General features: G+C 52.5%; 53 protein-coding genes, 1 tRNA gene and 1 pseudogene (2 of these 55 only partly in view). 9 read left to right on the forward strand and 46 right to left on the reverse strand.

Translation table 11 applies throughout. The annotated features are described in order from the left end of the window. The 3 genes in view from P157_RS0112050 to P157_RS0112060 are tightly spaced (at most 53 nt apart) and all read right to left on the reverse strand, a layout consistent with a single transcriptional unit that may run on beyond the window. Positions 1-1,098, reverse strand: the 5' portion of a protein-coding gene (locus P157_RS0112050; RefSeq protein WP_026761210.1) for an ABC-F family ATP-binding cassette domain-containing protein. 525 nt of this gene lie to the left of the window's left edge; 1,098 of the gene's 1,623 nt are visible here — the first part of the coding sequence; it begins with the start codon at positions 1,096-1,098; its stop codon lies off the left edge, out of view. A 30-nt stretch (positions 1,099-1,128) separates the two neighbouring features. Beyond that, positions 1,129-1,881 carry a glucosaminidase domain-containing protein gene (locus tag P157_RS0112055; RefSeq protein ID WP_037368362.1) on the reverse strand — a complete coding sequence of 251 codons (753 nt, stop codon included), beginning with the start codon at positions 1,879-1,881 and terminating at the stop codon, positions 1,129-1,131. Between the two features lie 53 nt (positions 1,882-1,934). Then, positions 1,935-3,194 (reverse strand): hypothetical protein, encoded by a 1,260-nt coding sequence (locus P157_RS0112060; protein WP_026761212.1) that lies wholly within the window; start codon positions 3,192-3,194, stop codon positions 1,935-1,937. A gap of 151 nt (positions 3,195-3,345) precedes the next feature. Between P157_RS0112060 and P157_RS0112065 the strand changes: the two genes are divergently transcribed. Next, entirely contained in the window at positions 3,346-4,041 is a 696-nt protein-coding gene (locus P157_RS0112065) for a TVP38/TMEM64 family protein (protein ID WP_037368364.1), read from the forward strand. 5 nt (positions 4,042-4,046) lie between these two features. Beyond that, on the forward strand, positions 4,047-5,309 hold the full coding sequence (locus P157_RS0112070; RefSeq protein WP_051598626.1) for a purple acid phosphatase family protein: 1,263 nt from the start codon (positions 4,047-4,049) through the stop codon (positions 5,307-5,309). Between the two features lie 83 nt (positions 5,310-5,392). Here the strand turns inward: P157_RS0112070 and P157_RS0112075 are convergent, their stop codons facing one another. The 19 genes from P157_RS0112075 to rplU form a co-directional block, all read right to left on the reverse strand. Then, entirely contained in the window at positions 5,393-6,091 is a 699-nt protein-coding gene (locus P157_RS0112075) for a hypothetical protein (RefSeq protein WP_026761215.1), read from the reverse strand. A 103-nt stretch (positions 6,092-6,194) separates the two neighbouring features. Then, positions 6,195-6,857, reverse strand: a complete 663-nt coding sequence (locus P157_RS0112080; protein WP_026761216.1) for a hypothetical protein — start codon at positions 6,855-6,857, stop codon at positions 6,195-6,197. A 120-nt stretch (positions 6,858-6,977) separates the two neighbouring features. Next, positions 6,978-8,555, reverse strand: coding sequence for a DEAD/DEAH box helicase (locus P157_RS0112085; protein WP_026761217.1), 1,578 nt, complete (start codon positions 8,553-8,555; stop codon positions 6,978-6,980). Between the two features lie 40 nt (positions 8,556-8,595). Further along, the gene (gene rimO / locus P157_RS0112090) at positions 8,596-9,927 is read right to left on the reverse strand and encodes a 30S ribosomal protein S12 methylthiotransferase RimO (protein WP_026761218.1); all 1,332 of its coding nucleotides are present in this window, start codon (positions 9,925-9,927) and stop codon (positions 8,596-8,598) included. 103 nt (positions 9,928-10,030) lie between these two features. Then, entirely contained in the window at positions 10,031-11,074 is a 1,044-nt protein-coding gene (locus P157_RS0112095; protein ID WP_026761219.1) for an ABC transporter substrate-binding protein, read from the reverse strand. A 461-nt stretch (positions 11,075-11,535) separates the two neighbouring features. After that, positions 11,536-12,489 (reverse strand): chemotaxis protein, encoded by a 954-nt coding sequence (locus tag P157_RS0112100; protein WP_026761220.1) that lies wholly within the window; start codon positions 12,487-12,489, stop codon positions 11,536-11,538. Between the two features lie 111 nt (positions 12,490-12,600). Beyond that, positions 12,601-13,479, reverse strand: a complete 879-nt coding sequence (locus tag P157_RS0112105) for a S1 RNA-binding domain-containing protein (protein ID WP_026761221.1) — start codon at positions 13,477-13,479, stop codon at positions 12,601-12,603. A gap of 11 nt (positions 13,480-13,490) precedes the next feature. Then, a complete protein-coding gene (rsfS, locus tag P157_RS0112110; protein ID WP_026761222.1) occupies positions 13,491-13,835 on the reverse strand; it encodes a ribosome silencing factor in 345 nt (114 codons plus the stop codon). Between the two features lie 32 nt (positions 13,836-13,867). Beyond that, on the reverse strand, positions 13,868-14,887 hold the full coding sequence (locus P157_RS0112115; protein ID WP_037356171.1) for an LCP family protein: 1,020 nt from the start codon (positions 14,885-14,887) through the stop codon (positions 13,868-13,870). Between the two features lie 12 nt (positions 14,888-14,899). Continuing rightward, complete coding sequence (gene yqeK, locus P157_RS0112120) at positions 14,900-15,478, reverse strand: bis(5'-nucleosyl)-tetraphosphatase (symmetrical) YqeK (protein ID WP_026761224.1); 579 nt, start codon at positions 15,476-15,478, stop codon at positions 14,900-14,902. Further along, entirely contained in the window at positions 15,475-16,080 is a 606-nt protein-coding gene (gene nadD, locus P157_RS0112125; protein WP_026761225.1) for a nicotinate-nucleotide adenylyltransferase, read from the reverse strand. The genes yqeK and nadD overlap by 4 nt, the downstream gene beginning before the upstream one ends. Beyond that, positions 16,080-16,238 carry a hypothetical protein gene (locus tag P157_RS15665; protein ID WP_196243126.1) on the reverse strand — a complete coding sequence of 53 codons (159 nt, stop codon included), beginning with the start codon at positions 16,236-16,238 and terminating at the stop codon, positions 16,080-16,082. Before P157_RS15665 ends, nadD begins: the two co-directional genes overlap by 1 nt. Beyond that, on the reverse strand, positions 16,238-17,491 hold the full coding sequence (locus P157_RS0112135) for a glutamate-5-semialdehyde dehydrogenase (RefSeq protein ID WP_026761226.1): 1,254 nt from the start codon (positions 17,489-17,491) through the stop codon (positions 16,238-16,240). Before P157_RS0112135 ends, P157_RS15665 begins: the two co-directional genes overlap by 1 nt. Positions 17,492-17,532: 41 nt before the next feature. After that, positions 17,533-18,663, reverse strand: coding sequence for a glutamate 5-kinase (gene proB, locus P157_RS0112140; RefSeq protein WP_026761227.1), 1,131 nt, complete (start codon positions 18,661-18,663; stop codon positions 17,533-17,535). A gap of 24 nt (positions 18,664-18,687) precedes the next feature. Then, positions 18,688-18,990: a ribosome assembly RNA-binding protein YhbY gene (yhbY, locus tag P157_RS0112145; protein ID WP_026761228.1), complete on the reverse strand. Its 303-nt coding sequence runs from the start codon at positions 18,988-18,990 to the stop codon at positions 18,688-18,690. A gap of 24 nt (positions 18,991-19,014) precedes the next feature. Beyond that, on the reverse strand, positions 19,015-20,295 hold the full coding sequence (gene obgE / locus P157_RS0112150; RefSeq protein WP_026761229.1) for a GTPase ObgE: 1,281 nt from the start codon (positions 20,293-20,295) through the stop codon (positions 19,015-19,017). Between the two features lie 288 nt (positions 20,296-20,583). After that, on the reverse strand, positions 20,584-20,874 hold the full coding sequence (rpmA, locus tag P157_RS0112155; RefSeq protein ID WP_026761230.1) for a 50S ribosomal protein L27: 291 nt from the start codon (positions 20,872-20,874) through the stop codon (positions 20,584-20,586). Between the two features lie 5 nt (positions 20,875-20,879). Further along, positions 20,880-21,200 (reverse strand): ribosomal-processing cysteine protease Prp, encoded by a 321-nt coding sequence (locus P157_RS0112160; protein ID WP_026761231.1) that lies wholly within the window; start codon positions 21,198-21,200, stop codon positions 20,880-20,882. A 3-nt stretch (positions 21,201-21,203) separates the two neighbouring features. Then, positions 21,204-21,515 (reverse strand): 50S ribosomal protein L21, encoded by a 312-nt coding sequence (rplU, locus tag P157_RS0112165; RefSeq protein ID WP_014425460.1) that lies wholly within the window; start codon positions 21,513-21,515, stop codon positions 21,204-21,206. Positions 21,516-21,816: 301 nt separating this feature from the next. Here rplU and P157_RS0112170 point away from each other — a divergent pair, with 301 nt between their 5' ends. The 6 genes from P157_RS0112170 (at position 21,817) to P157_RS0112195 (ending at position 27,857) form a co-directional block, all read left to right on the forward strand. Beyond that, positions 21,817-22,035: a Sec-independent protein translocase subunit TatA/TatB gene (locus tag P157_RS0112170; protein WP_026761232.1), complete on the forward strand. Its 219-nt coding sequence runs from the start codon at positions 21,817-21,819 to the stop codon at positions 22,033-22,035. A gap of 13 nt (positions 22,036-22,048) precedes the next feature. Beyond that, positions 22,049-22,822 (forward strand): twin-arginine translocase subunit TatC, encoded by a 774-nt coding sequence (gene tatC, locus P157_RS0112175; RefSeq protein WP_026761233.1) that lies wholly within the window; start codon positions 22,049-22,051, stop codon positions 22,820-22,822. Between the two features lie 15 nt (positions 22,823-22,837). Further along, on the forward strand, positions 22,838-24,298 hold the full coding sequence (locus P157_RS0112180) for a menaquinone biosynthesis decarboxylase (protein WP_026761234.1): 1,461 nt from the start codon (positions 22,838-22,840) through the stop codon (positions 24,296-24,298). Next, a complete protein-coding gene (locus P157_RS0112185; RefSeq protein WP_026761235.1) occupies positions 24,295-25,143 on the forward strand; it encodes a 4-hydroxybenzoate octaprenyltransferase in 849 nt (282 codons plus the stop codon). Before P157_RS0112180 ends, P157_RS0112185 begins: the two co-directional genes overlap by 4 nt. Positions 25,144-25,165: 22 nt before the next feature. Then, positions 25,166-26,029: a bifunctional methylenetetrahydrofolate dehydrogenase/methenyltetrahydrofolate cyclohydrolase FolD gene (folD, locus tag P157_RS0112190; protein WP_026761236.1), complete on the forward strand. Its 864-nt coding sequence runs from the start codon at positions 25,166-25,168 to the stop codon at positions 26,027-26,029. A gap of 160 nt (positions 26,030-26,189) precedes the next feature. Beyond that, complete coding sequence (locus P157_RS0112195; protein ID WP_026761237.1) at positions 26,190-27,857, forward strand: formate--tetrahydrofolate ligase; 1,668 nt, start codon at positions 26,190-26,192, stop codon at positions 27,855-27,857. A gap of 76 nt (positions 27,858-27,933) precedes the next feature. On the opposite strand, the gene P157_RS0112200 is transcribed toward P157_RS0112195, so the two are convergent. The 6 genes from P157_RS0112200 to nifJ form a co-directional block, all read right to left on the reverse strand. Next, complete coding sequence (locus tag P157_RS0112200) at positions 27,934-28,800, reverse strand: CoB--CoM heterodisulfide reductase iron-sulfur subunit B family protein (protein ID WP_026761238.1); 867 nt, start codon at positions 28,798-28,800, stop codon at positions 27,934-27,936. 2 nt (positions 28,801-28,802) lie between these two features. After that, positions 28,803-29,759, reverse strand: a complete 957-nt coding sequence (locus P157_RS0112205; RefSeq protein ID WP_026761239.1) for a succinate dehydrogenase/fumarate reductase iron-sulfur subunit — start codon at positions 29,757-29,759, stop codon at positions 28,803-28,805. A 2-nt stretch (positions 29,760-29,761) separates the two neighbouring features. Continuing rightward, the gene (locus P157_RS0112210; protein WP_026761240.1) at positions 29,762-31,609 is read right to left on the reverse strand and encodes an FAD-binding protein; all 1,848 of its coding nucleotides are present in this window, start codon (positions 31,607-31,609) and stop codon (positions 29,762-29,764) included. Positions 31,610-31,793: 184 nt separating this feature from the next. Then, positions 31,794-33,503, reverse strand: coding sequence for a methyl-accepting chemotaxis protein (locus P157_RS0112215; protein WP_026761241.1), 1,710 nt, complete (start codon positions 33,501-33,503; stop codon positions 31,794-31,796). Positions 33,504-33,592: 89 nt separating this feature from the next. Further along, on the reverse strand, positions 33,593-34,498 hold the full coding sequence (locus P157_RS0112220) for a LysR family transcriptional regulator (RefSeq protein WP_026761242.1): 906 nt from the start codon (positions 34,496-34,498) through the stop codon (positions 33,593-33,595). A gap of 74 nt (positions 34,499-34,572) precedes the next feature. After that, positions 34,573-38,097: a pyruvate:ferredoxin (flavodoxin) oxidoreductase gene (gene nifJ, locus P157_RS0112225; protein ID WP_026761243.1), complete on the reverse strand. Its 3,525-nt coding sequence runs from the start codon at positions 38,095-38,097 to the stop codon at positions 34,573-34,575. Positions 38,098-38,343: 246 nt separating this feature from the next. Between nifJ and P157_RS0112230 the strand changes: the two genes are divergently transcribed. Continuing rightward, positions 38,344-38,628 carry a hypothetical protein gene (locus tag P157_RS0112230; protein WP_026761244.1) on the forward strand — a complete coding sequence of 95 codons (285 nt, stop codon included), beginning with the start codon at positions 38,344-38,346 and terminating at the stop codon, positions 38,626-38,628. Positions 38,629-38,726: 98 nt separating this feature from the next. Here the strand turns inward: P157_RS0112230 and P157_RS0112235 are convergent. The 18 genes and pseudogenes from P157_RS0112235 to P157_RS0112320 form a co-directional block, all read right to left on the reverse strand. Continuing rightward, a tRNA-Pro gene (locus P157_RS0112235) sits at positions 38,727-38,803 on the reverse strand. A gap of 122 nt (positions 38,804-38,925) precedes the next feature. Beyond that, positions 38,926-40,944 (reverse strand): ATP-dependent zinc metalloprotease FtsH, encoded by a 2,019-nt coding sequence (ftsH, locus tag P157_RS0112240; RefSeq protein WP_026761245.1) that lies wholly within the window; start codon positions 40,942-40,944, stop codon positions 38,926-38,928. Positions 40,945-40,986: 42 nt separating this feature from the next. Beyond that, positions 40,987-41,538: a hypoxanthine phosphoribosyltransferase gene (hpt, locus tag P157_RS15775; protein ID WP_026761451.1), complete on the reverse strand. Its 552-nt coding sequence runs from the start codon at positions 41,536-41,538 to the stop codon at positions 40,987-40,989. Positions 41,539-41,619: 81 nt separating this feature from the next. Beyond that, positions 41,620-42,957, reverse strand: a pseudogene (tilS, locus tag P157_RS15780) (tRNA lysidine(34) synthetase TilS); the annotation flags it as partial. Next, on the reverse strand, positions 42,957-43,421 hold the full coding sequence (locus P157_RS0112255; protein WP_026761246.1) for a S1 domain-containing RNA-binding protein: 465 nt from the start codon (positions 43,419-43,421) through the stop codon (positions 42,957-42,959). The gene P157_RS0112255 and the pseudogene tilS, both read right to left, overlap by 1 nt. A gap of 91 nt (positions 43,422-43,512) precedes the next feature. Next, positions 43,513-43,803, reverse strand: a complete 291-nt coding sequence (locus tag P157_RS0112260) for an FtsB family cell division protein (RefSeq protein WP_329811766.1) — start codon at positions 43,801-43,803, stop codon at positions 43,513-43,515. Between the two features lie 70 nt (positions 43,804-43,873). Further along, positions 43,874-44,368, reverse strand: a complete 495-nt coding sequence (locus P157_RS0112265; protein ID WP_026761248.1) for a hypothetical protein — start codon at positions 44,366-44,368, stop codon at positions 43,874-43,876. Positions 44,369-44,399: 31 nt separating this feature from the next. Next, positions 44,400-45,539: an MGDG synthase family glycosyltransferase gene (locus P157_RS0112270; protein ID WP_026761249.1), complete on the reverse strand. Its 1,140-nt coding sequence runs from the start codon at positions 45,537-45,539 to the stop codon at positions 44,400-44,402. A 52-nt stretch (positions 45,540-45,591) separates the two neighbouring features. After that, positions 45,592-46,338 carry an SDR family NAD(P)-dependent oxidoreductase gene (locus P157_RS0112275; protein WP_026761250.1) on the reverse strand — a complete coding sequence of 249 codons (747 nt, stop codon included), beginning with the start codon at positions 46,336-46,338 and terminating at the stop codon, positions 45,592-45,594. Positions 46,339-46,478: 140 nt separating this feature from the next. After that, a complete protein-coding gene (locus P157_RS0112280; protein WP_026761251.1) occupies positions 46,479-46,754 on the reverse strand; it encodes an HU family DNA-binding protein in 276 nt (91 codons plus the stop codon). Between the two features lie 151 nt (positions 46,755-46,905). Further along, on the reverse strand, positions 46,906-47,592 hold the full coding sequence (locus P157_RS0112285) for an SAM-dependent methyltransferase (RefSeq protein ID WP_026761252.1): 687 nt from the start codon (positions 47,590-47,592) through the stop codon (positions 46,906-46,908). Between the two features lie 13 nt (positions 47,593-47,605). Beyond that, positions 47,606-50,944, reverse strand: coding sequence for a transcription-repair coupling factor (gene mfd / locus P157_RS0112290; RefSeq protein WP_026761253.1), 3,339 nt, complete (start codon positions 50,942-50,944; stop codon positions 47,606-47,608). 105 nt (positions 50,945-51,049) lie between these two features. Further along, the gene (locus tag P157_RS0112295) at positions 51,050-51,685 is read right to left on the reverse strand and encodes a hypothetical protein (RefSeq protein ID WP_026761254.1); all 636 of its coding nucleotides are present in this window, start codon (positions 51,683-51,685) and stop codon (positions 51,050-51,052) included. A 742-nt stretch (positions 51,686-52,427) separates the two neighbouring features. Beyond that, a complete protein-coding gene (locus P157_RS0112300) occupies positions 52,428-54,032 on the reverse strand; it encodes a CTP synthase (RefSeq protein ID WP_026761255.1) in 1,605 nt (534 codons plus the stop codon). 11 nt (positions 54,033-54,043) lie between these two features. After that, on the reverse strand, positions 54,044-54,373 hold the full coding sequence (gene rpoE / locus P157_RS0112305) for a DNA-directed RNA polymerase subunit delta (protein ID WP_026761256.1): 330 nt from the start codon (positions 54,371-54,373) through the stop codon (positions 54,044-54,046). A gap of 29 nt (positions 54,374-54,402) precedes the next feature. After that, positions 54,403-56,058: an arginine--tRNA ligase gene (gene argS, locus P157_RS0112310; protein ID WP_026761257.1), complete on the reverse strand. Its 1,656-nt coding sequence runs from the start codon at positions 56,056-56,058 to the stop codon at positions 54,403-54,405. A gap of 12 nt (positions 56,059-56,070) precedes the next feature. Next, a complete protein-coding gene (locus P157_RS0112315) occupies positions 56,071-56,496 on the reverse strand; it encodes a DUF1934 domain-containing protein (protein WP_026761258.1) in 426 nt (141 codons plus the stop codon). Positions 56,497-57,148: 652 nt separating this feature from the next. Continuing rightward, a protein-coding gene (locus tag P157_RS0112320; protein WP_026761259.1) for a methyl-accepting chemotaxis protein crosses the window boundary here: on the reverse strand, positions 57,149-57,671 show its end. Its footprint extends 1,484 nt past the window's final position; 523 of the gene's 2,007 nt are visible here — the last part of the coding sequence; the start codon falls outside the window, past its right edge; its stop codon occupies positions 57,149-57,151.

A 57,671-nucleotide genomic window follows, 5' to 3' on the forward strand; every position in this document is an offset into this window, starting at 1 on the left:
CATGAGAATCTTGAAGAGCATGGTCTTACCAATGCTGTTGGGACCAACGAAGGCCACCTTGTCGCCGCGCTTCAGCGTGAAGCTGACATTCTTGAGCACCTGCTCACCGTCAACGGTCTTGGAAATGCCGTCCACCTGCAGGAGCTGGTCACCAGCTTCGCGGTCCGGCGTAAAGGCAATGTATGGATATCGGCGGGAAGACGGCTTGATGTCCTCCACCTTGATTTTATCGAGCAGCTTCTTACGGCTGGTAGCCTGCTTGGATTTAGCAGCATTAGCCGCAAAGCGGGCGATAAAGTTCTGCAGTTCCTTGATTTTTTCCTCGGCCTTCTTGTTCTGCTCTTTCTGCAGCTGCAGAGCCAGCTGACTGGACTGATACCAGAAGTCATAGTTGCCGGCGTAGAGCTGAATGGCGCCAAAGTCCACATCACAGATATAGGTGCAGACCTGATTGAGGAAGTGACGGTCATGGGATACCACGATAACGGTATTTTCAAAACCGGCCAGGAAATCTTCCAGCCAGTTAATGGACTCTACGTCCAAATGGTTGGTCGGCTCGTCCAACAGCAGGATATCCGGATTGCCAAAGAGTGCCTGTGCCAGAAGTACACGCACCTTTTCCTTGGCCGTGAGGTCTGCCATCTTCATGGTGTGTTCCTCTTCGGGAATGCCCAGACCATTTAAGAGGCGGGCCGCTTCGGATTCTGCATCCCAGCCGTTGAGTTCCGCAAATTCAGCTTCAAGTTCCGAAGCCTTCATGCCGTCTTCTTCCGAGAAATCCGGCTTGGCATAGAGGGCATCTTTTTCCTCCATGATTTCCACCAGACGCTTATGACCCATGATAACCGTGCGCAGCACTTCGTAATCATCAAAGGCATAATGGTCCTGCTGCAGTACAGCCAGGCGCTCACCCGGGGTAATTTCGATATTGCCGCCGGTCGGTTCAATTTCCCCGGACAACAGCTTCAAGAAAGTGGATTTACCGGCACCATTGGCACCGATAATGCCGTAGCAGTTACCCGGCGTAAATTTCAAGTTTACGTCCTTGTACAGGACACGCTTGCCGAACTGTAAGCTTACATTGTTTGTCGTAATCATAAAGTATTAATTATCCTCTCTATATCAAACTTATTTCGATAACATTTCCCGGAACATGCTCATAATGCTCTGGCCATAAGAATAGCCCGGCACAGCCCAACGGCCATTCAAATCAGTCCAGCTGTTCAGGGTCTGCGCACCATAAGAGCTGCGCACGAGTCCATAGCGGGGGTCCACCACCGGCTCGCTTGGTTTGCGGGTGGAAGCATAGGCCAGCAGATGCTGAATCTGGGCACGCACCCCCATCTGTGCAGAGCTGAAATACGCTCCTTTGACATCACTGCTGGTGGTTCCTAAGCCGCAGTAATTATTCTGGTCAGGCGTTACCGTGCCGCCGTAACGGAAAAAGCCCGTTTCCTTCAAGGCCTGCGCAAAGGCCACATCCGGACGAATTCCTTCCCGTGCTCCTTCCTCATAGTAGTAGGAAACAAGTTCCTTGGGCGATACGGAAATATCCGGCTGGGGATTGACGCTCAAAAGGTATTTTACGCACTGTTCCTGACTGGCCAGCGGCGTACCGATAATGGCATCATCATAGGCCGACATGGTCTGTGGCACCCGAAAGCCAGTCTCCTGCTTCTCCACAGGAGGATGCAGAATGGACGCAATGCGCTCCTCAAGACTCTGCTTCCCGCGTTCCACGGTGCGGGTGCTGCTGCCTCCCATTTTGAGTTTGTGATTGGTATCCACTTTGGTTTCCATTTCCGGATTCATAGCCAGATGACGAGCCTCTGTATAATGTGGCAGCGCCAATGCCAGACTGCCAGCAAAAAGGCCAGCCATAACCACTCTTGAACAACGGTTAAAAATCACGAACAGTACACTCCTTAACTTACTCAAAACATACTTCCATAGCTATAATAAAGGGCAAAAATGCCACTTATTAACCAGACTATTTTCGTCACCTGCCGTGCCTTGCCTGCCATGGTCATAAACAAAGCGTAGCCAATAACAGCACTGCCTAAAGCCGTGGTAAAATTCCCGGTCAAAGGCAGAAGCAAAACCATGACACAAACAGACAGAACTTCTGCCCTTCTGTCCGCTTCCGCTTGCGATAGCGTACAGGACTTTACAGTTTCCAGCAACAGCAAAAAGCCGCTGCCCACCAACACCGGCACCACCATGGCCGGAAAATCAGCAATGGCCGCAATTACCGGTTCACAGAAGATAGCCAGTGCAAAAACAGCTCCGGCTGCCAGTACCGCCTGCCGGCTGTTTTCCGCTTCAACCTTGGCCGCCGAAGCCGGTGACGCCACCAAAGGCGAACTCCCACACAGAGCGCCAAGCGCTCCGAGGACAAAGAGTTTTTTTACGCCCACAGCTGTTTCCTTCTCCCGGCAAAATGCCTGCAAAGTGCTCCCATGAATAACACTTAGCATAACTGTCAGGCTCAGCACCGTAATCCAGAAAAACACTGTGTCCTGACTGTTCGCAGCTGCAAAATCCAGCTGGCCGAGTACCTTATCCAGACCTGCTGGCAGGAAAAACGGCGCGGCAGGAATCACCCAAAAGCCTTCGCCGAAGGTGACCAGTCCCGTAACAGCCATACCAGCAAACAGAGCACTGCGCCAGCCTGCGGCAATCAGTGCCACCGTCAGCACGATTCCCGCCATGCTCCAAAACATCAAGGGGTCAGCGGCATCCCCGAGCATGGTCACCTGCCAGGGAGAAGTGATGACGATGCGCCCCAGCTTGAGCCCCAAACTGATGATAAAGACAGCCAGCGCGAGCTGAATTCCCCAGGAAAAAATTTGCGGCCAGCCCCTGCGCAGAGCAGAGCCCGCAAAATGCCACAATGCCCAGCCCAGCAAAGACGCCAAAGCACAGCTGCCCAAAACCGTCTGCCATCCCAAGCCATGCGAAACAGCGGCGATAAATACCAGATAGCCTGTCACCGTCAAAGACGGCGTCAGCACCAAATCATAGCCGCCATGCGCCAGCCACAATGTTCCCACCAGAGACAGCAACACGCTGACGATAAAGCTGGCGGCAAAATCCATGCCGGCCAGCTGCCACATGAAGGCGGTTGCCGTAAAAGCCGCCAAGGATGACATCGCCATGGTTGCCCCCGCGAAAATATCCCGGCTAAATTTCATAAACGGCTCACCCTCCACATAGTATATCAATCCTATTTTACCACAGGAAAGAGAAAAATGACAGTTTCACCATATCTTTTTCATAAATTCTGCCCCCATTCGTGCTATACTAAACATAACTTCGATTAAATCTTGTCTGGGAGGAATTTCTTTGTCAAATACGAAATCCTTGAACGTGGTAAAACTCGGCGCATTCGCTGCTATTATTTTGCTCTTTGTCATCATCCATCTGCTGAATCCTGCCTTCCTGCCGCATATGTGCGGCCTGCTGGCCCGGGGTGATATTCAGGAGACCGCCAGCTACATTGCCTCGTTTGGCTCCGGAGCAGTGGTGTTCAGCTTTTTGCTGACCCTCTTTGTCAACGCGCTGGGCTTTCCGCCTGCCATTATCTTTTCCACCGCCAACACTTTGATTTTCGGCATCGGCTGGGGAATCTTTCTGTCGGTAGTGGCCGAGACTGTCGGCGTGGCCTTCAGCTTCATCCTGCTGCGCTTCTTCTTTCGCGAAGCGGCAGAAAAAATCATCAACCGTCACAAGACCTTGTCCGATCTTGACAAGTACAGCGGCAGCCGGGGCTTTGTCGTCATGCTCATCGCCCGCATGGTTCCCTATCTGCCTTCGGTGATGCTCAACGCCATCGGCGCACTGTCCGCCATGAAGTTCCGGGATTATGTCATCGCCTCCTTCGTGGGCAAATTTCCCTCCACAGGTATCGAAGCCATCATCGGCCACGATGCCATCACCCATCAGGAGGACCCCACGCGGATGATTGTCGTGATTATCTTTGCCATCGTTCTTATCGTCGGCGCCTGGCTCTATGAGCGCCACGAACAGAGAAAGAAGTGATTACTTTGCAGCTTTCACGCCGTAGGTTTCTTTTTTTAACTGGAAAAATAATTCTCCTGCTGGGTCTTGGCGGCTTCTTCCCCCGGCTGGCTGCTGCCGCCGATTATTCTCTGCCTATTGAAGCACTGCGCCAGTTAATCACCAGCGACCCCCGCACGTCCCGCACCATCATGTGGCAGAGCAAAACGCCGCTCGAGGACTGCCGCCTGCAATATCAGGCTGACGGGGCGCCGAGCCAAAGCCTGCCCGTCGCCATGGAAAGCCTGACCGAAGACCGCGTTACCAATTATTATTACACCGTTTACCTGCAGAGCCTGACACCGGGAACGACTTACCATTATCGCATTTGGCAGGGGAACGTGGCCACACCTTGGCAGGAATTTGTCACAGCACCGGCAGAGATTACGGATTTTTCCGCGCTGATTTTCTGCGATTCCCAATGCGGGCAGACTTACGCCGGTTGGGGCGAAAACTTCCGCACCGCATGGCAGCGTCATCCGGAAGCCCATTTCTTTACCATTAACGGCGATATCGTAGACAATGGCCAGCAGGAATGGCAATGGCAGAATTTCTTTGCCGCTGTCGCAGATGAGTTACCCGGCCATCTCTTTGTTCCGGTGATGGGCAACCACGAATGTTACAGCCTGATTTGGAAATTCTGCCGCCCGCGCCGCTATGAACTCAGCTATAACCTGCCTGCCAACGGCACTCTGGAGCTGCAGAATTATTATTACTCCTACGATTACGGCCCGGTGCATTTCATCGTGCTGAATACCCAGATGTTGGAACTTCAAGACCTTCATCCGGATATGCTCGAAAAACAAAAAACCTGGCTGCGCCAAGATGTAAAAGAGCACCCGGCCCGCTGGCGGGTGGTACTCATGCACAAAGATGTACTGGCCTATGATGAATACCAGCGAGGCTCCAGAAGCATGATGAGCATCAGCGATGTTGGCTACGCCTTTATGCCCCTCTTCGACAAGCTCAACATCGACTTGGTGCTGACCGGTCATATGCACACCTACCGCAACCGCGGTCATATCTACCAGCTGGAGCCAGCCGACAAGGGGCCTGTCTACATCATGAGCGGTCCCATGGGCAACCAGCAGTACAACGTCCCCGCCGACAAGAATTTTGACAAGTCAGCCATCTACCAGCCCACCCCCAACAACTACCTGCTGCTCACCGCCAGTCAGGAGAAGCTGACCGTCACCTGCTACACCATAGCAGGTGAACACGTCGAAACCACTGAAATCGTTCATGCCTAAGCCATCTTAAACAAAACTAAGCCCGGTAACTGATAAAGATAAGATTATCAGCCACCGGGCGTCTTTTCTTTTTATGTAGAACGTTATCTTACCGGCTGAATCGCAGGCAGTTCCACACTATTGTTCGTGATATCATTGATTACCAACTCGATGCTGGTAGACTCCACAATGGCATCCATAATGGTTTCCACCGGCACTGCCGACTGCCCCACCGGCGTTATCGGCGGCAGTTCTGCCGTTTCCTGTGCCTTAACCTGCGGCTTAGCCTGTTGCTGCGGTGCAGCGCTTACCGGCTGAATCGGTGGCAGTTCCAAAGCATCAGCAGGTACAGACGGAGTCGCTGGCTTTTTCGGCGCTGGCTGCTGTACCGGCGTTATCTGTGGCGGCTGAATGGGCCGTGGCGAAATCAGCGCAGGGGTATCCGTCTTTTCCCCTTTCTTCTTCGCCTTCCGTTCCTTGTCGATATCCGCTGCTGTGATAATTATGGGAATGGCCTTTTTCTGTCGCTGCGCAGCCTTTTTTTCTTCTTCAAGCTCCGCCGGAGTTTTCACCGCCGACCACCGCAGCCGGGAATTGAGCTGGGGCAGATTGCTCACTGCCTCATCCACCGCCTTAGCCGCCTGTGGTGCATTGGAGCCCTTGTTATCCGTGACCAAGCGGGAACGGAACAGTTCCTGGGAATCCACAGTAGACACCGTTCCCTCTGCCGCCTGAACAAGACTTCCTGCCATTATCATGCCAATGAACACGGCCATACCAGCCGCTTTGCTGCGATACATCATTATAACCATATCCCCCAATGGCTTGCGCCTAAATTTTTCTCTAACACAAACTAAAATTCGGCAGGACAATCAAAAAGTCCTGCCGAATTTATGACAAATTATGTTATTTTTCCGTGAAGCTGGCAAATCCCTGCTGGAAAGAATCCACTGCCTCGCTCCGCAGTTCAGGATTATCCATCAGCCGCATGGAGTAGCAGCCGCCCTTGTTGCCGCGGAAGAAGGTAACAATCTCCTGATTGTCTGCCTTGGCTATCGAATCCGGCTTGCCATCGCCAGTGCTGTCAAAGGCAATCTCTTTAGCCGTAAAGGCATAGACAGCTCGTTCCTTGCCGGTGCGATTGACAATTACCACACTCTCATAAGGATTGGTGGCCATCAGGTTAGCCAGATACTGCTTGGCCTCTTCCTCTTTGAGGCTGTTCAAATCCGGCACATTCTTATCATCAAAGGCATTCTTGATGATGACCCAGGCATTTTTGATATTGTAGCCTTCATTGTCAAAAACCAGAATTTCCCCTTCCTTGCCTTCATACAAAGCGCTGGCAGGAATGACATTGGGTTTCTTCGGACATTTTAGCGTATAGCCAAATTCCTTGCTGGTGTACACATAGCTGTTCTTAACCTGGCTTGCATTCGAAGTTTTCTTCGCCTGCTGCTCCGTCTTTGCCGGTGCCTTGTCCTTGGCATCAGCCTGCTGCATACCAGTTCCCATAAACAGAACTCCCATAAGACCTAAGGCTGTAATAGTCTTTGCTTTCTTATTCATCTTGCATTACCTCTTTCTATCGTACAGTAATGGGGATTCCTAAATTCATTCTCTAATTATAACGCGATTGCTCCCATTTTGCCAATGACAAAATACATATTCCCGTTATAGCTGATTCTATCAACGCTTGCGGGCAGGCTCTACATTCACCTTATAGCCCTTCACCGTATTGCGGTGCATCGTGTTCATAACCCGTTCTGCCACATCTTCCGGCACTTCCACAAAGGTGAACTTGTCGTAGATGTTGATGACTCCGATGGTAGCCCCCGGAATGTCCGCTTCGTCAGCAATGGCCCGCACGATATCTGCCGGACGGATTTTCTGGCTGCGGCCGATGTTCAGGAACAGGCGCACCATGCCCGGCGCTCCGCCGGTATCACCAAAGCCGTTATTATCGCTCTTTTCATCCTTAAAGCCTTCCAAGGAAAGTTTCAAAGCCGCAGCGGCAATGTCCACCATATCAAAGCCTTCGGCAGCCACATCCGAAATGATTTCATGGTAATCATCATAATGATTCTGCTGCAGGGTCTTAATCAGACGCTCCTGCACCAAGTCCTTCTGCCGTTCCAGCATATCCGAAGCCGTCGGCAGTTCCTTGCGCTGAATCTTCGTATGCGCTAGCTTCATGATAAGACGCAGCTGACGGTATTCCTTGGGCTCGATAAAGGTCATGGCCACACCCTTGCGGCCGGCACGGCCCGTACGGCCAATGCGATGCACATAGGATTCATGGTCCTGCGGAATATCGTAGTTGATGACATGGGTGATATCGTCAATATCAATGCCGCGGGCCGCCACATCCGTCGCAATCAGAATGTCGATGCGCCCTTCGCGGAAACGCTTCATCACGCGGTCACGCTGAATCTGGGAAAGGTCACCATGGAGGCCGCCGGCAGAATAGCCGCGGGCATCCAGCGATGCCGTCAAATCATCAACAGCACGCTTCGTGCGGCAGAAGATGATGAGCTTGCCGGTTTCTTCCACATCCAGCACCCGGCAGAGGCCTTCAAACTTTTCGCGGGTTTCGTAATAAAGCTGGTCAATCAGAGGAACCGTAAGGTTCTCCTTGGTGATGGTAATGCGCTGCGGATGCTGCATATAGCGGCGGGAGAGCTTTTCAATGGGCGCCGGCATCGTTGCGGAGAACAGCAGAGTCTGCCGGCCATCCGGAATCTGACGGATGATATTTTCAATATCATCAATAAAGCCCATATCGAGCATTTCATCGGCTTCATCCAGCACCAAAGTCTGGACATTGGTAAGGTCTAACGTGCCCCGGTTCAAATGGTCCAACAGACGCCCCGGCGTACCCACTACTGCATGAACACCGCGTTTCAGCGAACGAATCTGACGGTCAATGGCCTGCCCGCCGTAGATGGGCAGTGTACGCACGCGCTTGAACTTGCCGATTTTATTGAGTTCCTCGGCAGTCTGAATGGCCAGTTCCCGGGTCGGCGTCAGAATGAGCGCCTGCACCTTATGGAATTTCTCGGCCATCTTTTCCACCGTCGGAATGCCAAACGCCGCCGTCTTGCCCGTCCCCGTCTGCGCCTGACCAATCACATCATGGCCTTCCAGCGTAAGCGGAATGGTCTGCGCCTGAATGGGGGAAGGTTCCTCAAACCCCATCTCTCTAAGCGCCTGCAGCACCTTACGGCTAAGTTCAATCTCACCAAAGTTTTTAAGTTCCTGTTTCAAAAAGTTCCTCCAAAAATCTATAAATAATAAATGCGGGTTTTTACTCTTTTACCGGCTCGCCCACAACATCATAAGTAAAGCCCTGAAGGACTTTTACCTTGATGACATCACCGGGTTTGCTGATAGTATCTCCCTCAATATAAACCTGACCGTCAACCTCCGGTGCCTCACGGTAAGAGCGTCCTACCGCAATATTGGGCTGTTCCTCATCGCGTCCTTCCACAAGGACTTCGATAACCTTTCCTTCGAAGCTCTGGTTGACTTCCTCGGAAATCTTGCTCTGCACACTCATGAGGTCATGGTATCTTTCCTGCATAACCTCTTCGGAAATCTGATTTTCCATATTGTAAGCCGGCGTATCCTCCTCACGCGAATACGTGAATACACCGACCTTGTCCAGGCGCTGCTCGATAAGGAAGTTGCGCAGAGTCTGATACTGCGCATCCGTTTCGCCGGGGAAGCCCACGATAAAGGTCGAACGGATGGTTACGCCGGGGATGCGTTCCCGCAGCTTCTTAATCAGCGTAATCATCTGTTCCTGGGTGTCCGGGCGGTGCATGGATTTGAGCACGGAGTTATGGGCGTGCTGCAAGGGCAGGTCCACATACTTGCATACCTTGGGTTCCGTCGCATACACATCAATGAGTTCATCCGTAAAGAATTTCGGATAGCAATAGAGTGTGCGCACCCATTTGAGTTTCGGCACCTTAACCACTTCCCGCAGAAGTTCTGCCAAAGCCGGACGTTTATAGATGTCCCGGCCATAGTTGGTGCTGTCCTGCGCGATAAAGACTACTTCCCGCACACCATTTTCCGTGAGTTGTTCCACTTCTGCACAGATATCTTCAATCTTGCGGCTGCGGAACTTGCCGCGAATCTGCGGGATGGCACAGAAGGCGCAACGGTTGTCACAGCCTTCGGCAATCTTCACATAAGCGGTATAATCCGGAGTGGTGCGGATGCGGGGAGTCTTGGCATCATAGAGTGTGTCATCTTCCCCAGCCAGTACCACACGATGGCCTTTGAGCGTTTCTTCCACCGCTTCCATAATACGGCCCCAGGCACCGGTACCCAAAATGGCATCGGCTTCCGGCAGTTCGTCCAACAGTTCCTGCTTGTAGCGCTGACCTAAGCACCCTGCCACAATCAGACTGCGGCAACGGCCGGATTCCTTGTAGTCCGCCATATTCAGCACCGTGGTAATGGACTCTTCCTTGGCCGACTGAATAAAGGCGCACGTGTTGACAATCAAAATATCGGCTTCCGCCGGGTTATTGGTCAGTTCAATGCCGTGGTTCTTGAGTTCCCCCAGCATGATTTCCGTATCCACCAGATTCTTGGAACAGCCAAGACTGATAAAACCTGCTTTCACAAAAAGACCTCCTGTAAATACACGCTATGAATTACGAAAGAGGATACAGCCTGCATGTACAGACAGCACCCTCTGCATATCACACAACACAATCTAAAATAAATTACTTAAAGCGGACTTCCTTGACCCAACGGTCCAGAAAATCATGACGCTGCTGGTCCGTGAAGTTCACCGGCTGGTCAAAGAGCAGCATATTCTTTCCCGCAAAGGACTTGTAGGCCAGTGTACCGGGATTGGTAGGTACAAAGTAGAACTCCTGCTTCTGCAGAGCCTGCTGGGCTTCATCCGACAGGAGCCAGTCTGCAAATTCCTTAGCCGTTGCAGCGTCCGCAGGAATTGCCTTGTAGGCAATTCCCGTACCGGTTATCATGGCCGCTGTGCCATCAGCAGGATAGACAATTTTCAAGGGATAGCCCCCCTGCATATAGCGGATAGCCTCGCTTTCCACGGCAATGGCCACATCCACTTCGCCCATGCCCGCCTGACGGACAGGATTGGACAGATACCGGGCATACTGCACCACCTTGGGGTGTATCTGCCTCCAGATATCATAAGTAGCTGCATCGCCGAACTGCGCCACCATGCTCATAAAGAGATTAGCTGACGCGTCAGCCGCCAAAAAGTCCGTAATGCCAATGCGCACCTGAGGCTGAGCCGCCAGTTCCTTCCACGTATCCGGCACCAAGGGCAGGGTCAAAAGGTAATCCTTGTTCATGCAGAACACGATTGGGTCATACCAGACACCGACCCAATAACCGTCACGCTGCCGAAAATTCTCCGGCACCTGATCGCCGGCCTCCGAAAGATAAGGCGTAAAATAACCGGCCACCGCGGCCTTATTTAGCGTATCCTTATCCGCCAGTACCATGGAAGCTGCGCCCTCATCCCCGGCTTCTGCCTGAGCCTGCAAGCGCTTTATGATTTCCCCGGATGATAACGGCACGAAGTTTACCCGCACGTTGTGGGATTGCTCATAAGCATTGGTCAGAATCGACGCATGCTCCGCAGGCAATGTGGTATAGACCACAATCTCCCGCAAAGGCCGGTTCCTGTCATCATGCCGTGCTCCGGCAAAATATGCAGAACCTGCCACAACCAGAATAAACAACAAAAAAGCCGTCAGCAGCAGGGATGTATACCTTCTCATCAAACGATACCTCGCTCACAACTTCAATCATTTCCTATTCTATCATAAGAAATGAAGTGTCGCAATAGATTTCAGCTCTCTTATTCGTAGCGAAAGACGGAGGGAATGGGCGGCAATAACTTTCGTCTGCTTATGCAGGCTTGCCTAACGCGACCGAAAGCCATTGCCGCCCCTTCCCTCCTCAGTTTTTACCTAGACTTGACGCCACGATATCACTGACATTCTATAACACATAAGAGCCGAGAGGACAGATGATGTTTTTCCGATGCGTTAGGCAAGCCTGCATAAGCAAAGGAAAAATATTATCTGTCCTCTCGGCGGCTTTAGCATATCGATGTAATGTACGCAATAAGCCCGCGGAGCTGGTGATGTTTTTCCGTAGCTTTTGACAAACTTGTCTATGGCGAAGGAAAAATATTACCAGCCCCACGGGCGTCTTATAGCCTAGATGTTAACCCATCTTATTCTTCATCCGCATTCGGATCCTTAATCGGCACTCCAAATACGAGATTATCCAAAAGTCCAATCAGCTGATTGATTTCCGGCTTAGCAATCTGTCCGGAAGCACCCAGCTGTTCACCTTTGATGCGCATCTCTTCACTGATTAGGGATGAGAACAGTACCAACGGCACGGCGTTGAGGTTTTCATCCTCACGCACCAGTTTCAGCAGGCGATGACCATCCATCTTGGGCATTTCCACGTCGGAGATGATAACCCGCACATGGTCTTCGATTTTGCCAGGTTTCTGGGCAAGCGTCTGCAGATAATCCCAGGCATCCTGACCATTGCCGAAATCACGGACATAACGGTAGCCGGATTCATGCAGCGTCGTAACCAAGAGGTCACGCAGCATCGGCGAATCTTCTGCTACAACTACATGGACATCGGAACGTTTGCTCTTAACATCCTCGGTAGCTTCTTCGTAAGTCGTCAGCTTGGCATTGATTTCCGGATTGATTTCCGCAATGATGGTCTCAAAGTCAATCAGAAGCACAATGCGGTCTTCCATCTTGATGATACCAACCACGCGGGACTGGTCGCCAACTTCCGGAGCCGGCTCCATATCCTTCCAGGAAATACGATGAATGCGGGAAACATTTTCCACCAGGAAACCGATATTGTAGTTATTGATTTCCGTAACAATGACATTGCGGGGTTCTGCCTTGGACTGCACATTTAAACACCGCGGCAGATTTACCAGCGGAATTGCCTTGCCGCGCAGGGTGAACAGGCCATCGATATAGGGATGAGCCTGCGGCATTGCCGTCACCGGCGGACAGGTAATTACTTCGCGTACCTTTGCCACGTTGATGCCATAGTTAACTTGTCCAATGCTGAATTCCACAATTTCAAACTCATTCGTGCCGGTCTCCAGCAAGATTCCTTTCTTGTCTCCAGTCGTTTCTGCTGCCATCTACTTCGCCCCCATCTATTTTATATCCCATTCGAATTTCATCTCTAGCTTTCTTATTCGCCCTTTGGGTGCAAATTCCTTCAATCCTTGAAAAAATTTGCATGAATTTGCTTAATTTTCTTTGAGATAGGTCCAACCGTCTTCTTCGACAATGCGATTTTCCCGCAGGAGATGGCCCAAAGCCCGCTTGAAGGCGGCCTTGGAAATGCCGAACTTATCGCGGATGACCTCGGGCGAGGACTCGTCACTATAAGGCATTTTGCCATTGCGATTCTGCAAGAGCTCCATAATCTTTTCCGCATCGGTAATGAGTGCCTTTTCCTTGCTCTCCTTCAAGGAAGCATTGAGACGGCCATCATCGCGGATGTAGGTAACGCGGGCCGTAACCACTTCGCCAACCCTTGGACGGGCCTGCGGATTCATTTCCTTGTTGGCGATAAAGACGATATAGCGCTCCTCACTGAACAAGAACGCGCCGGCATCGGTGTAGTTATAGATGGCGCCTTTGACCATCTGTCCCTTTTTCACACCTTTGGCTGGCTGCGAAGCCCGGCGCATTTCATCCTCTACTTCCATGGTGACGGCCAAACGGCCGGATTTATCGGTGTAGAGTTTTGCCCAGACCACTTCCCCAATCTGGGGACGACCGCGCATGCCGGCATAGGGCATGAAGATGCCACGCTCAGCTCCGACATCCACGAAAGCACCATCGCGGCTCACGTTGATGACCTTGAGGCGGGCAATCTGACCTTCGCGCATTTTGGGCACCCGCATGCTGGCGGTCAGTTTGCGTTTGGGGTCAAGATAGAGGAACACTTCCACTTCATCACCGATATTCACCGGATGGGTCTGCTGATTCTTATGCAGGAGAATATCGTCATTGGTGTTGCCGGTTTCCGCATCGAGGAAGGCCCCCAACTCCGACTCACGCACCACCTTCAAAGTTGCTACCGTGCTGGGGCCGTATTTTCTTTTACGCTGTTCTTCCATAAACGCCTCAATCAGTCTTCGTAAACGGACAGCTTAGCATCGCCCCAAAGCTGTTCTAATGCGTAGTACTCACGGGCTTCCTGCATGAAAACATGGGCAACTACATCACCGTAATCGAGCAATACCCATTCGCCTTCGCGGTAGCCTTCCTTATGGAAGAAGTCCACGCCAGCTTCCTGCAACTGTTCTTCAATGCTGTCGGCAATAGCCCGCACCTGAGTTGCCGTGTTGGCAGAGCAGACAACAAAGTAATCCGTGGACGGGGACAATTCCCGCATATCCATCACCACAATATCTCTGGCTTTCTTATCGCTGGCTGCTTTGCAAACTGCCTGGCTCATTTCTTCAATGGTCATCTTGAATCCTCCTAGAATCTATAAAAACAACATTATTTTTCTTCACTTGGTCCCTCTGCCGGGAAAAGTTCCTGTATCCGCTGGGCTGCCGCGGCATCATCCAGCACCCAGATAGAGGGGTCATCCGCTGCCGGTGCACCGGGCAGGATAATACTCTCTGGTGGCACACTGCTCAAATGCCGCAGAGTATTGGCCAGATACACGGAGTCAAAAATCTCCGCGCTGGTTTCCACCCGCTGCTTGATAATCTCCGCAATGGTCGGCAGCTTCGTCAGGGTTCTGAGCTGCAAGAGATTCTGATAAAGCGCCTTACAGAACCGCTGCTGCCGCTGCATGCGGCCCAAGTCATCCAAATCATCACTGCGATACCGCAGGTACTGCTGGGCCTGCTTGCCATTCAGATGTTGATAGCCCTGGGGAAGATGGATGGAGATGTTGCCTTCTGCATCATCGTAGTTCATATCCTCTTCCACATAGATATCCACGCCATCAATGGCATCGATAAGCTCACTGAACACCGCCATATCCAGCACAATGTACTGATGAATGGAAATGCCCAAAAGATTATTGACCTGACGTGTCAGCATGGGAGCCCCCCCCATGGCATAAAGGTATTTTATTTTTGTCTGCTCCTGGCTGCCGGTGACATTCACCCAGGTATCCTGTGGGATATGAATAAAGCGCAGCCTGCCGGTATTGTTTTCAAAACTGGCCACCACGATGCCGTCCGCTTTTTTCTCGGTACTGCCATCAATATCCACACCTTCATCCAGCCCCACAATCAGCACATTGGTATAGCCGTCAAACCGCGGGTCAATGGTGCCCCGCCGCATCTGCTGGCGCTGGGTGTAGCCTTCATACATGGTCTGATACTCCTGATTGAGTTTGGAGCCCAAAGACACCAAAGCGTAACCAGCAAAGAGTACGCCGGTGACGATTACGCCCAGGAACAAGAGGAGAATCAACAGCCTGAGCCTCGCCCGCCGCCTTCTTTGGGCCAAGAGCTTGCGTTTATGTTTTATATTTTGCTGGGTGACATTTATCTTGTCCATCAGCCTGACCTTCTATCTATTAAGCAGTATTTCATTTCTGGCAATGACCGTATCGGGATGAATCAGTCCGCCCTTTTGGAGCACAAAGGCAATGGACTTGGTAAGGCCCGCCAGCATCATCTCATCCAGGCTGGCAGTCCGCGAAAGTTCCCGCAGTTTCTCAACGCCGGGATAATCCCGCTGTGGCTCAATCATATCCGCGAACCAGATGATTTTATCCAGCTCCGTCATCTGCGCCCCGCCCACGGTATGCCGCCAGATGGCCTGCTCCACCGCCTTGTCATTGACGCCGTATTTTTCCACCACCAGATGGGCACCTACATAGGCATGAAGCAACAGGGGCATCTGCTTTTCCACTGGCTCCACTGCAATCTGCCGCTTTTCTGCTTCCTGAATCAAATCCTCATTGGGAAATTCCCGGGCACAGTCGTGGAGAAGTCCTGCCACCTGCGCCTGCTCCCTATCGATGCCGAAACGTTCCGCCAGAAACACCGCCGTCTCCGCTACGCCCACAGAGTGCTGATAGCGGGATGGCTTCAGGCTCTTTGCCAAAAGCTCCCGCATTTCCTCGTATTTCATGGCAAAACTCATTTGTATAAACCTTCTTTTTCGATGTAATCAGCTACATTTTCTGGTACTAAATAGCGGATGGAACGGCCTGCTGCCACCCGCTCCCGAATCTGCGTGGAGGAAATTTCCATCAGCGGCACCTGCAGTTCATGGATATGACTTCTGAGTTCAGGGCCAAAATAGTCCAACAGCAATTTCTCATCAAAGGGAATCTCCGGCCGGGTGGTGCCAATAAACTGACAGGCTCCCACCAATTCCCGGGGATGATTCCAGGTTGGCAGGTCGTTAATGGAATCTGAACCGGTAATAAAGTAAAGCTCAGCATCTTCCCCCAGCTTATGCTGCATCTCCTGCACCATAAGCCAGGAATAAGACGGCCCCTTGCGCTCCATCTCCAGCAAGTCCAGACAAAAACAGGGATTAGCCGCAATGGCCAGCTCCACCATTTTTATCCGCTGCTCTGCTGAAGCGATTTTCCGTCCCAGCTTGTGCGGTGGCTGCGCCGCAGGAATGAAGCGTACTTCGTCCAACTTAAAAGCCTCCCGGGATTCTTCCGCAATATGCAAATGAGCCAGATGAATGGGGTCAAATGTGCCCCCCATCAGCCCTATTCGCTTTTTCATCACCGGATTCCTCCCCACATATAAAGCAACAGATAAACTGCCGCTATTGTCAGAACGATAAGCAATACTGCCCAGGCATAGTCCTTACTGTCATGTGCCCCTTTGGGGGTAGACAGATACTGACGCATAGCTCGGTAGTAACCCTGCAAATGAAACATCAGCGAATCTGCCCCTCACCCATGATGAGATACTTGGAGCTTGTGAGCTCCATAAGCCCCATGGGCCCACGAGCATGAAGTTTCTGCGTGCTGATGCCGATTTCCGCGCCAAAGCCGAACTCAAAACCGTCCGTAAAGCGGGTCGAAGCATTGACATATACTGCCGCTGCATCCACTTCCTTCTGGAAGCGCGCCGCGTTCACGAGGTCACGCGTCACAATCGTTTCCGAATGGCCGGTGTTGTAGCGGTTGATATGTTCTATCGCTGCCGCTGTATCATCTACTACCTTGACGGACAGAATCAAATCACCATATTCCGTGCTCCAGTCAATTTCTTCTGCCGTCTGCATTTCCGGGCAGATGGCGCGCGCCTTATCACAGCCACGCAGTTTCACCTTTTTCGCCGCCATGCCTTCATAAAGCATCGGCAAGAATTTTTCAGCTACATTCTTATGTACGAGCAGGGTTTCCATGGCATTGCAGACCGACGGACGGCTGGTCTTGGCATTAATGGCAATATCGAGTGCCATCTGTAAATCCGCACTTTCGTCCACATAGGTATGGCAGACGCCGGTGCCGGTTTCAATAACAGGTACCGAGCTGTCCTCCACCACCCGCTTGATCAGCCCTGCGCCGCCGCGGGGGATGATGACGTCCAACAGACCGGTCAAATGCGTCATAACGCCCACAGCTTCCCTATCCGTAAAGTCGATAAACTGAATTGCCCCTTCGGGGATACCATGCTTATAGGCTTCTTCGGCCAAGAGTGAACTGATGGCAATATTCGAGCGAATGGCCTCACTGCCGCCGCGCAAGAGCACGGCATTGCCGGATTTCAGGCAGAGCGCCAGAGCATCTGCCGTAACATTGGGGCGGGCTTCATAGATAATGCCCACCACGCCTAACGGCACCCGCACGCGGCGGATTTCCAGCCCATTAGGCCGTACGGTTGAATAATCGCCCTGACCGATGGGGTCAGGCAGAGCCGCCGTCTGCCGCAGGCCTTCAGCCATGCCAGCAATGCGGTTTTCATCGAGCAGCAGGCGGTCCAGATAAGAACGCTTGACGCCCTTTTGCCGGGCTTCTTCCAAGTCCTGCGCATTGGCTGCCAAAATCATGCTGCTGCGCTGTTCTAAGGCATGGGCCATCGCCAGCAAAGCTTCATTCTTCACCTTGGTCGAAAGCGTGCCCAGCTTGTAGGATGCAGCTTTTGCCGCTTCTGCCTTTTTGCGTACTTCTGCCTGAATATCCAATCCGATTCCTCCCCATCAAAAATCAGTCCATTACCAGACCATCACACCATTAACACCATATTATCGCGGTGAATGACCTCTGTGGGCACATCACCGGTTAAAATCCTGGCAATCTCGTCCGTCTGCCGGCCGAGAATCTTTTGCAAATCGTCCGCTGAGAAATTGACAATACCGCGAGCGATTTCCTGCTGGGATGCCGTGAGCACCCGCACGGTACTGCCGGCGGCAAATTCGCCATCACAGGCGGTAACACCTGCCGGCAGGATACTGGCCCCCTGCTCGCGCATGGCTTTAGCACAGCCTGCATCCACGACGATTTCACCCGCCAGACGCTTGCCAAAGGCCAGCCATGACTTGCGCACCCTGAGATGCGATTCCCGTGCGGGGAACACGGTGCCGATATTTTGACCGGTCAAAATATCCCGCAGTACATTTTCCCGCGAGCCGGAGGCAATGACCATTGTCACACCGGCACTCATGGCAATCTGCGCCGCCTGAATCTTGGTCATCATGCCGCCCGTGCCCAGCTTGGAACCGGCACCGCCGGCAATCGCTTCAACCTCGGGCGTAATTTCGGGAATTTCGGCGATAAGCTCGGCTTCCGGATTGGTTGCCGGATTAGCCGTGTAAAGTCCCTCAATATCCGACAGGATAATCAGGGCATCGGCATCCACCAAGGTCGCCACCATAGCCGAAAGGTTATCGTTATCGCCAATCTTGATTTCATCTACCGCTACCGCGTCATTTTCATTGATGACGGGAATAGCACCCATGGAAAGCTGGGCCAACAGGGAATTACGGGAATGGATGTACTGATGGTGCTGAACGGAATTTTCCTTGGTGAGCAGCACCTGTCCCATAACCTGTCCGTATTCGGCAAAAAGTTTCTCATAGATATGCATGAGTACGCCCTGTCCGATGGCTGCTACCGCCTGCTTCTCCGGAATGGAATCCGGCTTTTGGGCAAGGCCGAGTTTCCCCAGGCCTGCGGCAATGGCGCCCGAAGACACGAGAATCATTTCCTTGCCCTGATTTTTGAGGTCAGCGATTTCCCGCAAGAGCAGGTCAATGCGGTGCAGATTCAGTTTTCCCGTTTCATGGGTCAGGGTACTCGTGCCCACCTTGACCACAATGCGCTTGGCTTCACGCAAACGCTCTCTGGCAGTTCCCATGTTCTTCCCTCCGCTCAAGTTTGGTTACGGCAGTTCGATTTTCGGCTTATCGTAGTTGCGCTTAAACAGCAGACCATTGCGGCCGATAATCTGCACGAGATTTACATCCGCACGTTCAGCCAGCATGGTGATGGCATCTTCCGGTTCTTCCATGCAGTTCTGCAATACACGTACCTTGATGAGTTCGCGCTTCTTGATGGCTTCCTGCGCAGCCTGCACAACAGTCGGCGTCACACCTTCCTTACCCATCATGACCACGGGTTCCAACTTCTGCCCCATGGAACGCAAAAAGCTTTTCTGCTTGCCTGTCAATGAATTTCTTAACAAATTTATTCCTCCGTAAATCCTTACTTAATCGCGGAATTCAAATTCCATTTCGCCGATATGGATGGTGTCGCCCTCTTTGGCGCCCTTTTCCCGCAGCTTTTCATCGAGATTCTTGATGCGCCAGATGTATTGGAAGCGGCGCACAGCTTCATCGTTGAGGAAGTTGGTCATCTTCACGAGCTTTTCGATATTCTGACCGGATACCACAAGTTCACCGCTGATGTTGCGAGAAATGGTAATCTTATCCGGATCTTCCTCGTTCTCGTCATAGACCACAACTTCGTCTTCCGTCTCCGGCTCCTCAACATAGTTGTCGAGCCACTCACCGGTATAGTCGATAAGTTCCTGCACGCCTTCGCGGGTAGCGGCGGAAATGGCAAAGAACTTCATGCCGTTTTCCTCCGCCAATTTCTGCAGGCGCGGCAGATTTTCCTGCGCTTCCGGCAGGTCGATTTTATTGGCCACGAGCACCTGCGTGCGGCGGGCAATCTTTTCGCTGTACTTCTTGAGCTCCGCATTGATTTTGTAATAATCGTCAATGGGGTCACGGCCTTCAAGGCCCGAAGCGTCCACGATATGCAGAATCAGCTTCGTGCGCTCCACATGGCGCAGGAAGTCATGACCGAGGCCCACACCGTCAGCCGCACCTTCGATAAGGCCCGGAATATCGGCCATGACAAAGCTCTTTTCGTAGTCTGTCTTGACCACACCAAGCACCGGCGTAATCGTTGTAAAGTGATACTCCGCAATCTCGGGGCGCGCCGCCGAGCAGCTGGCCACCAGACTCGACTTACCCACACTCGGATAACCGACCAGCCCCACATCAGCGAGCAGCTTCAATTCCAAAATCAGATTCTTGGCTTCACCCGGTTCACCGAATTCCGCAAAGGTCGGCGTGCGGTTGGCGGAGTTCGCAAACTTCGCATTGCCGCGGCCGCCACGGCCGCCCTTGCAGACCACAGCCTCCTGACCAATTTCCGTAAGGTCAGCCAAAACTTTGCCTGTAGCCTCGTCCTTCACAATCGTTCCGGGCGGTACCTTGACATAGCAAGCCGGTGCATTGGCGCCATACTGATTCTTGATATCGCCATTCTCGCCGTTCTTCGCCGTAAACTTCCGATGAAAACGGAAATCCAGCAGGGTATTCATATTCTGGTCAACGACAAAAATCACATCGCCGCCCCGGCCACCATCGCCACCAGACGGCCCGCCTTTCGGCACAAACTTTTCCCGGCGGAAAGCAGACTTCCCATGCCCGCCATCGCCCGCTTTAACAATTACACGGGTTCTATCTATAAACTGCATATTTCCTCCACATCAAAACCATAAAACCACTGTATATCGTTGCTCTGCGCCCAAGGATGGGCGCTGGTGGACGTAAATCACGTGATGTGATTTCAGTCCACGTTTTCTTTTGTAACTTTTCTTTGCGCCAAAGAAAAGTTAGGGAACGTCGCCCCTTATAATGAATAAAGGCAAGAGCCGGCATTGCGTTCAATACCGGCTCTTGCCTTTATGCACTACAACGCAACCTAACGCCGTTCCTTATAAACAAATACCTGCGCCGAAAAGCGCAGGTATCCGTTATATGTCTTACATAGCTTCTTCAGCCGTATAAACGCTGACCTGACGCTGGTAGCGGCCTTTGCGCTCGAAAGCAACCTTGCCGGCAACCTTTGCGAACAGGGTATCATCCTTACCGATACCAACATTGTGGCCCGGATGGAAGTGCGTGCCGCGCTGACGAACCAAAATGCTGCCAGCGGTTACAACCGTACCAGCCTGCTCCTTAACGCCGAGACGCTTGGAATGGCTGTCACGACCGTTACGCGTGGAGCTAACACCCTTTTTATGTGCGAACAACTGCAAATCAAAAGTAAACATCGAATTCACCTCCGCTGTTCTTGAATTCGTACACCTTCCGGACTGAGCTTAGCAATCTCCATCAGTCCTAGAAGCATCGTTTGTAAAATCGCTTCGGTCAGTTCATCAGGAGCCCCTTTGAGCTGCATTTTGAGCTTTCCACTCGCTACGGAATAATCCATGTCGCGATGCAGATGCTCACCCAGTCCCAAAAGCGCCGTCTGCGTAAGGGACGAAACCCCGGCACAGACAATGTCCTGACCATGCGCCGCCGTGCCGCTATGGCCGGCAACTTCAAAGCCAACAATGCGACCCGTTGACTCCTTAAAGATTCTCACCTTAATCATGGATTAAGCTTCGATCTTTTCGATAACAACCTTCGTGAACGGCTGACGATGACCCTGACGTTTACGGTAGTTGCTCTTAGCCTTGTACTTGAAGACCAGAATCTTCTTGTCCTTGCCCTGAGCTTCAACCTTGCCCGTTACTTTGGCACCTTCAACAACCGGCTTGCCAACTTTGACATCACCATCGTTTACTACCGTCAGAACTTCGTCAAACACTACAGCTTCGCCTTCAGCAGCGGAGAGCTTCTCCACCATGATTACATCACCTTCAGCGACCTTGTACTGCTTGCCACCAGTTTTGATAATTGCGTACATGAAAACACCTCCCTATAGATTACTCGCCAACTACGGCACTGCCACAAGGCAGATTTTACAGCCTCGCTGTGCGGTTGGGGATGGGTTATAAAACCCAAATCAGACGCACTGCATGCGTCTACAGTTAGTAATAGTAACATAGGCCTAAGGCCTTGTCAAGAAAAATAATTGCATTATCTTCTCCTATGTTCGTATAGGAAAATCCTATCTATTATATTGTGCAAAGTGACATTGAGATTTTCCCGTTTTTTCGTTATAATGTACAAGTGTATAGAATAAGTAACGTTTAGGAGGAATTATCATGATTAGTCCATATACCGCAGGTGCGTTAGTATTGGTTGCTCTGATTGTTTTCGGCCCCAGCAAGCTGCCGGAAATTGGCAAAGCTCTGGGCAAGGGCATCAAGGAATTCAAATCCGGTGTTGTCGATGAAGCTAAGAAGCCGGAAGATACGCAGATGATGAACGTAACGGAACAGCCCAAAGAACTGCCCAAGGCTGAAGACCAGACGAAACAGTAAGCCGGTGGCATAAATGGCAGAAGAACAAAAATACGAAGAAATCGAGGCGCCCAAGCAGATTGGCGCCCCGGCAGATGCCGAAGTGGTCTTAGACGATGGCAGCATGTCCCTGATTGCCCATCTGACCGAGCTTAGAAGCCGCCTGATTAAATGTCTGGTAGCTACGGCGCTTGGAAGCTGTGTGGGCTATTTTTTCATTCAGGATATCATGCACTATCTGACCCTGCCGGCGGGCAAACTCTATTACATGCAGCCCGCTGAAGCATTCTTTACCTATTTAAAGGTAGCCTGCGTGGCCGGTTTCCTTCTGGCACTGCCCATTATCTTTTGGCAGGTCTGGCGTTTTTTCCTGCCCGCCCTGACATCGAGGGAACGTATGGTGCTTGGTATTGTGGTGCCGGCATCCGTCGTTCTTTTTTTCTGTGGACTGGCCTTTTCCTTTTTCCTGGTGCTGCCAGCGGGTATCAAATTCTTCCTGGGCTTCGGCAATGCAGAGCTGGAAGCGCTGCTGTCGGTGAACAAATACTTTGACTTTGTCATCATGTTTGTCCTGCCCTTTGGCTTTATCTTTGAACTGCCGTTGGTCATGACCATTATGGGCAAGATGGGGCTTATCACCTCCGCATTCTTAAAGAAGTATCAGCGGATTATCATCTTCCTGTCCTTCGTCGTCGGCGCGCTCATTACGCCGACCCCGGATGTGTTCACCCAGTCCATGATTGCCCTGCCCATCATCGTACTTTATGAGGTAGGCTATTTCATTGTTCGTTATATTTTACGCAGATAAGAGGAGGTAAAATTCTTGGCTTATAAGGACTTGCGGGAATTTATGGCCGACTTGGAGTCCAAGGGACTCTTAAAGCGCATAAAGACCGAGGTTGACCCGGAACTCGAGATTACGGAAATCACCGACCGGGTATCCAAAATGGAAGGGGACAAAAACGTCGCCCTGCTCTTTGAAAACGTCAAAGGCTCGAAAATGCCCGTGCTCATGAACGCCTTCGGCAGCTATGAACGCATGGCGATGGCCCTCGGTGTGGAAAAGCTCGATGATGTTGCAGACGAGCTACGGGAGATGCTCAAGCTCCCCTACGTTTCCCTGCAAAACAAAATGAACGTTGTGACCATGATTCCCATGATTAAGCGCGCAATTAACTTCCCGAAATACGTGAAGAATGCGCCCTGCCAGGAAGTTGTGGAAACGGAAAATCCGAGTCTTGACGATATTCCCATTCTCAAATGCTGGCCCGATGACGGCGGCCCCTTCGTGACCCTGCCCTTGGTGTTCACCAAGAACCCCAAGACCGGCAAGCGCAATGTGGGCATGTACCGCCTGCAAAAATACGACAGCCGCACCACAGGCATGCACTGGCATATCCACAAGAACGGCGCAGAAAACTTCCGCGATACCAAGGCGCAGGGCGGCGATAGAATCGAAGCGGCAGTAGCCATCGGCACGGACCCGGTGCTTACCTATGCTGCGACCGCTCCTCTGCCCCGCGATATTGATGAAATGGTCTTTGCCGGTTTCCTGCGACATAAATCCGTGGAAATGGTCAAGTGCAAGACCGTGGATATCGAAGTGCCCGCCACGGCCGAAATCATCCTAGAAGGCTATGTGCTGACGGATGAAAAGCGCCGCGAAGGCCCCTTTGGCGACCATACGGGCTATTATTCTTTGGCAGACGATTATCCCGTGTTCCATATCACAGCGATTACCCACCGCAAGGACCCGATTTACTTCTCCACGGTGGTCGGCAAGCCGCCTATGGAGGACTGTTACCTCGCCAAGGCTACGGAACGCATCTTCCTGCCGATTCTACAGCAGATGCAGCCGGAAATCATCGACATCAATATGCCGCTTGAGGGCGTATTCCATGACTGCTGCATCGTATCCATCAAGAAGCAGTACCCCATGCAGGCCCGCAAGGTCATGCACGCACTCTGGGGCATGGGGCAGATGATGAACGTCAAGATGATTATCGTCGTCGATGCCCATGTCAACGTACAGGACCTCAAGGAAGTCTGGTGGCGCGTCTACAACAATATCGACGCCAAGCACGATTTGGAAATCGTCGAAGGCCCGCTGGACGTTCTCGACCACTCCTCCCCCATGGCCAAGTGGGGCGCCAAGCTGGGCATTGATGCCACCAAGACCTGGCCGGAAGAGGGCCACACCCGGGAATGGCCGGAGGAAATCAATATGAGCGAGGAAATCAAGGCAAAAGTTGATGCCAAGTGGAAGGAGCTTGGTCTCGATTGATTGATATAAAAGCCCATATTAACAACGTGGCTTTGCACCACACCATTTTTGATTTGCCCTTTGCCTTTATGGGTGCCGTACTGGCAGCAGGCGGCCAGCCCACTTTCCATGACCTGCTCTGGATTGCGCTGGCCATCACCACGGGCCGGGCGGCAGCCATGGCGCTGGATAACCTGGCGGATTTGAAATACGACAGCCAGCAGCCCCGCATGAGCTACCGGGCGATGGTCAGCGGCCGCATTACCAAGCGGGAAGCCAAGATTTTTATCGTCATCTGCCTCGTGCTGATGGTGCTTTCCGTCATGCAGCTGCAGCCCATTTGCCTGTACCTTCTGCCGCTGGCTGCCCTGCCCTTTTTGATTTACCCCTTCACCAAGCGCTTCACCGGCTGGTGCCATCTCTTCTTAGGCGTAGCCATCGCCATGGCTCCGGCAGGCGGCTGGGTTGGTGTCAGCGGGGAAATCACCACCCCCATGGTGCTCCTGTGCATTGCCGTAGCTCTTTGGATTGGCGCCTTTGACGCCATGTACGGTGCTCAGGACAAGGAATTTGACAAGAGTCAGGGCCTGCATTCTCTGGCCGTAAGTTACGGGGCTGAAAATGCCTTTAAGCTGTCGGCTGCAATGCATGTCATCTGCATTGCCTGCTTCTTTGCCGTGGGCGTCATGATGTCCTTGGGACAGCTTTACTTTATCGGCGTGGGCATTGCGGCAGGTACCCTTATCTATCAGCACCGCATAGTGAGCCCCACGGATTTCAGTCAGGTGACCCAGCGGTACTTTATGCGCAACGGCATCGTGTCCGTAGCCATCTTCGTATGTACCTGGCTTAGTTTCTACTTATAATCAACAAAATTGAGGTGACTCCATGTCCGCAAAAATTCTCGAAGGCAAGTTTTTCGCACAGCAGTTAAAAGACGATGCAGGGCGCCGCGCGGCGGCTTTGCAGGAAAAATATGGCCGCGCTCCGGGGCTGGCCGTTATCCGCGTGGGTAACGACCCGGCTTCTGAAGTCTATGTCCGCAACAAGGACAAGGCCTGCGCCGCTTTGGGGCTTCATTCCGAAGTTATCGCGATGCCCGAAGAAACCAGCAAAGACGAATTAATCGCCAAGATAGATGCCCTCAATGCCGATGAAAAAATCGACGGCATTCTCGTGCAGCTGCCCCTGCCTGCCCAGATTGCGCAGTTTGAGGCCGAAATCCTTAACCGCATTGACCCGTCAAAAGATGTTGACGGCTTCCATCCCGTCAATGTCGGCAAGATGGTGACGGGCGAACCAGCCCTGCTGCCCTGCACGCCGGCAGGCTGCATCCGCATGCTGGAAATGGCCGGCATTGAAATCGCTGGCAAACGTGCCGTGGTCATCGGCCGCAGCAACATCGTGGGCAAACCCATGTTCCATCTACTGATGGCGAAAAACGCGACTGTAACAGTGTGCCATTCCCGCACCGAGAATTTAGCGGAAATCACCCGTCAGGCCGATATTTTGGTCGCGGCCATTGGCAAGCCCAATTTTGTGAAAAAAGATATGGTAAAAAAAGGTGCAACCGTCATTGATGTCGGCATCAACCACATTGCCCCCAAGAAACTTGTGGGCGATGTGGACTTTGAAGCCGTCAGCGAAATTGCCGGCGCCATCACCCCCGTACCGGGCGGTGTAGGTCTCTTGACTGTCGCCATGCTCATGCAGAATGTTGTGCAGGCAGCAGAAACGCACCTACAATGTTAATTATAGCCTTCCCCTCGAGGGGAAGGTGGGCGCGAAGCGCTCGGATGAGGTGCAAAATTCAATACCTCATCCGCCCCTGACGGGGCACCTTCTCCAAGTGGGGAAGGCTATAACTATATAGCTTTATGTAAAGTTTTTATGCAGAGGAGAAGAAAGCTCAATGAAAACCGATGTGGAAATCGCGCAGAGCGCAGAAATGCAGGACATTCGCCGTATTGCGGAGAAACTCAACATCTCCGAGGATGAACTCGAACTCTATGGCAAGTACAAGGCCAAAATCAGTCTGGACGCCTGGCAGCGGGTCAAAGACCAGCCCAACGGCAAGCTGGTGCTGGTGACAGCCATCAATCCGACTCCGGCTGGCGAAGGCAAGACGACCACCAGCGTAGGCCTTGCCGATACCTTCCATAAGCAGGGCAAGAAGGTTGCCGTGGCCCTGCGTGAACCCTCCCTTGGCCCCTGCTTTGGCCTCAAGGGCGGCGCTGCTGGTGGCGGTTATGCACAGGTCGTGCCCATGGAAGACATCAACCTGCACTTTACCGGTGACTTCCATGCCATCACCACGGCCCACAATTTGCTCGCTGCCGTAATCGACAATCATATCCAGCAGGGCAACGCCCTCGATATCGATGTGCGCCGCGTGGTCTGGAAACGCGTGCTCGACCTCAATGACCGCGCCCTGCGCCATGTCGTTATCGGTATGGGCGGCAAGGCTCACGGCGTGCCCCGCGAAACTGGCTTTGACATCACCGTGGCCTCCGAAATGATGGCCATCCTGTGCCTGGCCTCCGACCTCGAAGATATGAAAAAGCGCCTCGGCGAAATCGTTGTCGCCTACACCCGCGATGGCCGCGCCGTAAGAGCCAAGGAACTCAATGTCACAGGCGCCCTGACCCTGCTCTTTAAGGATGCCATCAAGCCGAATCTCGTACAGACCTTAGAAGGTACGCCCGCCTTTATCCACGGCGGCCCGTTTGCCAACATTGCCCATGGCTGCAATAGCGTCATGGCCACGAAATTCGCGCTCAAATTTGCTGACTATGTGGTGACTGAAGCCGGCTTCGGTGCTGACCTCGGCGCCGAAAAATTCCTCGATATCAAATGCCGCTTTGCCGGCATTCATCCGGATGCCGTGGTTATCGTCGCTACTGTCCGCGCCCTCAAAATGCATGGCGGCATGGATAAGAAGGATTTGGGCAAAGTTGACATGTCAGCTTTGGAACGCGGTATGCAGAACCTCGAAAAGCATATTGAAAACATCCATAAATTTGGTCTGCCTGCTGTGGTGGCCATCAATGCCTTCCCCACCGATACCAAGGAAGAACTCGATTTCGTCGAAGCTGCCTGCAACAAGCGCGGCGCCGAAGTTGCCCTCTCCGAGGTCTGGGCCAAAGGCGGCGAAGGCGGCCTGAAGCTCGCCGAAAAAGTCGAAGCAGCCATGAATAAGCCCAACAACTTCCACTTCATCTATGAAACCGAACAGAGCGTAGAAGAAAAAATCACCGCCATCGCCAGGGAAATCTACGGCGCTGACGGTATCAGCTTCACCGCGGCAGCCCAAAAACAGCTCGCCGAAATCAAGGAACTGGGCTTTGACAAAATGCCCGTCTGCATGGCCAAGACCCAGTATTCCCTATCCGACGATGCCACGAAGATTGGCCGCCCCGAAGGCTTTACCGTCACCGTAAGAGAACTGCGCATCTCCGCCGGTGCCGGCTTCATCGTAGCGCTTACCGGCAACATCCTGACCATGCCCGGCCTGCCGAAGAAACCGGCTGCCGAAAACATGGATATCGATAATGAAGGAAAGATTACAGGACTTTTCTAAAATAGTAAAACTGAAACAGCCGCTGTTGGGGATTGCCCCGACAGCGGCTGTTTTATGCATCATTATTTATTCACGTTCAACCGATTTTAAGTTTCGCTTGAGCCGATACATGGCGGTCAAAGCCCATATCTTCCTTGCTCATGCCGAGGGCAAAACCCACGAGCTGCTGCAAGTGCAGGATGGGAACCTCAGCCTGGGAGTGAACGGCTTCGCGGCCCTCCGGCTCGTACATGTCAAGCTGCATCTGGCAGAGCGGGCACGGCGTAGCAATGGCCATAGCACCGGCACGGCCTGCACTGTCTACAATCTGACCGGTAACAGTCAGTACATCATGTTCAGCGGCCAGCTGGGCATGGAAGCCACAGCATTTACGGCTGCCATCAAACCATACGGGTTCTGCACCGAGTTTGCGGATAAGGCGCTCCATATATTCGGGATGCTTGCCATCGCCATGGTTCATAATTTCCTGCGGGCGCAGGATATGGCAGCCATAGTAAGCGGCAATCTTGACGCCATGCAAAGGATTAACCACTTTGCCATCCAGAAGTTCCGGATGTTCGTCCAGAATCCAGAGGAAGTGGGTCACTTTACTCGTGCCTTTGTACTCATAGGGATGGCCAGATTCCTTGAGCACCTTGTTGACTTTTTCCTTGAGTTTGGCATCTTTATCGAGGCGGGCTTTGGCGGTGCGGAGCTGCAGGGTGCAGGTGTTGCACACCGTCATGATATCCAGGCCCATATTCTCGGCAATGGAGATGTTGCGGGCGTTGATAACCAGCGCCGCAAAATCATTGACCCCCTGTGCATGAGATGCGCCGCAGCAGGTCCAGTTGGGGATTTCCTCGATTTCAATGCCTAATTTATCGCAGACTTTGTTCAGCGAAGTATAGGCTTCAGCTGCTGCACCTTCCAGTACGCAGCCCGGAAATAATGCGTATTTCATAATCATTCAGCCTCCTTCGCTGCCGCTTCGGCATTCTTCACAATCTTGCGGATGGTTTCGATTTCAGGATTCACCTTATGCTTATCCAGCGGATTCATCTTGCCTACCCGCATGAGGCGCAGAGCCATGGGCGCGCGCAGACCGGCCATCAGGAAGCCTTCGGATTTGATGTTGAGCTTGGATTCGTCCAGTGTGCCGGATTCGCTGATATCGTCATAGATGGCTTTCGCATGGCGGGCACCGACGTTGTCGTCCAGCTTCTTGGCAAAGGTTGCTTCCTTGAGTTTTTCAATCGCACCGGCCGGGTCAAGACCCTTCGGGCATTTGGCCGTACATTCCTGACAGTTGAAGCAGCGCCAGAGTCCGGCATCCACTACAGCTTTAAGGTGTTCTTCCGGGCTCTTATCACGGGAATCGGCCACGAGTTTTTCGGCTTTGACAAATACAAAGGGGTCAAGGAAGTCAGACTGATTCAGGCTGTTCTTATTGCACTCGGATACGCAGGAGCCGCAGAGAATGCAGCCGGCGTATTTCTTGTATTTGTTGAAATCCTCGGGGGACTGCTTGCAGCCTGTTTCCTTAGAGAACTCAGGCTTGGGCTGAACCACGGGTTTAATCTTCTTGATGCGGGCGTATTTGGGGTCCCAGTCCACCACGAGGTCACGGATGACCTTGAAGTTGCCCAGCGGTTCAATGATGAGTTCGTTGGTATCGTAGCGCTTCACCAGATTTTCTACGAGCATTTCGCAGGCAAGTTCGGCATTGCCGTTGACACGGACAGCGCAGGCACCGCAGATACTCGAGCGGCAGGAGCAGGTAAAGGACAGAGTCGGGTCCTGTTTTTCCTTGATTTCAATCAAGGCTTCGAGAACGGTCATGCCGGTTTTCAAAGTCACGGTGTAATCCTGTTCCCATTTTCTGCCTTCTACGAAGCGATGGATTCTAAGTTTCACATCCATAATCAATACTTCCTTTCTTTCGGCTGGTATTTCGTGATTACGACATCTTTATACTCGGCACGATATTTGCCGGTTTCCTTATCCTTGAAAATCAAGGTGTGTTTGAGGAAGTTCGCATCATCACGTTTCGGGAAGTCTCTGCGGGAATGGCCGCCGCGGCTTTCCTTGCGAGCAAGTGCGCCCTGCACAATCGCATGGGAAATCTGCAGGAGGTTGCCCAGCTCTACATACTGCTCGAAAGCGGTGTTATAGACATGAGAATTATCGCCGACATAGCAATGTTCGTATTCTTTATCCAGCGCATCGAGTTCGGCGCTGGCCTGAGTAAGCTGTGCTTCGTCGCGGAATACACCAGCCTTGTACCACATAGTATTAATCATGGCATCGCGGATTTCCGGCACACTCTTGTTGCCTTCCCGGCCGCGGGTCGTAACCTTATCGAAAGTCGTTTTCCACTTGTCGCAGGCCTTGGCAAGGCTGTCCTGACTGCCTACATAGGAGTTGGCTTTGGCAAATTCAGCGGCACCATCACCGGCGGTATGACCAAATACCAGCACTTCTGACAGGGAGTTTGCGCCTAAGCGGTTGGCACCATGTACGGATACGCAGCTGCATTCACCGGCTACATAAACGCCCTTTACGCGGCTTTCGCCTGTATGGAAGTCAGCCATTTCAAGGCCGCCCATGGAGTAATGGCAGGTCGGTGCAATGGGTACGGGTTCTTTGGTGATATCGACACCGGCAAAGCGGCGGGACAGGTCATATACCTGACCAAGGCGTTCATGGATGCGTTCGGCCGGAATCTTTGTGAAGTCCATGTAAACGCCGGCATGGATGCCTTCGCCGACGCCACGGCCCTGTTCGATTTCCGTGGCAATGGCACGCGCAACGATATCGCGGGTAGCCAGTTCCATTCTCTCCGGTGCGTATTTGCTCATGAAACGCTCGCCGTCCTTGTTGATGAGCAGCGCACCTTCAGCACGGCTGGACTCGGACAGCAGCACGCCGTTGGCCGACAGGCCCGTGGGATGGAACTGCACCATTTCCGGGTCTTTGAAGGGAATGCCCACGTTCATGCCGGCAACGATGCCGTCACCCGTGGAGCTGTACGGATTAGACGTACGCACCCAATACACGCGGCCATAACCGCCGGTGGCAATGATGATGGATTTGGCCGGTACACCAATCAGATTGCCCGTGCGCATATCCATGGCGATTACGCCGTTGAGTTTATCGCCGTCCATGCTGATTTCGAGCATCTGACATTCGGAAATAAAGTCAATGTTGTTTTCCAGGCACTGCTCAAAGAGCGTGTGCACCATGGCATGACCGGCGCGGTCCTCGAAGTAGGAAGCACGCGGATGGCTGTGGCCGCCCATCTTGCGCTGATGGAAGGCACCATCCTTCTGACGGTTATAGGGATAGCCCATATAGTCCATCTCATAGATGTTTTCGCCAGCGCGTTCGGCAAAATATTCCACCGCATCCTGGTCGCAGAGATAGTCGCCGCCCTTGATGGTGTCAAAGACATGGGATTCAACGGTGTCCGTGGGGTCGCTCACGCCCGTAACACCATTCATGCCGCCCTGTGCCATCGTGGAAGCAGAACGGGTCGGAACCAGCTTCGTCATCACGGCTACCTTGAGTTCCTTGCGTTCAGCTGCCGCCAGCGCCGCCCGCATGCCGGCACCACCGCTGCCGATTACCAAAACATCATAGGTCACATCACCCGTTTTTACCTTTTCCGGAATATTCTTTCCATCCCAGGCAAAATACGTGCCTGCTGCCAGCACAACACCGGCCGCAGCCGCCCCTTTGATAAATGTGCGGCGCGAAATTTCCGTTGCCATATTGCTTTTCCCTCCTAATAATACACTAGGCTTCTCAATCATCCCATTATGAGACATTAACTAAGGCTATTATATATAAATAGCAGCTATAAGGAAAATACATAGTCCTTATAGCTGCTATTGAAAAATGCAATACACCTCATCCGTCAGCCTTCGGCTGCCACCTTCCCCTCAAGGGGAAGGCTTAGAATTTGAATTGTTTCAGCGCCTGTTGCTGTTCATGAGCCATATTCGAGAGCGTTTCGCTGGCCGAGGCGATTTCTTCGGACGAGGCTGACTGTTCCTCGGTGGCCGCCGATACGGATTCCATATGCTGGGAGATAACCTGCCCCTTGGCGGTGATATCCTCGACGGAATTGGAAATATTGCCCGCATCTTCGTTAACCACATCGATAGCCCTATCCATCAGCACGGTCTTTTCTGCACCGTTCTCCACCAAATCGCGAATCTGGTCAAAGACACGCTGCAAATCTTCTACGGACTGAGCACCGGCCACTACGGCTTCGCAGCCCTGATTCATGGATTTTACCGCTGCTTCCGTGTCCTTCTGCATGGTCATAATGAGCTGGGAAATCTTTTCGGCCGCTTCTTCCGACTGCTCGGCAAGCTTCCGGACTTCTTCAGCCACGACAGAGAAGCCACGGCCCTGCTCACCGGCGCGGGCTGCTTCAATCGCTGCATTGAGGGCCAGAAGGTTAGTCTGGCTGGCGATATTAGAAATTGTATCGACAATCGCGCCGATTTCTTCGGAGCGGGACCCCAGCTTGCCGACGATTTCCGAGGTATCACTGACAGTCTTTTCGACACCACGAATCTGCGCTACGGATTTTTCCAGAACATCATAACCGCGCTCAGCTTCTTCAGCAGCCTGCTTGGAATTCTGGGAAACATCACCGGCATGGTCACGCATTTCCTGAATGGAACGATTGACCTTGCTCAGCAGCTCCGTATTATTGCTGAGGGCAGCTTCCTGGTCCGCCACGAGCTGGGCGGATTCGCCCACAGCCTCGGCAGACTGCACAGCCGCCTGCGCGGACTGCATGGATGCTTCTTTCAGATTGGCCGATGCTTCATTGATGCTCTGCACAGTTTTATAGATGCCCTGCATATAGGAGGCCATCTTATTCTGCATATCCATCAGCGTTCTGGCTAAATGGCCGAACTCATCCCCGCGGTCAAAGGCAAGCCCTGTAGAGCGGAAGTCGCCATCACGGAGTTTTTCACAGCCTGCCTCCATAAAGCGCAAAGCGTTCGTAATGCTTTTAGCAATAACCTGACTAATACCAGCCTGAATGACCAGCGCGGCCAGCGTTACGATTAGAATTGTTATCGCAGCGGCACCATTGGCGCTGCTGCTGGCTTCATTAGCCGCTGCTGCCGCCTGATTGATTTTGTCCTGCTGGCCATGCAATGCATCCCGCAGACCTCTTGTTGCCGGCGAACCGTCTTTTTCATAGACCGTCAGTGCTTCTTCCGTATTGCCTGCCGCCGCAAGGCTCATGACCTTATTCATCACGCCCTGATACTTCTGCCACTCGCTGTCAATTTCGGGGATATTGGCCAGTTCCGAACCCTTCATGGCTTCTTTATAGGCCGTAATCGCCGCATCAAAATCCTGCTGGGCTTTCTGCTGCTGTCCCTTCACCCGCTGCAGATGCTCCGGATTATCCTTGAGCATGACTGCCTGCAGGGTCTTAACCATCATCACGCGGCTCTGTTCTACCGCTGTGCCGAGATGCTGAACGCCCTGCATTTCCCGATTGTACAGGCTCGCCATCGCATCATCGGCATTGGTCAGTGAGCGGTAGCCCACCAGACTGATGACCACCATGGCGACAGCCGCCACGCCCACTATAAGCAGCAGCTTAAAAGTCACCTTTATGTTGTCAAACATGTAAAAATTCCTCCCTTTTCCATACACCAAAAAGCAGTAAGCCAAAAGTCAGACAACTTCTCACTTACTGCTTTCATTCGCCAAAAATTTTATTCTCCCTGCAAGAGCTCGATAAATTTTCTTGCCGCCTGGGAAAGATGCTTGTTCTTGCCATAGGCCGCTACGAGCTGACGATCGTCCACTTCTTCCTCCAACTGGAAGAAACAGGGCGGCTGTGACCAGCGGCCATTATGCACCACCATATCGGTGACGAGCGTTGCGCCCATGCCAGCCGCGCAGAGTTCCGCAGCATCCACAATGCTGTTGGCCTCAAAGACCACCTCCGGCGTGCATTGCGTCTCCATGCACAGGTCGCTGTAAATCTGGGACATGCGGCGACTTTCCTGCAGACAGATAAAGGGCTGGCCATGCATGCGCGCAAACGACATGACCGGATAAGGCATTCCCGGCACATGATTGTATCCCCGAGCAAAAGGATGTGTTACGGGCAGAGCCAGCAACGTCTTCTCGGATAGGAGCGGAATGCGCTCGTAATTACTCTCCAATGGTTCATAAATCAGCGCAAAATCAACAGCGCCTTCCGCCACCGCCTGTTTTAATTCATGGACACTGCTCTCCTTCACCATCAGCCGAATCCCCGGGTAACGGCGATGAAACTCGATGATGGGCTGTGTCAGATAACAGGTGGAACGGGTGCGGGAACTGCCGATAATGAGTGTACCCGATTTCATCCCCGTAAGGTCTGCCGTCTCCTGCACCAGCTCATGATAAATCCGCTGCATTTCCTTAGCCTTGCGCACATAAATTTCGCCAGCCGCCGTGAGCTGCAAAGGCGTCTGACTGCGGTCAAAGAGCGGCATGCCGATTTCCCCTTCGATTTTCTTTATCGACTGGGATAGCGACGGCTGCGATACAAAGAGCTTTTTCGCTGCCGCAGAAAATGTGCCGTCACTGGCTGCCTGCAAAACATATTTCCATTCATGTTCGTCAATCAAGCTAATGTCCCCTTCCCATAAAAAAAATCCCCTATCTGTTATTATACTACAGATAGGAGATTTTTTTCATTTAATTATTTGCCAGCGAGTACCTTGTAGCCTTCATAACGGCCCTTGGCATCGTTCTGGGTCTTTTCAAAGAGTGCCTCTGCAGCTTCCGGGAAGGAACGCTGGAGGTTGATGTAGCGGTTTTCGCCCATCAGGAATTCCTGGAACTTGTCGAAGTTTGGTTCCTTGGAATCGAGGCTGAACGGGTTCTTGTCCGTGCCCACGAGCTGCGGGTTGTAACGGTAGTTGACCCAGTAGCCGCATTCCACAGCCAGTTTTGCTTCGAGCTGGCTGTTGCCCATGCCCTTGCGGATACCGTGGTTGATGCACGGTGCATAGGCGATAATCAGGGACGGGCCATGATAAGCCTCAGCTTCGGTGATGGCCTTCATGAGCTGGTTGTGGTCAGCGCCCATAGCGACCTGTGCCACATAGACATAGCCGTAGGACTTGGCCATCATGCCGAGGTCCTTCTTCTTCGTCTTCTTACCAGCAGCGGCGAACTGTGCGATAGCTGCAGCCGGCGTGGACTTGGAAGCCTGACCGCCCGTGTTGGAGTAAACTTCGGTATCAAAGACGAGCACGTTGACATCTTCGCCGGAAGCCAGTACATGGTCAAGGCCGCCGTAACCGATATCGTAAGCCCAGCCGTCGCCGCCCAGAATCCACTGGGAACGCTTCACGAAGTAATCCTTGTTGTCGTAGAGCTTATTCAGCAGTTCATCGCTGCCTTTTTCAGCTTCAAGGAGTGCCGTCAGCGCTTCAGCACGTTCACGGGAGCCTTCGCCCTCGTTCATGTTGTCCACCCATTCATTGAGTGCTGCCTGCAGGTCTGCACTGCCCTTGCCGGCTGCCACAGCAGCCTTGGCATCAGCAGCCAAAGCATCACGGACGGATTTCGTGCCCAGGAACATGCCCAGACCGAATTCAGCGTTATCCTCAAACAGGGAGTTTGCCCAAGCCGGGCCATGACCCTTATGGTTCTTGGTGTACGGCATAGCCGGAGCACTGCCGCCCCAGATGGAGGAGCAGCCCGTAGCATTGGCTACCATCATGCGGTCACCAAAGAGCTGGGTCAAAAGTTTAGCATACGGAGTTTCACCGCAGCCGGCGCAGGCACCGGAGAATTCGAGGAGCGGCTGTTCAAACTGGGAGCCCAGAACCGTCGTCTTCTTCATCGGGTTCTGCTTCGGTGCAACCTTCTTGGCATCTACACCATAATCGAAGAACTTCTGTTCGTCTTTGAGCTTATCATCCAGCGGCTTCATATCGAGAGCCTTGACCGGGCAGACCTGTGCGCAGTTGCCGCAGCCCAGGCAGTCCATCGTGGATACAGCTACCGTGAAGTGGTAATCCTTGATGGCCTTCGTCTGCTTGGACGGGAAACCTTCCGGAGCGTTTTTAAGTTCTTCTTCCGTCGTGAGTACCGGACGGATAGCAGCATGCGGGCAGACATAGGAGCACTGGTTACAGCCAATGCACTTGTCCGTATTCCAAACCGGTACATTGATAGCCGTACCGCGTTTTTCGAAAGCAGCACCGCCAACGGGGAAGGTACCATCTACCATGTCTTCCGTAAACTTGGAAACCGGCAGCTTGTCGCCTTCCTGACGGTTCATGACTTCCTGAATTTCGGTGATGAATGCCGGAGCGTCTTTCTTTTCTACTGCTTCGTCTGCAGCATCAGCCCAGGCAGCCGGTACGTCTACGCGATGCAGGGCTTCGATACCTTTGTCGATGGCGCCGTTGTTCATGTTGACAACTTTTTCGCCCTTCTTGCCGTAGGACTTAACCACAGCGTCTTTGAGGTATTCCACCGCCGTTTCGATAGGAATGATGGCAGCAATCTTGAAGAAAGCAGACTGCATAACCATGTTGAAGCGGCCGCCGAGGCCGAGTTCTTTGGCGATATCCACAGCGTTAACCGTGTAGAATTCGATTTCGTTCTTGGCGATATAGCGCTTCATGGCAGCCGGCAGATGCTTGTCGAGGTCTGCATCCGACCAAACCGTATTGAGCAGGAACTTGCCGCCCTTCTTGAGGCCGGCCAGCAAGTCATATTTGTAAACATAGGACTGCTGAGAGCAGGAGATGAAGTCCGCATTGTTGATGAGGTACGGGCTCGTGATGGGCTGCTTGCCGAAACGCAGATGGCTCATCGTGATACCGCCGGACTTCTTGGAGTCATAGGCAAAATAAGCCTGTGCGTACATGTCCGTCTTATCGCCGATAATCTTGATGGCGCTCTTGTTGGCACCAACCGTACCGTCAGAGCCGAGGCCCCAGAACTTGCAGGCCGTCGTGCCAACCGGGGTAAGGTTCACATCGCTCATAACCGGCGTCAGGCTCGTATGGGTTACATCATCATCGATACCGATGGTGAAGCCATCCTTCGGAGCATCCTTCTTGAGTTCTTCGAACACAGCGAAAATCTGGTCCGGCGTGGTGTCCTTGCCGCCCAGACCGAAACGGCCGCCCACGATGATGGGGTTGAGTTCAGAGCCATAGAAGGCAGACTTAACATCGAGGTACAGCGGTTCGCCCAGGGAACCCGGTTCCTTCGTATGGTCGAGAACTGCAACTTTCTTGACCGTCTTCGGCATAAACTGGAAGAAATGCTTGATGGAGAACGGACGATAGAGATGTACACTCATCAGGCCGACTTTTTCGCCCTGCTTGTTGAGGTAATCCACCGTTTCCTGCACAGCCTGGCAGACAGAACCCATGGCGATGATGATGCGGTCTGCATCCTTGGCACCATAGTAGTCAAACAGGTGATGTTCACGGCCCGTAATCTTGGCCAGGTCTGCCATAGCTTCTTCGACGAGTTCCGGCAGAGCTTCATAATACTTGTTGGAGGCTTCGCGTTCCTGGAAGTATACGTCCGGATTCTGTGCGGTGCCGCGGATAACCGGATGGTCCGGATTCAGCGCACGACGGCGGAATTCTTTTACAGCTTCCCAGTCGAGAATCTTGCCCAAATCATCATAATCCACTACTTCGATTTTCTGAATCTCGTGGGAGGTACGGAAACCATCGAAGAAATTGATGAACGGTACACGGCCCTTGATAGCCACGAGATGGGCTACAGCGGCCAAATCCATAACTTCCTGCACGCTGGCTTCGCAGAGCATTGCACAGCCAGTCTGACGTGCAGCCATAACATCCTGATGGTCACCGAAGATGTTCAGGGAGTTCGCAGCCAAAGCACGAGCGGAAACGTGGAACACGCCCGGCAACAATTCGCCGGCTACCTTGTAAAGATTCGGAATCATCAGCAGGAACCCCTGAGATGCCGTATATGTAGTGGTCAGGGCACCAGCCTGCAAGGAACCATGCACGGCACCAGCGGCACCAGCCTCTGACTGCAGTTCGATAACGCGGACCTTCTGACCAAAGAGGTTGGTCTTGCCTTTGGCTGCATCTTCATCCACGTGTTCTGCCATCGGCGAAGACGGCGTGATGGGATAGATTGCAGCAACGTCCGTAAAAGCATAGGAGATGTACGCGGCGGCCTGGTTGCCGTCCATGGTTTTCATCTTTTTGCTCATGTTGTTTTTTGCTCCCCTCTAAAATAGAATACTTGAAAACATACTCCCTATTATACACCGCTCACAAGGGCTTGTAAACAAATGGCCCCGCCCCTCATTATTCATATAATTTATCTTATCATAACTGAAACGATATATTTTTCTTCTGAGAAGGAAATCGCTCCCTCTTGTCGAAGTAAAACGGTAAACCTTGGGATTGTATTTTTTGCCGTAAGTCAATGGGAAAATTGGGAGTGTGATTTACAAATGATTAAGAACATGACCATCTATGTCATCCTCAAACTGGAATATGGCAAGGGCCAGGAAAATGTCTACTCCAGCATCCTCAACGTGTCCTCCAGCAAGAGCACCGCGGAAACCTTCAAGGAACACTATGAGGAACAGTTCGCCGACGAAATCCAGAATGAGCACGATGGCCGCTTCGTCTCCATCCACATGCACAAAGCACTGGTGCAGCTGGATGATGAAATCATTGCCCCGGATATGTTCATCCGCTTTATCGGTGACAAGAAAATCAAGGAAACCTTCTAAGAAAATTCATTAATTGCCGCAATAAATAAAATAAATATATGTAAAAAAAATTCCCGCTGAATCATAAAAATTCAGCGGGAATTATCATTTCATAAGAATGGTCGGGATGACAGGATTCGAACCTGCGGCCTCTTCGTCCCGAACGAAGCGCGCTACCAAACTGTGCCACATCCCGGCAACGAATAATAGTATAGCGTAACTCTGCAGGAAATGCAAGTATTTTTTTCATATTTTATAAAAAAAATTAAAAACCATGTGAGTGGAACGAACTCACATGGTTTTTTCACCGATAAGCAATTACTTATCGTAATGGGTCACATTAAATTTGGGCTCTCTGCCGTTATCGGTTACCCCGCCAACGGGAACCGCTTCTTTTTCCTTTTCCTCTTCGGCCTCCAGCGCTTCATTCTGAGCCTGCTGTGCCAAAGTAGTCGGTGGAATCAGTGCCGGGTCACCGTCTTTCGGACCGTTGTTATCGTCCTTAGGCGGTTCCTTGGTCTCTTCCTCGGAGATTTTGCCCGTTTCGAGCAGTTCTTCGAGCTGCTTGGCCGTGAGCGTTTCACGCTCGATAAGAGCCTGAGCAATAAGTTCCAGCTTGTCGCGGTTTTCCGTAATAATCTGACGGCATGCTTCATAAGCATCTTCCAGGTACTTGCGGACTTCCTTATCGATTTCGCTGGCCACTTCTTCGGAATAGTTGCGTTCCTGATGGAAGTCGCGGCCTAAGAACACCTGATGGTTCTGGCTTTCGCCATATGCCACAGGGCCTAAGACATCGCTCATGCCGTACTGCATGACCATGCCGCGCACCATGCGGGTTGCCTGCTGAATATCCTGCGAAGCACCCGTGCTGATTTCCTTGAGCACGATTTCCTCTGCCACACGGCCGCCCATGGCAACCTTGAGCTTATCAAGCAGCTCGGACTTCGTGGCGTAGTTGCGGTCTTCCTTCGGCAACATCAGCGTATAACCGCCGGCACGGCCGCGGGGAATAATCGTAACCTTATGTACAGGGTCAGCATGCTTGAGCATCATGCCCACGAGGGTATGACCACCTTCGTGATAAGCCGTCAGACGCTTTTCCTCATCGTTCATGATGTGGGATTTGCGCTCTGGGCCGGCCATAACGCGCTCAATGGCTTCTTCCAGTTCCTGCATGTAAATCTTTTTCTTATCCCGGCGGGCAGCCAAGAGAGCTGCTTCGTTCACGAGGTTGCTGAGGTCAGCACCCGTAAAGCCCGGGGTACGGCGGGCCAGAATGTCGAGGTCTGCCCCTTCATCCACCGGCTTGCCGGAGGTATGTACTTTAAGGATAGCCAGACGGCCGCGCACATCGGGTTTATCCACCACAATCTGACGGTCGAAGCGGCCCGGACGCAAGAGCGCGGGGTCGAGGATATCCGGACGGTTGGTTGCCGCGATGATGATGATGCCTTCGTTAGCAGCAAAACCATCCATCTCAACAAGCAACTGGTTCAGCGTCTGCTCGCGTTCATCATGGCCACCGCCTACACCAGCACCACGCTGACGGCCCACTGCATCGATTTCATCGATGAATACGATACAGGGCGCATTCTTCTTGGCCTGGTCAAAGAGGTCACGCACACGAGAAGCACCGACACCGACGAACATCTCCACAAAGTCCGAACCGGAAATGGAGAAGAACGGCACGCCAGCTTCACCGGCAACAGCACGGGCCAAGAGGGTCTTACCAGTACCCGGAGGGCCAAAGAGCAGCACGCCCTTCGGAATGCGGGCACCCAAGTCGTTGTACTTCTTGGGATGCTTCAGGAACTCAACTACTTCTTCCAGTTCCTGCTTGGCTTCATCAGCACCAGCCACGTCTTTGAAGTTGACCTTAATCTTATCCGAGCCACTCATACGGGCACGGCTCTTGCCAAAGGACATCACCCGGCCGCCGCCGCCCTGGGTCTGCTGCATGATGAAGAACCATACACCGACGAGCAGGAGTATCGGCAGCAAGGACGAGAACATCGTGGACCACCAGGGTGGTTCCGGCGGATTTTCCGCATTGATCTCCACTCCCTTGGCCGAGAGTTTATCAAAGAGCTTCGGGTCGCGGTTCGGATTGTCCGGGGTAATCGTCGTAAACTCCGTACCATCGGTCAATGTACCGCGAATGGTGTTTTGAATGAGAACAACTTTAGCTACTTTGCCTTCATCCACTTGTTGCAGGAAGCTGGTGTACCCCACTTCCTGTTTAGTCGTGTTCCTTGTCGAAAAATAATCAATGATGGAGATAGCCACCAGGATAATCAACAAATAGAACCCTACGTTGCGTAGAAACTTATTCAATCCATTGCCCTCCTTCCGAGAGACCTCAGCCCCTCAGGATTTTTAGTTGTCGGCGTAAATCTCAGGTTTCAGCACGCCGATATACGGCAGGTTACGATAAACCTCGGCATAGTCAAGGCCATAGCCCACCAGGAATTCGTCCGGTACTTCAAAGCCGCAGTAGTCGATAGGTACTTCCACCATACGGCGGGACGGCTTGGAGAGCAGCGAGCAAAGTTTTACGGACTTCGGCTTGCGCTCCTTGAAGTACTTGTTCAGATAATTCATCGTAGTACCGGAATCTATTATATCTTCGATAACGATGAGGTGTTTTCCTTCAATGTCGTAGTCCAAATCTTTAAGAATCTTTACAGAACCCGTCGTAGACGTACCATTGCCATAGCTCGACGCAATCATGAAGTCAAAGCGCACAGGCAGTTCCAGACGGCGAACCAAGTCCGTGTAGAACATTACGGCGCCCTTCAAAATGGCTACACAGTAAATTTCTTCCTGAGCATCCTTATAGTCTTCCGTAATCTGCTTTGCCATTTCGGCGATACGGTTCTGAATCTGTTCCTCCGAAAAAACAACTTTCTCGATATCTTCGTGTAACATGCTTAATTTCCTCTCTTCTCTATACCTGAGATACAAAATTCTATGATAATCCGCAGCGCCCTGCAAGCAATTTGCACTGCGCCTGCGGCCAATCATCCAGATTACCTCACTGCCCGCTGCAAGCAGGGGCAGTGTATCCCGCTGTTCATGCGGAATCTTATCGTCAATCATGATTTTCTTGAGCTTCTTGCGCCCGCCGGGAAGGTTCATAAAATCGCCCGGCTGACGCTTTCGCAGAACCAACGGCCCTGTGAAATGTTCCGGATGCAGATAAAGCTCCTCGGGGCTGGTCTTTGCCCCCTGGTATTCTGTCCTATCCTGCCACTGCGCAATCAGCTGAAAATCCCCCCAGCAGGTTACGCCGGGAATATTGACGGTCACCTCTGACATGTCAAGATTTGACTTGTCAATTTGACCGTCAGATTTTGACTTGTCAATGGTCAAATAGCCATAGGCCACATGCGCCAGATAATGGTGAGTGAGTTCCTGCTGGCTGCTGGTTCTGCCGGTCAAAAGTAGCTGGCGCAAAAGCTCCGTCTGGGCAAAACTCAGGTCAAGGCTGCTGCCCGTAACCCTCTCCCAAAGTTTGCGGATAAGGCCCCGCTGCAGCGCCGGGTGAAGTTTAGCCACCGTTTCCTGAACAAGTGCTCCATCCTCCTGCCGCATATAGGCTTCATCCTCACAAAAGCGCGCAATCTCCCCTTGCAGGAAGTCGCTTTCTTCAGCAGCAACCTCAGCGAGCTGGCAGAGCGCCCGCCGGATTTCGGGATTGTATTCCCGTTGCAGCTGGGGCAAAAGCTCCAGCCGCAGACAGTTGCGGGTGCAGTCCGCCTCAAAGTTGGTCGCATCTTCCCGATAGGGAATCTGCTCCTGCTGGCAATAAGCCAACAGCTCCGCCTTGGTGACCTTGAGCAATGGCCGCACAAGATGGCCGTCCTCTCCGCTTTGGGGGCGCATTGCCGCAAGGCCGCTTACTCCGGTTCCCCGCAGGATGCGCATCAGCACCGTTTCCGCTTGGTCGTCGGCATGATGGGCCGTGACGATATAGTCAAAGCCCTGCTCCTGACGCACCCGCTCCAAAAAATCATAGCGCAGGCTGCGGGCTGCCTGTTCGAGCGTATGCGAACCTGCTGCCGCAAGCTCAGGCACATGACCATGCTCCACAAAGCAGGGAATCTGCCGCTCCCGACAAAAATCTTCCACAAAGCGGGCATCGGCCAAAGAATCCTCGCCACGAATGCCATGCTCGTAATGAGCCGCAGCAAGCTGCCACGCATTCTGCGTGGCGAGCTTACTAAGCATAGCGAGCAGCGCCATGGAATCAGCTCCACCGGAACAGGCTATGAGAACCTTGGCCCTTTTGGGCAGTAACGAACAAAAGCACCCTTTGCAGAGTGCTTCCAGTTTATGCCAGACCATCAGTCACGACGGGAGCCACGCCCGCCACGCTTGGAATCAGTCTTGCGGCGCAAGTCCGTCAGGCGCTCATCGCTGTCCTTGAGGAACTTGGAAAGTTTATCCTCAAAGGAAGCCGAAGTAGCACTGTAACGATTCGGTTTTCTAAAGTCACGGCCCCCGAAATTATTTCTGGGTGCACGGAAGGAAGAACGCTCACGAGCTGGGGCTTCGGTGCTTTCCTCGGCCTTTTTCTCCTGCAGCTGCTTGATGGACAGGCCAATCTTGCCTTTCTCATCAATGGCTACTACCTTTACCTTAACCTTGTCTTTCTCTGCCAGGAAATCATGAACATCCTTTACATACTCATCTGCTACTTCCGAAATATGTACAAGTCCTGTTTTCCCCTCTGGCAATTCAATAAATGCTCCAAAATTTGTGATGCCCGATACGACACCATCCAGCACGCTGCCAACTTCAATGGACAAATTAATTCTTCCTCCTTAGAGTATTTGAGAATACAAAATTTATTATACCCTTGACAACTCGCGGGTGTCAAGGCGTACAACGCTTAAAAGCTTATTTGTGACCGGTGCTGTAGGGGAGTTCCCCGGCTCTGGTCATGCCCAGTTCTTCGCGGGCGATTTTTTCGATATAGCCCAGTTCATTGAGCTGGCGGGCTTCCTCTTTGAGGGCGGTATTTTCCTTCTCCGCCGCTTCCAGTCTTGCCTTGGCCGACGCATACTCATCCGCGGCCTGACTGAGATACACCTGCTGGGAAATCAAAATCGAAGCAAAGTAGACAATAATGGCAAGCATAATCAACGCGAACCAATTTATCTCGCGCCTTTCCCGTCTTGCTTTCATCATTATCCCTCCTTGCAAAGATTTCTCAATCTATTCTATAATAACCGCAAATTTTTCCCATGGCAAGGAAAAACTATGTTTCCGACCACTGAAAATAATTCGTGGTGGCAATCCGGCGAAAATAGGCCTGACAGTTAGGACAATGAAAATGGTCTTTGACATTTTCCATATCGGGCCGGCCATTGACCAAAGTCACAGCCCGGCCTTCCACATAATCCATCAGCTCACCACAGCGTGGGCAGACGCATTTGTTATTTTCATCCCGCTTGAGCTCCGTAGGTTTGAGCTCGCCTGTAGGAATCCATTTATCCCGGTTCTTAGGGCCAGCATCCTTGGGTAAATCATGCTCATCATAAAAGCCGGAACCTAAAAGTTCCTGAAAGTACACGCCACAATGGTCACACTCGTGTTTGGGCAAAATGGAGGCCATGTCCGCACGGCCGCCGACAATCTGTACCGCCGTTCCATCCACGAAACGCAATGGACGGCCGCATTTTGGGCATATATAATTATTGGTTTCATTTTTCTGCAGCTGATATACCGCCATATTATCACCAATCTTCCCCATAAATTGCCTATTTGCGGAACCCGCATCTATATTATTCCCTATGGCCTGCCCAAAAACCTGCTGACCGCAAAATTATTTTCACAATTTCCTGGCTGGCTAGTGGCTTGGCACTTTGCAGCGCCTGCTCATGCATCTTTTCCAGACAGCCGCCGTGGAAAATTTCTTCCACCGCGCCTGCCAGCTTCTCACCGGGATGGAGCCAAACTGCCGCACCGTGTTTGGTGGCATAGACAGCGTTCTCCGTCTCGGGCCCGGGGATGGGGTCGTGGAGAAGCATGGGTGTGCCTAAGGCAAAGGCCTCGCTGATGGTCAGAGCACCTGGCTTAGTGATCAGTAGATCCGCCGCCCCCATCAACTTGCGCACTTCTTCGGTATAGCCCCAGACCCGGATGGTATGATGGGAACCTTCGGCAAAATCTTCCGCCTGCTGCTGCAGCTGGCTGTTGCGTCCGGCAATCACCAGCAGGGTCAGCGGCTGTTCGATTTTTTCGAGTTCCTGCAGAGTGCGCTCAATGCCGCCTAGTCCCAGGCCGCCTCCCATCAGCAGGATGACCTTCCGCTCCTGGCCAAAGCCCAATTCCCTGCGCAGTTCAGCTTTGTTCGGCAGGTTCAGCACTTCGCTGCTGATTGGAATGCCGGTGACATGAAGATTTTCTGCCGCAAAGCCCTGCTCCGTCATGGCCTGCCGCATGGCTTCCGTCGCCATGAAATAATTTTCCACGCCGCTGCAGAGCCACATCTGATGCAGAGAATAATCTGTCATCACCACCGACAACGGCAGATTGCTTTGGTGCTTCTCCTTCCAGAGAGACACCGTTCCGGCGGGAAAGGGATGCGTGCAGATGATGCCATCGGGCTGCAGTTCATGCTGCAGTCGTTCAAACACCGGCAGCATGAAATAGGCAAACATATTCTTGCCGCAGCTGCCCCCTGTCTCGCTGGAGGACAATTTATAAAAGACATCATAGAGATTGGGCACGAAGTTCAGCATTTCCAGATAGATTTTCTTCGTGAGCCAATGCCAGAAGGATGTGCTGCGGGCCATAAAGTCCACCGTGACGATTTCCGTTTCCGGCTGCTGGCGTTTGAGCTCCTGCGCCACCGCCTCAGCGGCTTTGATATGGCCGGAACCGATGGATGCCGTCAGTATTAAGATTTTCTTCGCAGCCATCCGCGCCGCCTCCTTGTCCGTAAGATTTCACACCTGCCTATTGTAACACAAATCAAGCAGTGAGGCCACCATCCACAGTCAAAATCGTACCGGTGATGAATGCAGCCTCCGGTGATGCCAAAAATTTAATGGCCGCCGCCGCTTCCTCTGCCGTGCCGATACGCCCCAGCGGATAAACGGAAGCCATTTCCCGCAGGGCATCTTCCCTGTTTGGCGATGCCTGCAGCTGCGCTTCTGTCAAAGGTGTCAGAATATCGCCCGGGGCTATGGCATTGACCCGCACCCCGAAGCCAGCCAGTTCCAAAGCCAAGGCCTTCGTGAACATCACCACAGCCCCCTTGCTGGCACAGTAGAGGCTGCAGTAGTAATTGCCATGAACACCGGCATCGGAAGCCACGTTGACCAGATTGCCCCGCGACTCTTTGAGATAGGGAACCGCGGCCTGACTGAGATAGTACGTGCCCTTGACGTTGATGTCGAGCACTGTGGCAATCTCTTCCTCCGTCATATCTTCAAGGGCCCCTTCCACATAAATGCCTGCGGAATTCACGAGCACATCAAGGCCTGCCCATTTTTCGATAACCTGCTGCAGGGCCTGCCTACAGTCGGCCAGACGGCTGACATCCCCCTGGACAAAGATGGCTCTGTCGCCTGCCTCCAGTTCCTGCAACGCAGTCTTGCCCCGCTGCTCAGACCTGCCCATTAAGGCCACCTTGGCTCCTGCCTGCAAAAATAATTTAGCGGCGGCCAGGCCAATGCCGGAAGTGCCGCCGGAAATCAGAATTCGTTTGTCTCGCATTTATTACACCACCTCATCCGGACGCTTCGCGCCCACTGTCCGGGGAGTCCACCGGACTCCCGCGGCTACGCCGCCCCCACACGGGGAAGGCATACACAAAAACCGTGCCCCGAAGAGCACGGTTTTTCTTATGATTTTAATCAGCCGTTGACTGCATCCTTCAATGCCTTGCCAGCTTTGAAAACCGGATTCTTTGCTGCCGGAATTTCAATTTCTTTGCCCGTCTGGGGGTTACGGCCTTTGCGGGCAGCGCGTTCTTTCACTTCGAAAGTACCGAAGCCGATGAGCTGCACACGGTCGCCCTCAATCAGAGCCTGCTGTACGCTTTCGAAGAAAGCACCCAGAGCTTTTTCAGCATCCTTTTTCGTCAGACCGGATTTTTCTGCAATATTAGCTACCAATTCAGTTTTGTTCATGATCGTAGCCTCCTTAAAGAAGATTATTACTGCTGACGGCCAGCCGCCAGCCCCGCGGTTCAATCCGCTATAAGAGAATTTAACAGAAACCTCCGGAAAAATCAAGGGTTTTCGCTAAAAAAGCCTTGTAAGGCCACATTTTTCGCCTGTTTCAGGCCTTTTTTGCAGAAAGCGGGCGGATGTAAAGGCTGGTCAGGTGGTCCAAATCCGGCTGGCGGTCCAGCTCGAAAAGCGGAATCTGGCGGATGCTTTCGTCCTCCATAGCCAGGTTGTGAATATAGGTAATCTCGTATTCATCGGGATAGAGGTCCATCAGCATCAGTTTGGCATCGCTGGCAATGGGCTGGCTGTAGACCTGTGTGATAATCAGCGACTGCGCCGGTGTTTCTTTCAGCGTCTCAATGTCCAAAGCATCCAAAATAGTAAGGCCCTCCACCGGGTCAATGCCCAAACGGGTGTACATGACCTCCACAAAGCTCATGCCAGGGCGGATGTCCACTTCCACATCCGTCTCCTTGCCCATGTCGCGGAGCAGTACTACAGTGCGTTCTGCCACCAATGGACTGCCCGGCACCACATAGACAAGCTCCCCCCATTCTCTGACTTTTTGCAGCAGGTCAGCGGCAATGCTGCGGTACAGCGCTTCAAAATCCGCCGCTTCCTCGTAAAAGCCATCATAGGTGCTGTAGGTTATCCCCGCTTCATCCAGCGCTGCCACTGTGGGATGGATTTTCGTGCGCAAAATAAGATGCTCAGCCTGCTGCATCAGGTCCCAGCTCTCCCGGGTGATGAGTCCGGCGTGACCTGGGCCCAATCCCACTACAATTATCTTTGCCATATTAGTATCTTCCTCATTTCTTTCCTGCTTTTTCCTTGGCGTCCTTGCTGCCTAAAGCCTTATCTTCCTCACCGCTGGCCAGGAGCAGCAGGCGCAGGACGAAGTTTGTAATCTTCTTTTTCTGGCTGTCTTGCAGGGCAAAGCGGAAACCGTTTTTCCCGGGCAGGGAGCGCATGCTGCGGCCCAGCACCTTGTCCACGGCAATCAAGCCCTTGGCAGGCAGACGATGCCCCGGCAGAATGTAAATATCCAAAGCCTTGGGCAGTTCGCTGATGGTGCGGATTTTGAGTGCCCGCGCATAATTTTTGATTTTGGCGACTTCCAAAAGGTTCATCACCGCAGGAGTGGGCTCGCCAAAGCGGTCAATGAGCTCATCGAGCAGATTTTGTATTTCCTCATTCATGCGGATGCCCGCAATGCGCTGATAAATCTCAATCTTGTGCATGGCATCGCTGACGTAATCTCCGTCAATATAAGCCTCCACCTGCAGGTCGATGATGGGGTCAGGCTGCACTTCTGCCACTTCCTTTTCCCCATGCTGCAGTTTGTCTATCGCCTCTTCCAAGAGCTTGCAGTACATCTCAAAACCGACGCTGGCAATATGACCATGCTGCTGGGAACCCAAGAGGTTGCCCGCACCGCGGATTTCCAAATCCCGCATGGCAATCTTAAAGCCCGCGCCGAGTTCCGCAAATTCCTTCATGGCCTGCAGGCGCTTTTCGGCAGTTTCCGTCAAAATCTTATCCGCCTGGTAGACAAAGTAAGCGAAGGCCATATGATGGGAGCGGCCCACGCGCCCACGCATCTGATAGAGCTGCGAGAGGCCAAAATGGTCCGCATTGTAGACAATGATGGTGTTGGCATTGGCCACATCGAGGCCATTTTCTACGATGCTGGTTGCGAGGAGAATATCGTATTCCCCTTCGTAGAAGTCCATCATCACGCGCTCCAGAAGTTCCTCGGGCATCTGGCCATGGGCAGTCTGCACCCGGGCATCGGGCACCAGCGCCTCCAGCTTTTCCCGCATGCGGTCGATGGTATCCACGCGATTGTAGACAAAGTAGACCTGACCTCCACGCTTCAACTCACGCTTGATGGCACCGGCAATAATGGCGTCGTTATCCTCCACCACATAAGTCTGCACGGGGAATCTGTCCGCCGGCGGCGTTTCGATAATGCTCATATCGCGGGCGCCTACCAAAGACATATGAAGCGTACGGGGAATCGGCGTTGCCGAAAGGGTAAGCACATCAATGCCTGCCGCGAGCTTGCGGATTTTATCCTTCTGCTTGACGCCGAAGCGCTGTTCCTCGTCCACAATCAACAGGCCTAAGTTCTTGAACTGCACCTTGTTCTGATTGAGGATGGCATGGGTGCCAATGAGGATATCCACCTGACCCATCTTGACTTTTTCAATGGTCTGTTTCTGCTCTTTGGCCGTGCGGAAACGGCAGATAACATCCACCTTGGGCACGAAATCCATAAAGCGGGCGTTAAAGGTCTGAAAATGCTGTTGGGCCAGCACCGTGGTCGGCACGAGTACCGCCACCTGCTTGCCGTCCATGGCAGCCTTGTAAGCCGCGCGGATAGCCACTTCCGTCTTGCCAAAGCCCACGTCACCACAGAGCAATCGGTCCATGGGCTTTTCCCGTTCCATATCCTCCTTGATTTCGGAGATGGCCTTTAACTGGTCGTCCGTTTCCTGATAGGGGAACGCATCTTCAAAATCATGCTGGCTGCTGTCGTCCGGGGAGAACGCAAAGCCCTTGGCCTGCTTCCGCTTGGCATAGATTTCAATGAGCTGCTTGGCAATATCCTCGACGGATTTTTTCGCCCTTGCCTTGGCCTTGACCCATTCCGTGCCGCCCATGCGATGCAGGCGGGGGACTTCACCTTCGGCACCGATGTATTTCTGCAGCAAATTGACCTGCTCCGTAGGCACATAGAGCTTATCATCGCCGCCGTATTTGATATGCAGGTAATCCTTGTGGATGCCGCCCACGTCCAAGGTTTCAACACCGATATATTTACCGATACCATGGGCAGCGTGTACCACATAATCTCCGGGCTTAATGTCGCGGAAGTGGGAAAGTTTTTCATCCTTTCCCTGCTTGCGGATGGCCCGCCGCTTGGCATGGCCGAAGATGTCTTTCTCCGTCACCACCACGAGGCTGGAGGCCGCCAGTTCAAAACCGTTGATGAGCCGCCCCACCTGAATGTTGACGCAGTCCGTGCGCAGCTCAGCTCCCTCTTCAATGACCAATGAGGGGTAACGATGCCGCGCCAAAAGTTCCCGCAGGGAGTCAGCCTTGGCCTTTTCCCCCAGCAGGATGAGGATATGCTGTTTCTGCGCCAGCCAGCGGGAGATTTCGTTGACGAGCAAATCCATCTGCCGCTGGAAGCTGGCCACATTCGGAGCCGTAAAGCTGATGGTCTGGGTAGCTTCGGCGCCATGAACCTGCTGCAGCAGCATGGCCGAGTAAATCACCCGATTTTCCCGGGCCGCTTCCTGAATATTTTCCCAGCTGAACACTTTGTTCTTGATGTCGGGATTTTCCCGCACCATGGTACGCATCTGTTCCCTCAGACGCATGGGCTCATCAAAGAGCACCGTGCCCTTCCCTTCCAGATAAGACAGGAACACTTCTGCCTGACCTGTGCTGTCCGTCTGCGCCAGAGGCATGATGGCCGCACTGCTGATGTTTTTCAGGGAGCGCTTAGTGCCCAGGTCAAATTCGCGCAGGGAATCCACTTCGTCGCCAAAGAATTCAATGCGCACAGGATTTTCCGCATTGATGGGATAAACGTCCACAATGCCGCCGCGGGCACTGAACTGGCCGATGCGCTCCACTTCGTCTGCATGTTCATAGCCCAGCTGCACGAGCCGCTGCAGGAGCTTTTCGAGGGGAATTTCCTCGCCCATGCCGATATTCAGGCTCAGCCGGGCAAAGTCCTGACGGCTCATGCCCTTCTGCACCGCCGCCGTGGCCTTGGCCAGTACAATGACATTGTCCTTGCGCATCAGGCGTACCAGCACATCCATGCGGCGGGCGGAGCGCTCCATGCTGCGAGCTTCGGCCTGCACCGTCATCATATCCAGTTCCGGCAGTTCCAGCACTTCCGTCCCCGGCAGCAGGGAGAGCAAATCCTCCCGCCAGTCGGAGATGGCTTCGTTGCTATGAACCAGAATGACCAGCGGCTGGGGCGCCGTGCTGTAGGCGGCCGCCAGTACCACATGTTTCTGGGAACCTGTCAGACCGTAGACCAGTGTTTCCTGGGGCTTGGCCTGCAGGCAGGCCTGCAGTTTCTTAACCCCGGCATTGCTGCTCAAGGCAGCAAATAAAGAATTCATCGTCACACCTCAATATTTCTTATGTGCATATATTACGCGAAAATGGGACTGTCGGCCCTCGCCGATAGTCCCTCGCTCGTATGTCAATATTTTTATATGATAATCCTATTTCTCCCTTACGTCAAGCCATGGGCGCATTCTCCAAGTAAATTTTGTCCCCTGGCCGGGTTTTAGCGCCTGCAAATCCTTGGCAGTCTTTGCCGGCAGCTCGCAGTAGTTGCCGCAGAAGCAGCAATCGAGCCGCACCGAATCCCGTTGCACCGCCGCCTTGATGTCGGCACTGCCGCAGGTACATTCCAGTTCACCGCTGGCGGCCAAATCGTGGATGCGATTGAGCGCCTCCAGCAGGGTCTGCTGATGTTCAATGAAGCAATCGCCATCAGCTGGATGCAAAGCATCGTATTCTGCAACATTGAAGTCCATGAATTCGGCGATATCCTGCCACCGGCCAATGTAGCCCAGTTCAAAATTATCGTGCTGACAGTAAAGTCTGGCAAACCTGAGTCTTCGCAGCTGTCGCCAGGAAAATGTCTGACGGTTGCTGCCTTTGCATATACCGCATTCTGTTTTCAGTTCCAGTCCTTTGCGCGGCCGCAAGGTAATTTTGCCCATCTCGTGCCCACAGTTCCCGCACTCCATAACGAATTGCTTCTGCCCGCTAAAGAGGGGTACATCCTGTAGCTGGATTCGGCCGCAGCGCTGGCAGTAGAACGCCAAAGAACAGGCCGTATCGATAAGCATGGGAAATCCTCCTTTCTTCCCTAAAATCCCAGTTTGCAGTCATTTCCTTACAATTGACTGTATCACCTTTGATAATACAGTATTTCTACAGTATCTATTGCTTATCCTGCTTGTTGAAAAGTTTTTTCGCTAAAAAGACGGCAGTGGCGGGCGGGATTATCCACACTCAGCTACGGTGATGGGCTAAACTTATTTTTTTCTCTCAATTAAGGAAGTGGGCAAAGGTTAAACTCGCTTCGCTCAAACAAAACCTTTGCCCGCTTCCTCTTGAGAAAAAAATAAGTTCTTAACGCCCATCACCTAACGCTTCGCTTAGGATAATCCCGCCCGCCCCTGCCTCACTGCTTTACAGTTGTCAGTTTTATTTCGTACCAGTTGCAAAGACAGAATTTCCATTGCAACTGGTAGCGCAACAGCACAGTCGTATTGCGTTCCACTCATACTCCCTTATACAACATCTCACCCAGCATATTGGCACTTATCCATTCGAAGTATTTGCTAATAAGTAAGTGGGTGGCTTCTGGCGGCTTAGGGAGGTTTGGCAGAGCGAAGCGTATGCCGGCAGGCGTTAAGAAACGATTTTTTGCCTACCACAAAAATCCACGGGAAAAGTCTACTGTCTGAGCGCAGCGAGTTTTGACTTTTCACGCGGATATAAAAGGCAAAAAATAGTTTTAGCCTGACGGCTTAGCGGAGCGTGTCAAACCTCCCTAAGCCGCCAGGCTGTTACTAACTTATCGAATTATTTAACCTGCAATGCCGCTTTCACGAAATCGCGGAACAGCGGATGCGGGTTGTTCGGGCGGGACTTGAGCTCGGGATGAGCCTGGGTTGCCACGAACCAGGGATGGTCCTTAACCTCTACCACTTCTACGAGGCTGTCATCCGGCAGGGTACCGGCAATCACGAGGCCGCGCTCGGTAAGCTGCTGACGGTAGTTATTGTTGAACTCATAGCGATGGCGATGACGTTCCTCAATATTGGCCGTACCATATGCTGCGAGGGAATGCGTACCTTCGCGCAGGGTGCAGGGGTAGGAACCCAGGCGCATCGTGCCGCCCTTGTCCTCGATGCCCTGCTGGGATTCCATCAGGTCGATAACCGGGTGCTTCGTTTCCGCATCGAATTCGGAGCTGTGTGCGTCCGTCATGCCGCAGACGTGGCGGGCAAATTCGATAACGGCGCACTGCATGCCTAAGCACAGGCCGAGGAACGGAATGTTGTTCTCGCGGGCGTACTGGATGGCCTTAATCTTGCCTTCCACACCACGGTCGCCGAAACCGCCCGGCACAAGAATGCCCTTGCAGCCGACAAATACTTCCGAAAGGTCGGTATCCGGGTCTTCGATTTTTTCCGCATTAACCCACTGAATTTTCACCGAAGCATCATTATCGATGCCGCCATGATGGAGTGCTTCCGTTACGGAGATATAAGCATCCGGCAGTTCCACATACTTGCCGACTACGGCAACCTTAACCTTCTTGGACGGATTGTTAATCTTGTAGACCATCTTGTCCCAATCAGACATATCGGCCGGGCCGTAGTCCATGTTGAGTTTCTGCAGGGCAATCTTGTCGAGGCCTTCACGCTGCATCATGAGGGGCACTTCGTAAATCGTGGAGGCCGTGCGGTTTTCGATAACGGCTTCCGGCTGCACGTCGCAGAACATGGCAATCTTTTCCTTCATGTCCTTGGAAATGGTCTTTTCCGTGCGGCACACGAGGATGTCCGGCTGAATACCGATGGCGCGCAGTTCTTTTACGCTGTGCTGGGTCGGCTTCGTTTTGAGTTCACCGGCAGCGGAGATATACGGCAGCAGCGTTACATGGATGTAGAGCGTATCCTTCGGGCCAACTTCTTTCTTGACCTGACGGATGGCTTCGAGGAAGGGCTGGCTTTCGATATCACCTACGGTACCGCCGATTTCCGTGATAACCACATCAGCGCCGTCAGCCTTGGCTACATCATAGACACGCTGCTTGATTTCATTGGTGATATGCGGGATAACCTGCACCGTGGAGCCTAAGTATTCACCGCGGCGTTCCTTGTGGAGCACGGACCAGTACACCTTACCCGTGGTGATGTTGCTGTTCTTGGACAGGTTGATGTCGATGAAGCGCTCGTAATGGCCCAGGTCGAGGTCCGTTTCCGCACCATCATCGGTAACAAATACTTCGCCATGCTGGTAAGGGCTCATCGTACCCGGGTCAATGTTGATATACGGGTCGAACTTCTGAATCGTAACCTTGAGGCCACGGCTCTTTAAGAGACGGCCCAAAGAAGCCGCCGTGATGCCCTTGCCCAGGGACGAAACCACACCACCGGTAACGAAGATATACTTTGCCATGATTTGCCTCCTTATTCCTGAATGCTTTCCAGCTTCTTCTGACGGCTGTTGATTGCCTTGTTGGCAGCCTTGGAGCGGGATGCCGCACCACGGGCAGAATGACGCTTCACTTCAGGCGGATTCCATTCCGTGAGGCCCCACTGCTGGTCGCCTTCATGCTGGAAACGGCTGTCCATATTGATGAGGGTATATACTTCCGAGATAGCTGCCGACAGGGACTGCACCGGCTTATGCTTTTTCTCGATAACGTCGAGAATCAAATCCTTATAGTACATGGTCTGACCTTTTTCCGTCAGCACGTGATACGCGATATCCACTTCCGAGCTATTGATAAAATCCATAATCAAAAGTTCTCCTTCCAAATCCTAAATTACATCTGTTCCGGTGCCGATACTCCAAGGATTCCCAAAGAATGGCGAATCACATGGGCCGTAACCGTAACCAGGGCCAAACGGGCTTCTGCCAGTTTCGGCTCTACGCCGACAATGCGGCATTTATTGTAGAAGCTATGGAAGGCACTGGCCAAATCATAGCTGTAACGGGCAATGCGCTGCGGTGCATAATCACGGGCGGCACGCTCGATTTCTTCGGGGTATTCCTCAATCTTCTTGATGAGGTCAATTTCCGACTCATCGGTCAGCAGGGAAAGTTTCGGCTTATCGCTGAGGGACAGCCCCGTTTCCTTGCACTGACGGAAGATGCTGCAAATGCGCGCATGGGCATACTGAATGTAGTACACCGGGTTGTCGTTGGATTTTTTCTTAGCCAAATCCAAATCGAAGTCGAGCTGGCTGTCGAGCGAACGCATCAGGAAGAAATAACGCGCCGCATCGGTGCCGACTTCTTCCATCAGTTCATTCAGCGTAACGCTCTGACCGGTACGCTTGCTCATCTTCACGAGTTCACCGCCACGGTAAAGAGCAACCATCTGCAAGAGCAGTACCGTAAGTTTCTTGGAATCATGCCCCAGAGCATCCATAGCAGCCTTTACACGGCACACATAGCCATGGTGGTCAGCGCCCCAGATGTTGATGAGTCTGTCAAAGCCGCGCTCATACTTGTTGTGATGGTAAGCGATATCGGCAGCCAGATACGTCGGCACACCGTTGTCGCGAATAACCACGCGGTCCTTATCGTCGCCATAAGCCGTGGACTTGAGCCAGAGTGCGCCGTCCTTTTCGTAGATGTTGCCGTTATCCTGCAGGATTTTCACGGCAGCCTTAACAGCTTCCGGATGCAGCGTGCGCTCGCTGAACCACTTATCAAAGGTTACGTTAAAGGAAGCCAAATCTTCTTTGAGGGTAGCCAGTTTTTCCACATAGGCCAAATCCTTGAAGATTTCCATGCGTTCATCATCATTCATGGAGAGGTATTTGTCGCCTTCCTTGTCGATGATGCGCTGGGCCGTGTCGATGATGTCCTGACCATGATAGCCGTCCTCGGGGAATTCAACTTCCTGTCCCAGGAGTTCCAGATAACGGGCATTTACCGAACGGGCCAGATTGTTCATCTGATTGCCGGCATCGTTGATGTAGTATTCGCTTTCCACGGGGTAACCTGCAGCCCGCAAAAGGTTCACGAGGGCAGAACCAGCAGCAGCGCCGCGGCCATGGCCGACATGCAGCAGACCCGTCGGGTTAGCGCTGACGTATTCCACCTGAATCTTCGGTGCATCTTTTTTCGGCAACTGACCGTATTTTTCGCCTTCACTGAGGATTTTCTGGAAGGAATCGTAGAGCACATTGCCCTTCAGGTAGAAGTTCAAAAAGCCAGGGCCAGCAATCTGGGCATGGTCGAGCCAGTCGCCCTCAATGCGCTTCACCAGTTCTTCTGCAATCTGACGGGGAGCCTTATGGAACACCCGGGCCGACTGCATGGCAAAGTTGGTAGCAAAATCACCAAACTCCTTCTGGGGCGGCACTTCCAATACCACCGTGGGCAATTCCCCTTCCGGGAACACACCATCGGCAATGGCACTTTTCGCAGCCGCTACAATGGCTTCTGTCAGCGTATCTTTAATATCCAATCCAAAATCCTCCTAATTTATTTTGTCGATAACTACATTTAAGGTGTTATGGCCCTGCAGAGCATCGTTCAGATACAGCTCATATTCTGCCTGAACCGTCCCCTGGCCATCCTTAAAGTAAATATCCAGCTTCTGGGTTTCTACTAGCAAATCAAAATTACCGTAGGGTGTCCGATACACACTACGGGTCCTTTCCCCCAGCCGAAATTCCAGCTGCATATCCACAGCTCCACGGCGAATCAGCGTCAGCCCTTCGCCACTGAATTTCAGCACGGTGGGCACCACCTTGTCGTGAAGCGAGGCATCCTCATAACGCACATAATGCTTGCCAGCCCGCGCTGAATACTTACCGCGCGCCGCCGATTTCAACACGGTCTTTTCTCCTGCCGTATCGACCTGCACGCCTTCCACCGTCACCGCAACCATAGCATCCGCCATTTAGCCACCTCTTCAAAACATACTGTTACATATTATAAACCAAACTCACTACCTTGCCAACAGTTTTTTGCGCTTTTTTTGCGGCTTCATCAACCTTTTTTGTTCATATCTGCAAGACGGCGGAGGGGGGAGGCTTTTACGCACTTCGCTTGACCAGTCCGCTAAAAATAATTTTTGTCTTTTAATTAAGTATCCGGGAAAGTCAAAACTCGCTACGCTCAAACAGTAGACTTTCCCAGATAATATTATGGTGGACAAAAATTATTTTCTTCACGCAGACTGGTGCAACGCTTCGCTGGCGCAAAAGCCTCCCCCCTCCGCCGCCCACGATACTGAGCTTTCGTAATGAACCACAAACTCTATATCGCCAAGAAAGAAATCTAGCTAACTTTTCATCAGGCACCTATTCCAACCTAACGAGGGCGGCGCGGCGATAATTTGTCAGAGCGAAGCGTTTGACCTTGAACGTGAAGAAACAAATTTTGACCCACATAAAAATTAGCGCGAAAAGCCATTTGTCTGAACGCAGTGAGTTTATGGCTTTTCGCGCTAAATAAAAGGTCAAAATTTTTTTAGTTCAAGGTCTAAGCGTAGCGTGGCAAATTATCGCCGCGCCGTCAAACCTACAGTAGATTAGCAGTGAGATGTAAATTTAGATTGTGAACTTCTCCACTTCATGTGCCAGCTGTTCCGCCTGCTCAGCAAGCCCGCGGGTTGCGGCTGCAATTTCTTCTGCCGAGGCGGACTGTTCTTCCGTCGTTGACGATACGGCTTCAGCGCGGCTGGCGTTAGCCGTGCTGATATTGGCAATATCCTTAACGGCCTGCTGCATGGAATCCGTACCTTCCGAAACCGACTTGATGCTGCTGGAAACTTCCCGGATACCATCAGCAAGGGCATCAATCGCCACCTTAATGGACTTAAAGATTTCATCAGCCTCATTTACCGAATCAATGCTGCTGGCTACACTTTCCGCACTTTCCTCACTGGCAGCTACCGCCTTTTTCATATCCGTCTGAATCTTGGTCACGAGATTGGCAATCTGCTGCGTGGAGCTGGCAGACTCCTCGGCCAGCTTGCGGACTTCATCAGCCACCACAGCAAAGCCACGACCATATTCACCGGCACGGGCCGCCTCAATCGCGGCATTGAGCGCCAACAGATTCGTCTGTTCC

This window comes from Selenomonas ruminantium AC2024 (assembly GCF_000687995.1).
GTDB lineage: Bacteria > Bacillota > Negativicutes > Selenomonadales > Selenomonadaceae > Selenomonas_A > Selenomonas_A ruminantium_B.

What these genes read in the sequence shown, in the direction of transcription:
- P157_RS15665 (WP_196243126.1), bottom strand. Translation starts at nt 16,238, where the DNA reads ATGTTTCATTTGCAGGGTTACTACCGAGCTATGCGTCAGTATCTGTCT.
- P157_RS0112295 (WP_026761254.1), bottom strand. Translation starts at nt 51,685, where the DNA reads ATGCTTATCGATACGGCCTGTTCTTTGGCGTTCTACTGCCAGCGCTGC.
- P157_RS0112275 (WP_026761250.1), bottom strand. Translation starts at nt 46,338, where the DNA reads ATGCGAGACAAACGAATTCTGATTTCCGGCGGCACTTCCGGCATTGGC.
- proB (WP_026761227.1), bottom strand. Translation starts at nt 18,663, where the DNA reads ATGGGAACTGCCAGAGAGCGTTTGCGTGAAGCCAAGCGCATTGTGGTC.
- hpt (WP_026761451.1), bottom strand. Translation starts at nt 41,538, where the DNA reads ATGTTACACGAAGATATCGAGAAAGTTGTTTTTTCGGAGGAACAGATT.
- P157_RS0112300 (WP_026761255.1), bottom strand. Translation starts at nt 54,032, where the DNA reads ATGGCAAAGTATATCTTCGTTACCGGTGGTGTGGTTTCGTCCCTGGGC.
- P157_RS0112215 (WP_026761241.1), bottom strand. Translation starts at nt 33,503, where the DNA reads ATGTTTGACAACATAAAGGTGACTTTTAAGCTGCTGCTTATAGTGGGC.
- nadD (WP_026761225.1), bottom strand. Translation starts at nt 16,080, where the DNA reads ATGAAAAAGCGAATAGGGCTGATGGGGGGCACATTTGACCCCATTCAT.
- P157_RS0112080 (WP_026761216.1), bottom strand. Translation starts at nt 6,857, where the DNA reads ATGAATAAGAAAGCAAAGACTATTACAGCCTTAGGTCTTATGGGAGTT.
- P157_RS0112195 (WP_026761237.1), top strand. Translation starts at nt 26,190, where the DNA reads ATGAAAACCGATGTGGAAATCGCGCAGAGCGCAGAAATGCAGGACATT.
- P157_RS0112230 (WP_026761244.1), top strand. Translation starts at nt 38,344, where the DNA reads ATGATTAAGAACATGACCATCTATGTCATCCTCAAACTGGAATATGGC.
- P157_RS0112315 (WP_026761258.1), bottom strand. Translation starts at nt 56,496, where the DNA reads ATGGCGGATGCTATGGTTGCGGTGACGGTGGAAGGCGTGCAGGTCGAT.
- P157_RS0112075 (WP_026761215.1), bottom strand. Translation starts at nt 6,091, where the DNA reads ATGATGTATCGCAGCAAAGCGGCTGGTATGGCCGTGTTCATTGGCATG.
- rpoE (WP_026761256.1), bottom strand. Translation starts at nt 54,373, where the DNA reads ATGGATTTTATCAATAGCTCGGAAGTGGATATCGCGTATCACGTGCTG.
- P157_RS0112285 (WP_026761252.1), bottom strand. Translation starts at nt 47,592, where the DNA reads ATGGCAAAGATAATTGTAGTGGGATTGGGCCCAGGTCACGCCGGACTC.
- P157_RS0112170 (WP_026761232.1), top strand. Translation starts at nt 21,817, where the DNA reads ATGATTAGTCCATATACCGCAGGTGCGTTAGTATTGGTTGCTCTGATT.
- P157_RS0112095 (WP_026761219.1), bottom strand. Translation starts at nt 11,074, where the DNA reads ATGAGAAGGTATACATCCCTGCTGCTGACGGCTTTTTTGTTGTTTATT.
- P157_RS0112265 (WP_026761248.1), bottom strand. Translation starts at nt 44,368, where the DNA reads ATGGGGAAGATTGGTGATAATATGGCGGTATATCAGCTGCAGAAAAAT.
- obgE (WP_026761229.1), bottom strand. Translation starts at nt 20,295, where the DNA reads ATGCAGTTTATAGATAGAACCCGTGTAATTGTTAAAGCGGGCGATGGC.
- rsfS (WP_026761222.1), bottom strand. Translation starts at nt 13,835, where the DNA reads ATGACCATTGAAGAAATGAGCCAGGCAGTTTGCAAAGCAGCCAGCGAT.
- rplU (WP_014425460.1), bottom strand. Translation starts at nt 21,515, where the DNA reads ATGTACGCAATTATCAAAACTGGTGGCAAGCAGTACAAGGTCGCTGAA.
- mfd (WP_026761253.1), bottom strand. Translation starts at nt 50,944, where the DNA reads ATGAATTCTTTATTTGCTGCCTTGAGCAGCAATGCCGGGGTTAAGAAA.
- P157_RS0112100 (WP_026761220.1), bottom strand. Translation starts at nt 12,489, where the DNA reads ATGGCAGCAGAAACGACTGGAGACAAGAAAGGAATCTTGCTGGAGACC.
- tatC (WP_026761233.1), top strand. Translation starts at nt 22,049, where the DNA reads ATGGCAGAAGAACAAAAATACGAAGAAATCGAGGCGCCCAAGCAGATT.
- rpmA (WP_026761230.1), bottom strand. Translation starts at nt 20,874, where the DNA reads ATGTTTACTTTTGATTTGCAGTTGTTCGCACATAAAAAGGGTGTTAGC.
- folD (WP_026761236.1), top strand. Translation starts at nt 25,166, where the DNA reads ATGTCCGCAAAAATTCTCGAAGGCAAGTTTTTCGCACAGCAGTTAAAA.
- P157_RS0112280 (WP_026761251.1), bottom strand. Translation starts at nt 46,754, where the DNA reads ATGAACAAAACTGAATTGGTAGCTAATATTGCAGAAAAATCCGGTCTG.
- P157_RS0112115 (WP_037356171.1), bottom strand. Translation starts at nt 14,887, where the DNA reads ATGGACAAGATAAATGTCACCCAGCAAAATATAAAACATAAACGCAAG.
- nifJ (WP_026761243.1), bottom strand. Translation starts at nt 38,097, where the DNA reads ATGAGCAAAAAGATGAAAACCATGGACGGCAACCAGGCCGCCGCGTAC.
- P157_RS0112210 (WP_026761240.1), bottom strand. Translation starts at nt 31,609, where the DNA reads ATGGCAACGGAAATTTCGCGCCGCACATTTATCAAAGGGGCGGCTGCG.
- P157_RS0112205 (WP_026761239.1), bottom strand. Translation starts at nt 29,759, where the DNA reads ATGGATGTGAAACTTAGAATCCATCGCTTCGTAGAAGGCAGAAAATGG.
- P157_RS0112060 (WP_026761212.1), bottom strand. Translation starts at nt 3,194, where the DNA reads ATGAAATTTAGCCGGGATATTTTCGCGGGGGCAACCATGGCGATGTCA.
- yqeK (WP_026761224.1), bottom strand. Translation starts at nt 15,478, where the DNA reads ATGAGTTTTGCCATGAAATACGAGGAAATGCGGGAGCTTTTGGCAAAG.
- P157_RS0112160 (WP_026761231.1), bottom strand. Translation starts at nt 21,200, where the DNA reads ATGATTAAGGTGAGAATCTTTAAGGAGTCAACGGGTCGCATTGTTGGC.
- P157_RS0112200 (WP_026761238.1), bottom strand. Translation starts at nt 28,800, where the DNA reads ATGAAATACGCATTATTTCCGGGCTGCGTACTGGAAGGTGCAGCAGCT.
- P157_RS0112260 (WP_329811766.1), bottom strand. Translation starts at nt 43,803, where the DNA reads ATGATGAAAGCAAGACGGGAAAGGCGCGAGATAAATTGGTTCGCGTTG.
- P157_RS0112270 (WP_026761249.1), bottom strand. Translation starts at nt 45,539, where the DNA reads ATGGCTGCGAAGAAAATCTTAATACTGACGGCATCCATCGGTTCCGGC.
- P157_RS0112055 (WP_037368362.1), bottom strand. Translation starts at nt 1,881, where the DNA reads ATGGCTGGCCTTTTTGCTGGCAGTCTGGCATTGGCGCTGCCACATTAT.
- P157_RS0112105 (WP_026761221.1), bottom strand. Translation starts at nt 13,479, where the DNA reads ATGGAAGAACAGCGTAAAAGAAAATACGGCCCCAGCACGGTAGCAACT.